Source organism: Collinsella sp. CLA-ER-H7, assembly GCF_040092345.1.
Lineage (GTDB): Bacteria > Actinomycetota > Coriobacteriia > Coriobacteriales > Coriobacteriaceae > Collinsella.
In genome coordinates this window covers 1-42,874 of sequence record NZ_JBBNLT010000017.1, presented here as the reverse complement: position 1 = coordinate 42,874, position 42,874 = coordinate 1, and the positions used below count along the sequence as shown (strand labels likewise).

Sequence of the window (42,874 nt, the reverse complement as noted above, 5' to 3'; positions counted from 1 at the left end):
AAGGGAATTGGTGAAAGAGAGGAGCTATGGGACGAGGGACGAGGCCAAGCAGGACATCTTCAAGTACATAGAGCTCTATTACAATAGGGTGCGCATGCATTCCACCCTGGGCTACATGTCTCCAGTGGAATACGAGCGGCAATACACTTGAGGATCCTTAAAAGAAAGTCCAGTTTATCCTTCCCACTCCACTGGGAAGGGCCGTGTAACGGTCCAAGAAATCGTCCGCAGTCTCCATTCTTGCCCCTTTGGGACGGCTTCTTGTTGGGGCGTGCCTGCCCCGGACCCTGCTAGGAACGAGTGCAGCAAACTGGAATTTTAAATTAGTCTTTGCAAATAACCTTTGAACCTTCACCATCAATTACAATTCCCTGACGATTGTTAATTGGGCATAGATTCAAATCCGAAAACTCAGTTATTATTTTCTCGGTAACTCTCTTAAATGGTGCTGTAAGAAAATGCGGAAGAACATAGAAATCAATTAAATTAAGCCCTGCATCATCTTCTTGTGAGTAGTCCTCCGGCTTTTCATCCATTTGCTCGATATATTGGATGCTTGGAGCGCATACAATCGCACCTGCCGATTCACCAATCATCAGTTTTCCCTTTGCCAATTCTTTTTTCAACAGCTCATCCGTTCCCGTTTTACGGAGCTGGTCTATAAGGAAAAAAGAATTTCCGCCAGTAAAATAGATCACATCCGCATCTTCAAAAAGAGACTGTATCGTTGAATAAGCCTCCGTTGAAATATCAATTTCAGTTACGATTGCTCCCAACTTTTTGAATAATTTTCGAGCCGAGCCGACATAACCGGTGTAGCCTTCACGCAGCGAAGCTGTTGGAATAAATGCGACTTTTTTATTTTCAATTTCTTCCTTTATCAGGCTTCCTACACTTGAAAAGTGCGAACATAAAAACAGTTTCATCAATATTCTCCTTTATATATAAATTCGTATTTGTTGAACTAAGCCGTGTATACCATACTCACCAATGAAAGAACGCCCTGATATAGCGAAATTTTGACGTTTTCCTGCGTACGTGCGTACACACTCCACAGGAATTCTAAGGGGCCTGCCCCCTTAGCACGCGGACTTTGGAACAATGTCTAGTGTGCTACGCCTTGCCAGGGGTGTACTGGCTCCCGGTGCGCACGTACGCAGCAATTGCCATCAACGCGCCATACAGGTGGCGATCAAGTTCGCACAAAGCGACCTTGATCCCGCAAACAAAAGGCAGGATACCATCACCACGATGATACCCTGCCTCTGTTCGTTCCTGTTTACCGTTCCGAGTAGTCCTTCCGCAGAAGTTCCGATAAACAAAAAAACGTACCCGAACCATTTCTCGTAAAGAATCGGGTTCGAGTACGAACTGAATGGTGGAGCAATATAAACCACCACAAAGGTGCCTGTCCCCTTTGTGGTGGTTATGGGTTAGAGCTAGAGCGTGTGGCCGTAGGCGTTGGCGGCCTTGATGGCGGCGGCGAACTTCTCGTCGGTGAAGGGCTCCGGGTTACCCTGCTTCCACTCGTTGGTGGCGTGGGCATACTCACACAGCGCCGGGATGTCCGCCTCGGTAAGGCCGACCTGTTCAAGCGTCACGGGCAGCCCCATCTGCTTGTTAAAGGCGGCGTAGTGCTCAAGGTTCTCGGTATCGCCCGTATAGGCAAACAGCACCAGTACGCCCAGGCTCACGACCTCGCCGTGTAGGTAGGAGCCCTCGCGCGGAATGCTGCACGTGGCATTGTAGAACGCATGCGCCACGCTCGAGTTGTAGTAGTAATCGTTTTGGTTGGTCAGGTTGGAGACGTAGCCCGTGTTGACCACGATGTCGAGCGCGATTTGTTTGACGGCCTCGCTTGACAGGTTCTGGCGCACGTCCTCAAGACCCTGAGCGCCGTAGGTAAACAGCGGCTCGGAGCAGGTGTGGGCGAGTGCCAGGCCAAGGCCTGCCGTGTGCTCCAAGTTGCCGGCGCTCGTGGCGTACTCGACCTCGGGCTGCTTGGACAGGGCATCGCCCACGCCGGCCCAGAAGTACTCCGCCGGAGCTTCGGCGATGATCTTGGGGTTGATGAAGATGTGCGCCGGTCGGTTGGGGTACGAATAGCCCTCGAGCGAGCCGTCGTCGTTGTACACGACGGCAATGGCGGTCGCGGCGGAGCAGTTAGAACAGATCGTCGGGACGGTGAAGACGATCTTCTTGAGCTCGATGGCTGCGGTCTTGACGGTATCGAGTGCCTTGCCGCCGCCGCATGCGATGAGCACGTCGGCTTCCTGGCAGGCAGGGGAGTTCACGACCTTGGCGATATTGGCACGCGTACTGTTGGTGCCATAGACGCGCGTCTCCAGGACCTCGACATCGGTACCTTCAAGTGCCGCCTCGATTCCCGGCAGCGCCGCAGCCAGGGCTCGCTTGCCGCCAATGATGGCGACTTTCTTCGCGCCGTACTCCGCCAGTGCGGTTGGCAGCTCGGTAAAGCAATCCTCGCCAACGGTGTAGTCGCTCATTCCAATCGTGCGCATAGCAACCTTCTTTCGTTCGATAAAGTGCTTTCAGGTATTTTGCTCCTAGAGAAGGGCTGTAATAGCGAGAAATTTCGAACGTATAAAACCAGTGTTGAGGGTTTTTCGCCGGCGCGGAACGTGCTAGCATACTCCGCATAAGCGTTGATGGGGACGAGTAGTCGGCCGTCCGCATGCTACAGAGAGCGGGGAGCGCTGAGAACCCGTGCATGCGACCGATGAAAATCACCCCGGAGCTGCGGTCCCAACGGACGTGCCGTGCAGGTTCGTCTTAGTAGACATCGCCGAGATGGTCGTCGATACAGGCCAGCCGAGTAACGGATGCGAGCGCGCGAATATGCGGGCGAGGGCATCTAAGCTGGGTGGTTAAGCGAAGAGCTTTTACGGGCAGGCTGCCCGTTTTGTGGCGCTTCGTCCCAGCTTGTAGGGACGGGCGCTTTTTTGGTGCCCAACGGGCGTGCGCGCCCACGACATGAAAGGGGTACCGTGGCAAACGAGTACAAGCAGACGATGAATCTGCCCAAGACCGGTTTTCCCATGCGTGCCGGTCTTTCCAAGTCCGAGCCCAAGCGACTCAAGGACTGGCAGGATAACAAGGTCTACGAGCAGGTTCTGAAGAAGAACGAGGGTCACAAGAAGTTCGTGCTGCACGACGGTCCTCCGTACGCCAACGGTCCGATCCACATCGGCCATGCCATGAACAAGATCTCCAAGGACATGATCAACCGCTACTGGATGATGCAGGGCTATGAGGTTCCCTATGTCCCCGGTTGGGACTGCCATGGTCAGCCGATCGAGCATAAGGTCGAGGAGAAGCTCGGCACCGAGAAGTTCAACCAGACCCCCACGGCCAAGATCCGTGAGCTCTGCAACGAGTTCGCTGTCGAGAACATCGAGCTTCAGAAGGCTGGCTTCCGCCGTCTGGGCGTGCTCGGCGACTGGGACAACCCCTATCTGACGCTCTATCACCAGCATGACGCCGCCGATATCGAGGTCTTCAAGGCCATGTTCGATAAGGGCATGATTTATCGCGGCCACAAGCCGGTTCACTGGTGCAAGCACTGCCACACCGCGCTGGCCGAGGCTGAGATCGAGTACTCCGATGAGACGAGCCCGTCCATCTTCGTGCGCTTCGAGATGACCTCCAAGCCCGCCGGTCTCGAGAATTTCGACGGCCCGGTTGACTTCATCATCTGGACGACCACGCCGTGGACCATCCCCTCTGACCAGGCCGTTTCCCTTAAGCCCGGCGCCGCCTATGTCGCCGTTGAGCACGATGGCCGTGCCGAGGTCATGCTCGAGGACCTGGCTCCCAAGTGCTGCGAGGAGTTTGGCTGGGAGTACACCCCGGTCATGGTCGACGGCGAGCCCTATGTGGTTCCCGCCGAGACGTTCCACCACATCCACTACAAGCAGCCGATCTTTGACGGTGTTGAGGGTGTGGCGCTCCTGGCCGACTACGTCGGTGTCGATGACGGTACCGGTATCGTCCACAACTCGCCCGGCCACGGCGTCGACGACTACTTCGCCTGCCTCAAGGAAGGCATCACCGACATCTGCATGCCGGTTGATGACGACGGCAAGTTCTACACCGGCGAGGAGTTTGGCACCGGTGGTCCCTTCAGCGGTATGGATACCGATGAGGCCAACCCGCATATCATCGAGTTCCTGCGCGAGCGCGGCACCCTGGTTCTCGAGAAGAAGATCACGCACAGCTATCCGCACTGCTGGCGCTGCAAGCACCCGGTGCTCTTCCGTGCCACCGACCAGTGGTTTGTCTCGATGGACAAGACCGGTTTGCGCGAGCAGGCTGGCAAAGAGGTCCGTGAGAACGTCAAGTGGTATCCGGCCCACGCGGCCAACCGCATCGGCGCCATGGTCGAGCAGCGTCCCGACTGGTGCATCAGCCGTCAGCGCAACTGGGGCGTGCCTATCCCCAGCTACACCTGCGCCGACTGCGGCGAGAAGGTCATGAACGACGCTACGCTCGACGCCGTCATCAAGCTCTTCCACGAGAAAGGCTCTGACGCCTGGTTCACCGACGCTCCCGAGAGCTACCTGGGCGAGGCCTGCGTCTGCCCCAAGTGCGGTGGCCATCACCTCAAGGCCGATAAGGACATCCTCGACGTGTGGTGGGACTCCGGCGTCTCCTGGAAGGCCGTCTGCGAGTATCGCCCCGAGCTGGAGTACCCGGCGGATGTGTACCTCGAGGGCTCCGACCAGCACCGCGGTTGGTTCCAGAGCTCGCTGCTCACCTCGGTGGGTGCCAACGGCCACGCTCCGTACAAGGCAGTCGTCTCGCAGGGCTTCACGCTCGACGGCCAGGGCCGCAAGATGTCCAAGTCGCTCGGCAACGTCATCGACCCCAACAAGGTCTGTGACGAGATGGGCGCCGACATCATCCGCCTGTGGGTCGCCTCGGTCGACACCAGCTCTGACGTTTCCATCGACCACGAGATTCTCGCCCGTACGTCCGATGCCTACCGTCGTTTCCGCAACACGTTGCGCTTCCTGCTCTCCGAGCTCGAGGGCCAGTTTGAGCCCGAGACCGACGGTGTCGCCTTTGCCGACCTGCTGCCGCTCGACAAGCTCATGGTTGCCCGTCTGACCCAGGTCCAGGCCGAGGTCGACGACGCCTACGCCAGCTACGAGTTCCCGCGCGCCTACCGTGCACTCTATGACTTCGTGGTTACCGAGCTCTCCAACGTGTACCTCGACGCCCTGAAGGACCGTCTGTACTGCGAGAAGCCCGGCTCGCTCGAGCGCCGCAGCGCCCAGACCGTGCTTGCCGAGCTCTTCTCGATGCTCATGCGCGACCTGCAGCCGATCCTGTCCTACACGGTCGACGAGGCCATGGCCTATGCGCCCGCCGGCTGCGTCGATCACCAGAAGTACGCCGCGCTGCTCGATTGGTACAAGTCGCCCATTACTGTCGACGAGGCCAATGAGTTTGAGGGCGTGCTCGAGGCTTCGCTCGAGCTTCGTAGCGCCGTGACCAAGGCCCTTGAGGATGCCCGCTCCGCCGGCACCTTCACTAAGAGCCAGCAGGTCCGCGTCAAGGCGGTCGTTCCCGCCGAGATGTACGCGCTGCTGACCGGCGACAAGGCCGTCGACCTGGCCGAGTTCTACATCGTCTCTGATGTTGAGCTGACCCAGGGCGAGGAGCTTTCCGTTGCCATCGAGGCTGCCGAGGGCGAGTGCTGCGACCGTTGCTGGAACTACCGCACCACCGTCGGCGAGTACAACGGCCACGCACATATCTGCAAGCGCTGCGCGGAGGCGCTGAACTAGTCGTTGGGGACGTTCTTAAATGACTAGTCAAACAAGAACGTCTCCATTGACTACCTGTGTCACATTCAAGCGGCATTCTGTTTTTCGGAATGCCGCTTTCCTTTTTAGCTGGTTATTTCGCTTGCGTTGGTGGATATGTCGTGCGTTCTTCGTATGGCAATATAAGATAGTTCTTTGCATTAAACGTAATTCGATGATCTTGAGGGTAGGGGATTGATTTGGGTCGTGCTGGGGATATGACGCCGCCTTTGCGTTGGCGGTTGGGGGTTGCTGGTGGGGTAGCGCTCGTTGTGTTGCTTGTTGACCAGCTGACCAAGCTTGCGGTTCGTGCCGTGGGCGACGCTTTGCATGTGACTGTTATCCCCGGTGTGATCGATTTTGTGTTTGTTCGCAATATCGGAGCCGCCTTTAGCATGGGCGAGGGTCATGGCGTCGCTTTCGCTGTGTTGGCGCTTGCGGTCATTGTCGCCATTGCCGTGTACTTGCTCCGTGCATCCCAGCTCGCCCATCTTGAGGTCGTGGGCATGGCGATGGTTGCGGGCGGCGCCATTGGCAACGCAATCGACCGTCTGACTTTTGGCTTTGTGACCGATTTTATTGCCACCACCTTCATCGACTTTCCCGTCTTTAACGTGGCCGATATCGGCATCACCGTAGGCGTCGTGCTTGCCCTCATCGGCTACATGTTCTTGAGCCCTGCGGCCCGCGAAGTCGATGCGACTGCCGAGCTCAATGCCCGTGATGAGGCACGCGCCAAGCGCAAAGCCAAGCAGCGTGGGGAGCGTGCCCGCAAGATTCGCGAAAGGAATGAGCGTTAATGGCCGACATCCATATTCTCGTTGCCGACGATTGCGCTGGTCAGCGTCTTGACGCCTATCTGGGCTCCAATGACGGCTGCCCTACGCGCTCTGCCTGCGCGCATCTGATTGAGGGCGGTGCCGTATGTGTCAATGGCGAGACCTGTCTGTCTAAAAAGTACGCCGTGAGAGCCGGCGACCGTATTTCGGTCGATTTGCCTGAGCCGCACGATCCCACCGATGTGATTCCCGAGGCCATCCCGCTCGACATTCGCTATGAGGACGACTATCTCATTGTGCTCTCCAAGCAGCGTGGCCTGGTGTGCCATCCTGCGCATGGTCATGAGAGCGGTACGCTCGCGAATGCCCTGGTCTATCACTGCGGTATCGACCATCTGGGCACCGTGCAGGGCGAGGATCGCCCCGGTATCGTGCATCGTTTGGATCGCGATACCTCGGGTCTCATGCTTGCGGCAAAGGACGACGACACCCAGCGCGCGCTCCAAAATCTTATCCGTACGCGCACACTCGACCGCCGCTATATCACGCTTGTCCACGGGCACATCGCCATGGACGAGGGAACCATTAACACCGGTATTGCCCGATCGACGCGCGACCGTGTCAAGATGGCGGTTTCTGACGATCCTTTCGCGCGCCAGGCCATTACGACCTTTAAGGTCCTCGAGCGCTTCGATTCCATGCGTTTTGACGACGGCTATACGCTCGTCGAGTGCCACCTGTTTACGGGCCGCACACATCAGATTCGCGTGCATATGCGCCATATCAACCACGCCTGCGTGGGCGATCCACTTTACGGCAAGTGCGATGCACGCGCCGATCAGGGCCTGACCAGGCAATTCCTTCATTCCTGGCGCGTCGCATTCGATCATCCCGTGACGGGGGAGCGTATTGAGTGCCGCGATGAGCTGCCGTGGGATCTTGCGGCGGTTCTGGATGATCTGGCCCCGCGTTCGCTCGGCCGTACTGCCGCTGGCGACGAAATCGTCCCGCAGCTCGGTCTGCTCGAAGCCTAGCCAGTATTAGGTGGTTTCTTGAACTCGGTAAGCCTGCGGTAAGATATACGATTGTTTACGTAACGCGTTGCTGGGAGCCTGCATGCTCGCCTTTTTACAAACCAACACACCCATCGTGATCTTCAACCAGATTGTCGTCACGCTGCTCACGGTCTGCTTTCTGTACCAGGTGGTCTTCTTTGTCATCGGCGCTCTTCGTGGCGAGGTCGCGCCTCCCAAGGCCAAAAAACTCCACCGCTATGCCTTCTTTATCGCTGCGCATAACGAGGAGGCCGTGATTGCCAACCTCGTTCGCTCCATCAAGGACCAGGATTATCCGTCCGAGCTTATCGAGGTCTTCGTGGTTGCCGACGCCTGCACCGACAACACCGCACAGCTCGCGCGCGAGGCAGGTGCCATTGTTTACGAGCGCAATGATCTTGCCCGTAAGGGTAAGAGCTGGGTCATGGACTTTGGCTTCGACCGCATCCTTAACGAGTATCCCGACACGTTTGAAGGCTACTTTATCTTCGATGCCGATAACGTTATCTCCCGCGATTACGTGTCCAAAATGAACGATGCCTTTGACCAGGGCTTCCATGTGGTCACGAGCTATCGCAATTCCAAGAACTTCGGCAGCTCGTGGATCTCGGCGGCTAATGCCACGTGGTATCTGCGCGAGGCGCGCTTTCTCAACAACGCGCGCAACATCTGCAAGACGTCTTGCGCCGTCTCGGGTTCGGGCTACCTCATCTCCGCCAGTGTCATCGAGGGCATGCACGGTTGGCAGTTCCACACGCTGACCGAGGACATCCAGTTCACCACGTTCTGCGCCATTCACGGCATTCGCATTGGCTATGCGCCGGCGGAGTTCTTTGACGAGCAGCCGGTGACGTTTAAGGCGTCCTGGAAACAGCGCATGCGCTGGACCAAGGGCTTCTATCAGGTCTTTTTTACCTATGGCAAGCACCTGGTCAAATCGACCTTCCGCTATCATCGCTTTGCTGCCTACGACATGTTTATGACCATCGCCCCGGGCATGCTGCTATCGCTGATCTCGATGCTCGCCAATGCGACGTTCCTGATCGTGGGCGGTCTTTCGCACGGCTTCTTGGCTACCGAAGTCGAGATGCAGGCGTGCGCCGCTTCGCTCATTATGACCTTCGCCATGATGTATCAGACCTTCTTTATCCTGGCGCTGCTCACGACTATCTTTGAGTACAAGCACATTCACTGCGCGCAAAAGTGGCGTCTGGTGACTAACCTGTTTACCTTCCCGATCTTTATGTTCAGCTATATCCCCATCACGGTGGCCGCGCTGTTCCTGAAGGTCGACTGGGTGCCGACGCAGCACGCCGTCAACGTTACCCTTGACGAGGTCATGCAAGGCGCCAAATAACCACCACCAAAACCACCGCAAAGGGGACAGGCACCTTTGTGGTGGTTTTTGCTTTTGCGATGCAGCTCGAGGAGGCGTCCGATGGTCTATATCCCGTTTTGGATTTGCATCTTTGCCGGCGTGGCAATTGATGCCCGAGAGCGACGGTTTCCCAATGGGCTTGCCGGCGCATGTGCCGTGGCGGCGTTGGCGGGTGTTTGGCTCGACCTCGGTTTGAACACAGCGCTTGACCACGCGGGTCTTGCCGTCATTGTTTATCTTGCTCTCGTGCTGACTGAGTCCCTCTGGCGTCGTCTTCGCCAAATCCCGGGCATCGGTATGGGGGATGCCAAGGCACTCTTCGCGCTTTGCACGCTCGACCCTATGGGTGGCATCGTGGCATTTGCCGTCGCACTCCTGGCCCTGGTCCTCTCCTGTCTCTTCACAAAATCGCGCTCCCTGCCATTGCTCCCGTTTTTAGTGCCGATTTTTGCCATAATCGAGGTCGTGGGCTGCACTTTGTAACCGATTGCGCATCCTTCTTAAGGAGCATGCCATGGCATCTAATCAAGAAACGGCCGTCATTAAGGCGCGCATGGACCGTATCCCCTCGGTGTTGTCGCCCGAACTTGTCGAACGCATTGCCGCCGATCGTGCTTCGGGCTATGTCAACTCGTATCGTTGCAACGACGATCAGGCTATTCGTCGTATTGATCGCGCCGCCGACAAAGGCACGCTTATGCGTCCGGCGTTTATGCGCGATACCGAAAAGATACTTCATCTTCCGGCGTATACCCGTTATGCAGGTAAAACGCAGGTCTTTAGCTTCCGTAGCAATGACGATCTGTCACGCCGCGGTTTGCACGTGCAGCTTGTCTCGCGCATTGCGCGCGATATCGGTCGCGCCCTGGGGCTCAATTGCGATCTGATCGAGGCGATTGGCCTGGGCCACGACTTGGGACACACGCCTTTCGGCCATGCCGGCGAGCGCTTCCTCAACGATATCTATCACGAGCGTACGGGGCGTTATTTTTTCCATAACGTGCAGTCGGTCCGCGTGCTCGACGCGTTGTATGGCCGCAACGTGTCGCTCCAGACGCTCGACGGCGTGCTATGCCATAACGGCGAGTACGAGCAGCGTGTGTTTGAGCTCTCGGAGATGAGCTCCTTTGACCAGTTTGACCAGACGGTTGAGGATTGCATTGCCACGGGCTATAGCGCAATTGAGCATCTGCGTCCCATGACGCTCGAGGGCTGCGTCGTTCGCATTTCGGATATTCTTGCCTACGTCGGTCGTGACCGTCAGGATGCGATCGCGGCGGGCCTGCTTTCGCCCGACGCTTTTGATGATGGCCGGGGCGGTGCCTACAACAGTTGGATCCTCACGCATGCCTCCATCGATATCGTTGAGCACAGCTATGGTAAGCCGCGCATCGAGATGAGCGAGGACCTGTTTGAGGAAATCCGCCGAGCTAAGCGCGAGAACTACGAGAAGATCTATAGCAAGGGCGGTATCGAAGGCGATTCCGAGGCGGAGCTGCGCGAGGCGTTCGTAAAGCTCTACGACCGTTGCCTGCGGGATCTAAACAGTGGCGACGAGTCCTCTTACATCTTTAAGCACCATATTTCGCGCATTGAGCAGCAGCTTTCCTACTATGATCGCACCTATGCCTGGCAGGACGACAAGGATCAAGCCGTGGTGGATTATATCGCGAGTATGACGGACGGTTATTTCTGCGAGTTGACGAGCAAGCTGTTCCCTGGTCTGAAGTTTCCGCACCGTACCTATATTAACGAACGGTAGTTCGTATTAATTCGGTATACTGTTAGTGGAAAAAGTATTTGATTGATACACGGGATGGCTATGGACGATCTTTTTTCTGCTTCGACGCGCGAGCGTTCCTTTCAGAATGCGCCGCTTGCGGTGCGCATGCGCCCCAATTCGCTCGACGAGTACGTGGGCCAGCAAAAGGCCGTCGGTAAGGGTTCATGGCTGCGTGCCGCGATCGAGCACGACGTGCTTTCGAGCGTGATTCTGTACGGGCCTGCCGGTACGGGCAAGACGACGCTGGCCCACATTATCGCCAACCATACCAAGAGCGAGTTTGTCGAGGTCAGCGCCGTCACGGGTACCGTGAAGGACCTGCGTCGCGTGATTGATGAGGCCAAGACGCGCCTGAATACGTACGACCGCCGCACCATTCTATTCATCGATGAGATTCACCGCTTCTCTAAGTCGCAGCAGGATGCCCTGCTGCATGCAGTTGAGAACCGTACCGTCATTATGATTGGCGCTACGACAGAGAACCCGTACTTCGAGGTCAACTCGGCACTGCTCTCACGTGATCGCGTCGTGGAGCTTGAGCATCTGAAGGATGAGGATATCGCCACGCTTATTGAACGTGCGCTTGAGGCACCCCAGGGCTTGAACGGTAAGTTCTCGGCCGATGAGGATACGGTCAAGACCATTTGCACGCTGGCAGCGGGTGACGCTCGCTCGGCGCTCACGACGCTCGAGCTTGCGAGCGAGATTGCCGTCACGCGTCCCGATACCGAGGGAACGCCAGCGCCTGCGGCGGGGGAGCGCTATCCCATCACCGTGGATGACGTGAAGATCGCCAACCCGCGTCGCGGCTTTACGTATGACAAAAACGGCGACATGCACTACGACATCATCAGTGCGTTCATCAAGTCCATGCGCGGTAGCGACCCCGATGCCACGATCTATTGGCTCGCGCGCATGATCGATGCTGGGGAGGATCCTAAGTTTATCGCTCGCCGCATTATGATTCACGCTTCTGAGGATGTTGGCAACGCCGACCCGCAGGCGCTTTTGGTGGCGCATGCCGCGTTTAAGTCTGCCGAGGTCATTGGCTATCCCGAGTGCCGCATTAACCTGGCTCAGGCTGCACTCTATGTGTGCTTGGCGCCAAAATCCAACGCGTGTGAGGCTTCGATCGATGCGGCGCTGGCCGATATCCATTCTAGTGGGCTTCGCGAGGTGCCGAGTTATCTGCGCGATCGCCATCGCCCGGGCAGCGATGAATACGGTGTGTATAAGTATCCACATGATTATCCCGAAGGCTGGGTCGATCAGCGCTATTTGCCCGAGGGACTGGAGCGCGGCGCGTTCTGGCAACCTGCCGGCCGCGGTTGGGAAGAATGGCGCGTAGAGCAAAGCGAGCGCGACCGTAGCGGCAATGCGCCCAAGTAGGTCCTTGGGACCTCGCACATTCCCTTAGGGTATCTTTCCCCTTCTTTGGGGTACCATGAAAAGCGTCTGTATTTCGATTCCTTCGGGAGGCTTGTATGAGTCCCATTCAAATCGCCCTGCTGCTACTCGCCGTTGCCGGTGTGTGGGCTGTTATCGAGCTCGCGCTCACGCTGCGAAAGACCCGCACCGTCGTTGATTCGCTCGACAAGACGGTGAGCGACCTTAACAACACGATCGCCGAGGCTCAGCCCGTGGTGGCAAAGCTCGATGGCGCTGTCGATGAGCTCACCCCCGCGCTGGCGCAGGTTGAGCCGCTCCTCAAGTCGAGCAAGACGGCAGTTGATGCCCTTACCTCCAACCTCGTCGAGGTTGAGGCGGTTGTCCGCGACATTTCCGAGGTTACGGGCAGCATGGCCGAGGCCAGCAATGCTGTGTCGAGCGTGACCGACTCTGCGGCCGGTGCCGTTCAGAAGCTCTTTAACAAGGTGAAGGCTCCCGCGGCCGACGCCGAGCGCAAGCTTTCCGCTGCCGCCGAAGAAGCCGAGCAGCCGACCGAGCGCGTCCTGATTGGCGAAGCCGGGGACGATGTCGCTGCTGGTGACGATGATGCACAGAAGCCTGCTGCTAAAGCAGCCCAGTATTACACCTACACGCCCGCCGAGACCTCCGAGGAGTCCTGCGATGAGTAGCGAAGCAACTTGCCCCATCACGCTGACTGTTGCCGGGGATCCGCGTCTGGCACGCCTCGTACGTATGACGGCGGCTAATGTCGGCGCCCTGTGCTCTATGTCCGTCGATCGCATCGAGGATATTCGTATGGCCGCCGAGGAAGCCTTTATCTTTGGCTGTACGGCTGTTGATTCCGACGATATCTCGATCAAATTCGATGTCGACGAATCTCACGTAGGCATGACCTTTACCTTTGGTGATCAGGCGACTGTCGATGAGGATGACCAGGCTGCCGTATATGCCGAGCTCATTTTGGCGAGCGTGTGCGATTCCTACGAAAAGACTGTGGCGCCCCTGACGCTTTCCCTCGACCTCAAGGCGGATATCTAATATGACCGAACGTTCCCGGAGCGGTAAGACCGCTTGGGACAAGGAGAAAACCCGCGAGCTGTTTCGTCGCTACAAAGAGACCGGTGATCCGGACGCACGTGAGCAGCTCGTCATGTCCCATATGAACCTGGTAAGGTTTCTTGCCAACAAATTTAAGAACCGCGGCGAGCCGCTCGACGACCTGATGCAGGTCGGATACCTGGGTCTACTCAAGGCAATCGACCGCTTTGATCCCGAGCGCGGACTCGAGTTCACGACGTTTGCGACACCCACTATCCTGGGCGAGATCAAACGCCATTTCCGCGACAAGGGCTGGAGCGTGCGCGTACCGCGTCGTCTGCAGGAGCTCTCCGCCAAGGTCAACCAGGCTACTGACAAACTTACCAACGAGCTGCAGCGTTCGCCCAAGGTTGAGGAGATCGCTGAGTATCTAGATGTGACTGTCGATGAGGTCCTCGAGGCTATGGAATCGTCTTCGGCTTATACCTCGGTGCCCATCGAGGCTCCTGGTGCGTCCGATTCCGACGATGCCCCCTCGATTCTCGACCGTTACGCCGACGATGACAACGAGCTCGACTTTACCGATGACCGCCTAGTGATCGAGGAAGCCATCCGTGATTTCTCGCCGCGCGAGCGCGAGGTGATCGAGCTGCGCTTTGTGAAGGGCATGACCCAGATCGAGATCGCCAAGAAGCTGGGTATTTCTCAGGTGCAGGTTTCGCGTTTACTGCGCCGCACGCTTAAGAAGATTCAGGACAAGATCGATCCCGACGGAGTGATGGTTCGTTCATGAGTGAGCACCCCCAACAAACCGATCGCGTGCTGCGTGACACCCGCATTCTGACGCTGCGCATTTGGGCTGTTGTCGGCTGCATTGTTATTGCTGCTGTCATCTTTAACCTTATGGGCATCTTGGCACCGGTTATTGAGTTTCTTGCCGTCGGTTCCATCATTGCTTTTGTGATGTCCCCGATCACCAACTGGCTCGAGCACCATGGCGTGAATCGCGGCATCGGTTCGCTTATCGCGCTTATTGTTGTTGTTGCTGTGCTCGTCGGTGTCGTTTGCATCTTGTCGCCGATTCTCTTTGGTCAGATCATGGAAGTCCTGAGCCGCCTGCCCGAACAGCTTCGTGTTGCGGGTGGCGACCTCAACGAGATGATCTCGCATGCCAAGACGCTCAACAACACGCCGCTCAAGGAGTATTTGGACGATAATCTTTCGTCGCTGGTTACCGTGGCATCGAAGTATGTGTCTCAGATCGCTGCCGAGCTTGGCCGCGGTGTGTTCCCGCTCATCACCAATACGGCCTCGCAGTTGTTCGTGATCTTCCTTGGTCTGGTGCTTGCGTACTGGATGGCCTGCGACTACCCTCGCATGCACCATGAGATTTGCACCATCATCGGTCAGGAGAAGGAGACCTCGTACCGCTTTATGGTCGCCATCCTTTCTCGCTCGGTCGGCGGCTACATGCGTGGCATGGTCGTGACGTCCATCTGCGGTGGTTTCCTCGCCCTTATCGGTTTTATGATTATCGGCCATCCGTATGCGGCGCTCATGGCTATCTTTACCGGCATCATGCATTTGGTTCCGGTCGTCGGTCCCTGGGTGAGCGCAGCAATCGCCACGGTACTCGGCTTTATGTTCAGCCCCATGTTGGCGTTATGGACGCTTATCGTGACGATGGTCGCGCAAAACGTCACCGATAACGTGATTTCGCCTAAGGTCATGCAGAGCTCGGTGCAGGTGCATCCCATCATGAGCCTCACGGCGCTCGTTATTGGCTCGGCACTCATGGGCCCCATCGGCATGATTATTGCCATCCCGCTGTGTGCGGCCCTCAAGGGTATCTTTGTGTACTACTTCGAGAATGAGACCGGCCGCCAGCTTGTGGCCTATGACGGCGCCGTGTTTAAGGGCACACCGTACCGCGATGCCGATGGCAACCCGGTCGCCGCCTACGACGCACTCGGCGACGACACCTTCATCTACGAGTCCGAGCTCATCGGCAATGAGACCGCGCCCGAGGCCCAGGCTATGCCCAAGCCCGAGCTCGATAATCCTTGGATCAAGCTTTTGGGCCTGCAGCCCGATGCGACGGGTTTCTTCAAGAACCCCTTCGCCAAGGACGATGACTCCAACTCGGACGACGACACCAAAACCGGCATCGACGGCTCCATGGACGATGACGACAACTAGCGGGGTAATTCGGGTTAACATTCATACGCGCTAACATGCAATTTCGCTGAAGGGCCGGCATTGTGCCGGCCCTCTTTTTTGCACTTGCGCGGTGGGATGGTAATATCGTTACGTTTGAACTGTTTCGATGTGAAACCGAGGAGATTCCCTCTATGAGTGCTGACTACCCGTCAATGACTACGGCCGAGATCCGCTCCAAGTTCCTCAACTTCTTTGAGGAGCGCGGTCTTAAGCTCTATCCTTCTTCGTCTCTTGTTCCTGACGATCCTTCGCTGCTGCTTGCCAACGCCGGCATGAACCAGTTTAAGGAGTACTACCAGGGCAAGAAGACCATGAAGGAGATCGGCGCGATCTCCTGCCAGAAGTGCGTCCGCACCAACGACATCGACTGCATCGGCGAGGACGGCCGTCACCTGTCCTTCTTTGAGATGCTCGGCGACTTCTCCTTTGGCGGCGTCTCCAAGCAGCAGGCCTGCGCTTGGGCCTTTGAGCTCATCACCAAGGAGTTCAAGCTGCCGCTCGACCGCCTGTACTTTACCGTCTTTACCGAGGACGACGAGACTCACGACGTGTGGCGCTCCCTGGGCGTTGCCGAGGATCACATCTCGCGTCTGGGCGAGGACGACAACTTCTGGGCCGCTGGCCCCACCGGTCCCTGCGGTCCGTGCTCCGAGATCTACTTTGACATGGGCGAGGAGGTCGGTTGCGGCAGCCCCGACTGCAAGCCCGGCTGCGACTGCGACCGCTTCCTTGAGTTCTGGAACCTCGTGTTTACCCAGTACGACCGCCAGGAGGACGGCTCCATGCCGGAGCTGCCGCACCGCAACCTCGATACGGGCATGGGTCTGGAGCGCATGGCCGCTATCATGCAGCACAAGACCGCTAACTACGACGGCGACTTGATGCAGCATCTCATCAAGCTGGGCGAGGAGATCAGCGGCAAGACCTATGACGCCGACGATTACTCCGGTGCCAGCCGCTCGCTGCGCATCATCGCCGACCACTCCCGTGCCGTCGACTTTATGATTTCGGATGGCATCCTCCCCGGTAACGAGGGTCGCGAGTACGTCCTTCGCCGCCTGCTCCGTCGTGCCGTGTTCCACGGTCGCCTGCTGGGCATCGAGGGCGCTTTCCTGACCAAGTTCATCGACGAGGTTAACGCTCAGATGGGCGAGGCCTATCCCGAGCTGCTCAAGAACGTCGCGCTCGTCAAGGGTATCGTTGCCTCCGAGGAGGAGCGCTTCTCCACGACGCTCGACAACGGTCGCGTCTACCTGGATGAGGCACTGGCAGCGCTTGCCGAGGGCGCTGTGCTTCCGGGCGATGTTGCCTTTAAGCTGCACGACACCTTTGGTTTCCCCATCGACCTAACCGTCGAGATCGCCGGCACCGCTGGCCACGACGTCGACATGGACGGCTTCACTGCCTGCATGGAGGACCAGAAGGCCCGCGCCCGCGCCAATGCCAAGGGCGACGCCTGGGGCAGCTTCAACGACGTGTGGGTTGAGCTTTCCGACAAGGTCGCAGCGACCGAGTTCGACGGCTATGACAACGATGTGATCGAGGGCGCCAAGGTTGTCGCCATCGTGCGCAACGGCGAGTCCGTCGAGTCCGCTGCCGCCGGCGAGGATGTCGAGGTTGTGCTCGACTGCACCCCGTTCTATGCCGAGATGGGTGGTCAGCAGGGCGATGCCGGCAAGCTTTCCGCCGAGGGCGTTGTTCTGACCGTTGCCGACACCAAGAACCACAACGGCCTGTATGCTCACGTCGCCCACGTTGCCGAGGGCACGCTGGCCGTCGGTGCTACCGTGACCGCCGCGCTCGACGCCGAGCGCCGTGGCTTCCTGCGCCGCAACCACACCGCCACGCACCTGCTCGACGCCGCCCTTAAGCAGGTCCTGGGCGAGCACGTCTCCCAGGCCGGCTCGCTGGTGACGCCCGAGCACCTGCGCTTTGACTTTACGCACTTCGAGGCCCTGTCCTCCGAGCAGCTCAAGGCTGTCGAGGACCTGGTCAACCAGCAGATCTTCGCTTCCAAGCCGGTCGTGACCCGTGTCATGGGCATCGACGAGGCTAAGGCCGCCGGCGCTGTCGCCCTGTTTGGCGAGAAGTATGGCGACGTCGTCCGCGTTGTCTCCGTGGGCGCCGAGGACCAGCCGTTCTCCCGCGAACTCTGCGGTGGCACACACGCTGCCAACACCGCCGAGATCGGCCTGTTCAAGATCATTTCCGAGTCCTCCACGGGCTCCAATGTCCGCCGTATCGAGGCCGTGACCTCTAAGGGTGCCCTCGACTATATGGCCGACCGCCTGGCACTCGTTGACGCCGCTGCTACTGCGCTCAAGTGCCGCGTGGATGAGGTTCCCGCTCGCGTGGAGAACCTGCAGGCCGAGCTGCGCGAGACGTTCAATAAGCTCAAGAAGGCTCTGACCGGTGGCTCCTCCGACGCCATCTCCAGCGCCATCGAGGGCGCCGTCGAGCTCGACGGCTATAAGCTCGTTGTCGCTGAGCTCCAGGGCCTTGAGGCTGCCGACCTGCGCAACGTATGGGATACCGTGCATCAGAAGGTCGCCGGCCCTGTCGCTTGTGTCGTCGCCAGCGTGACTGAGAAGGGCACTCCGGCCCTGCTCGCTGCCGGCTCCGATGACGCCGTCAAGGCCGGTTTCCACGCCGGTAACGTGATCAAGCAGATCGCGGGTCTGGTCGACGGTCGCGGTGGCGGTCGTCCCAACATGGCCCAGGCCGGTGGCAAGAATGCTGCCGGCATCGCCGATGCCCTCGCGGCCGCTAAGACCGCGCTCGGTGCCTAAGAATCTAAGAAGTCACTGTGGTTGCGCTCGCGCTGGACATAGGGGAGACCAGGATTGGCATCGCCGTCTCGAGCCGTGATGGCAAGATGGCGATGCCTGTCAAGGTGCTTCCGGCTGCCGAGGTCACCGGTATGGCCAAGACGTTCCGCTACCTGGTTGAGGACTATGAGCCCGACATCCTGGTAAGCGGACGTCCCCTGACCATGGCCGGTGAACCTGGCCCTCAGGCCGAGCGCGTTGCCGCTGTGGCGCAAAAGATTGCCGACGAGCTCGATCTTCCGTTGGAGTTTGAGGACGAGCGTCTGTCCTCGCAAGAGGCCAAGCGTATCCTGCGCGAGCAGGGACTCAACGAAAAGCAGATGAGGGGCAAGATCGACATGATTGCCGCCAGCCTGTTTTTGCAGACGTGGCTCGATCGTAAAAACGAGGAGGTTTCGCATGCCTAGTGCTTCCGATCCCCGCCAGCCGAATCGTACACAGCAGCCGGCGTCGCGCCCTGCCCAGCCTGGCCAGCGTCCGGCACAGCCGACGCAGCGCGCAGCTCAGTCTGCCGCGCGCCCGGCGCAGTCCTTCTCTCGTTCGGCCCAACCTGTTCAACGGACGGGTCAGCAGCCTTCTGCTCGTTCGGTTCAGCATTCGGCTTCTCACGCGGCTCAGCAGCCCACTGCTCGTACGGCCCAGCCTGCAGGCGGCACCCGCTTTAAGCAGCAGGCACCTACCCAGCGAACGCAGGCCCCCCAATCGCATTCGCATCACGCTCGTGGTTCGCATGGCGTTGCTCCGGCGACCCGCTCGAGCTACAACACGCATGCTCGTCGCGGTGCTCAAAAGAAAAGCTCCCCGGTGCCTATGATTATCGGTGGCGTTGTTGCCGTGCTTGCGCTTGTCGCGATCGTTTTCTTTGTCGTGCCAGCCGTCAAGGGTTTCTTTGGCGGTGAGGGTGCGAAAGTCGTTGCAGGCCAGCAGGTTACTATCACGATTCCCGATGGTGCCTCGGGTGACAGCATCGCTTCGATTCTCTCCGAGAACCATATCGTAGAAAATCCCAAGGATTACTATGCGGCGGTGAAAAAGCTCAACGCCGATATGTCGCTCAAGCCTGGTGATTATTCGTTCACCACACTCATGGATGCGACCGAGGTTGTTCAGCAGCTCATGGAAGGCCCCAACGCGGGCTCCAATACGCTGACTATCCCTGAGGGCCTGACGGTCGATCAAGTCGCCGACCGTGTGGCCCAGGCCTATGACAGCATCTCTAAGGAAGACTTCCTCAACCAGGCCAAGGCCTCCAACTACGTGGACGACTATAGCTTCCTTAAGGGCGCCGCCAACGACTCGCTCGAGGGTTTCTTGTTCCCCAAGACCTATTCGTTGGGTGATTCGCCGACGGCCGATGGCGTGATTCGCGCTATGCTCGATCAGTTTAAGACCGAGTACAAGTCGCTTGACTTTGCGAGCTGCGAAGCCAAGATCAAGGAACGCTACGGTGTGGAGATGTCCGACTACGACATCGTCAACTTGGCCTCTATCGTTGAGCGCGAGGGCCTCAACGCCGATCAACGTGCGCACGTGGCCTCGGTCTTCTACAACCGCCTTGCCGGCAAACTCGACGGTCTGCGCTATCTCAACAGCGATGCGACCATGATGTATGTCACCGGTGGCGAGGTTACCGCCGACGACCTGCAGAGCGATAGTCCGTATAACACCTATAAGCATGAGGGCCTGCCGCCCACGCCCATCTGCTCTCCGTCGCTCGAGGCGCTCAAGGCCACCCTTGAGCCGACCGACTCTGATGACCTGTATTTCTACATTACGCAGGACGAGGAGTACTTCTCGCAAACCTACGAAGAGCATCAACAGTCTTGGAATTAGCATGAGGATTTTTAGCCCCAAACGATACGTTGCCTCGGTCGATCGCATCGACCTTAATACCCTGTGGGCCGACGGCAAGCGCGCCATTCTGCTCGATCGCGATAACACCTTGGTGCCGCGCGACACCGAGCAGGTTCCCGCCGCGGTTTCCGCTTGGCTCGACGCCGCCCGCGCCAAAGGCTTTAAGCTGTGCATGGTGTCCAACAACTGGCATCGCGACCAGGTCATGAGCTCTGCACGCGAGCTGGGACTCGAGGCCATCAGCCACGCCATGAAGCCGGCGCCGTTTGCCCTCAAGGCGGGCCTTAAGCGCCTCGGCGCCACAGCCGGCGAGGCTGTGCTGATCGGTGATCAGCTCTACACGGACGTGTGGAGCGGCAACTTCGCCGGCGTCGATACTATTCTGGTCAAGCCGCAGGCGACGCAGGACCTGTGGTATACGCAGATCTTCCGTATCTTTGAGCGCCGGGCCCTGCGCGACCTTCCCTGCGAGGAATAGGTCTCGTCATGTCCCAGCACACCAAACACGGCTGCGACCATATCTTCTTTATCGGCTTTTTGGGCGCGGGCAAATCGACGCTCGCGCGCAACGTCGGCACCATGTTCAAGCGGCGTTTTATCGATACCGACCGTCTGGTCGTGCGCCGTTGCGGCAAGTCGGTAACCGAGATTTTTGAGACCGAGGGTGAGGATCGTTTTCGCGAGCTCGAGACCTCGGCGCTCCGTTCGCTCCAAAGCGAGCGCAGCCTGTTGGTTTCGTGCGGGGGCGGTATCGTCGAAACGCCGGTGAATATTGAACTGATGCACGAAATGGGTACGTGCGTGTACCTCGAGGGCGACTTCGAGGATTCGATTCGCCAGATTCGTCGGTCCGACACGCGCCCCGATTTCCGTTCGCCCGAGCATGCTGCGCGCCTGTTTGAGCATCGCCGTCCGCTGTATCGCCAGGCCGCCGACCTTACCCTTGATATTCGCAACAAGTCCTTCGAGGACGTTTCCTACCTTTGTGCCGAGATGCTTTTGGAGCGTGGGCTGCTATGATTCGCCGTCAACTGATCAATTTCCAAAACCGCAGTGTCGATGTCCGCGTCGGATTGGGCGCGTTCGATGAGCTGTCGCGCATGTTTTCCTCGGCTGTGGGCAAGCCTAAGCGCGCGATGGTGGTTTGGAGCGACGCTACATCCGAGCGCTTTGGTGAGGTCGTCGAGCATGCGCTGGTCGACGCCGGTTTTGCCGTGTCGCAGCTTTTGCTTGAGGTTTCTCCTGATGGCGCGACGCTGGTCGACGCCGATACCGTCTTTGGCGCCCTGTCGGCTAACGGCATTACCTGCGACGATCTCGTTGTCGCTGTCGGCGACACGGCGACCTGCTCGGTCGTTTGTTGGTGTGCCAATCAGTGGTGCGGTCGCACCGAGTGCGCCTTACTGCCGACGACCTTCGACGCCATGCTCACGGTCGCGACGACCATGAAGCCGCTCGTCGCCTCGTCGGCCAATGCGCTTCCCGCTATCGCGTGCCGTCCCGAACCGGGCTTGGTCGTGTGCGACCTCGACCTTGTTCGCGAGGCGGACCCCGAGGACCTCAAGCTCGGCTTTGTGGTACTTGTTGGCACCATGCTTTCGAGCAGTAAGTCCCGCTGGAATCAGTTTACTGAGACCGTCCCCGAGATTCTCGCGGGCGAGGAGGTCGCGCTCGTCAATGCCGTTCAATGGTCTCAGACTGCCCGCAAGGACGTACTGATGGCCACGAACCCGAGCGCCCGCCATGCGCTCGATTTTGGTAAGACGGGGGAGCGTACCTTGCGCGCTTGCTTGGGCGATGCCGCTTCGCAGGTCCCTGCCTACCAGCTGTTGTCCGAGGGCATGCGCTTTGAGGCTCGCCTAGCACATGATGCCTGCGACTTCGATATCGATTACGTCTTTGAGGTCGATGACTGCCTGGAGGACTTTGGTATCGAGGAACTTGCCTTCGATCTGGAGCCTGCCGCATATATCGAGGAGTTCCGAAAGCAGCAGTTCGCTCGCTCGAACCGCAGCATGTTGCCGCTGCCCGCGGCACTTGGCGCCATTCGTCTAACGAGCGTTGAGGACGAGGTTCTTGAGCGCCATGTTCACGCCTACTTGGCTTCTCGCAAAGAACTTCTCTAAGATTTATTGACATCCATCGTCTTTCGTATCATGTTGAGGGGCGGGTTTTCAATCGGTTGCGGATCGCATGCGATTCCGTCGTTCGGTTGAGATCCGTCCCGTCTTTATAGAGACAATAAGAAAGGAATCTGCATGTCTGAGTTTGCTGCCGGTCCTGCCGGTCGTATCGAACGTGTCCGTGCCCTGATGGTCGAGCGCGGCTACGACGCTATCGTGGTACGCGACGAGGCCAATCTTCGTTGGCTCACGGGCGTGAAGGGCGTCTTCGATTACACCTTCGAGTTCCCGCACGCGGCGTTTATTACGGCTGACCAGTGCCTGTTCCATACCGACTCGCGCTACCTCAACAGCTTTGAGGAGAACACGCCCGCCGGCAGCCTCTGGGTCTACGACATGGACGAGGGCACCATCCCCGGTTGGGTCGCCGGCAAGATCGCAGCCAACAAGTGCCGCGTCTGCGCTGTCGAGGACGACATGCAGATCAACTTCTACCAGGGTATTCAGCGTGGTCTGGAGGACCGTTCCGTCGCCTGCATGTTGCCGCTGATGCATGACGACATCCGTAAGATGCGCGCCATCAAGGACGCCGAGGAGATCGAGCTCATGCGGCATGCGCAGTCGATCACTGACGCCGCCTTCCAGCATATGCTCGGCTTTATTAAGCCCGGTATGACCGAGAAGCAGGTTCGCAACGAGCTCGAGAACTTTATGTTCGCCAACGGCGCCGACAGCCTGGCCTTCGGCTCCATTGTGGCGAGCGGCCCCAACACCGCCAACCCGCATGCCGTGCCGAGCGACCGCGTGATTGAGAAGGGCGACTTTGTCCTCATGGATTACGGTGCGGGCTACTGCGATTATCGTTCCGATATGACGCGCACCGTCGTGATGGGCGAGCCCACGCAGGAGCAGCTCGACCTGTACGCGCTCGTGCGCCGTACGCACGAGGAGTGCGTCGCCGCCATCCATCCGGGCGTCGAGGGCAACGACATTTTCAAGCTTTCCAAGAAGATTATCGGCGATGCCGGGTATGGCGATTACTATAACCATGGTCTGGGCCACGGCGTGGGCATCGACATCCACGAGCTGCCCAACTTTAACCGCAGCAAGAACACCATCGAGATCGGCTCGGTTATCACCATGGAGCCCGGCGTGTATCTGCCCGGTGTGGGCGGCGTGCGTCTGGAGGACTACGGCGTGGTCACCGAGAACGGCTACGAGCCCTTCACCAAGACCCCGCACGACCTGCACGTCATCGATTGCTAGCCCATTTCGATAGATTTTTGGGGCGGGGCGTCCGGATCAATTCGGGCGCCCCGCGTTCTCTTTTTATGCGCTCGCTGCAGGCGCCGTCTGCAAGTGTATAATTTCGGTCGTATGTAATTTGGACGCTTGTGCGTTCTGCCCATAACAAGAAAGGTCGCTATGCCTACCATTTCTACCGCCGACTTCAAGAACGGCCTCGGTCTCCGCATTAAGGACAAGGTCTACACCATCGTCGAGTTCCAGCATGTCAAGCCGGGCAAGGGTGGCGCGTTTGTGCGCTACAAGACCCGCGACATCAAGAGCGGCCGCGTCGTCGAGAACACCTGCAACGCCGGCACCAAGTTCGAGAGCGTCATGCTCACCACCCGTGAGTTCCAGTACCTCTACAACGATGGCGCCGACTACATCTTCATGGACAACGAGACCTATGAGCAGGTTCCCGTTCCCGAGGACATGGTGGGCGAGAACTCCAAGTGGCTGCGCGAGAACGACATTTGCCAGCTGCTCTTCGCCGACGATGAGCTCATGGGCGTGACCCCGCCGATGTTCATCGAGACCACCATCGTCCAGACCGACCCGGGCTTTAAGGGCGACACCGTCCAGGGTTCCACCAAGCCGGCCACGATCGACACCGGCGCTGTCATCCAGGTCCCCATGTACCTCAACGAGGGCGAGGTCATCAAGGTTGACACCCGCGACGGCAAGTTCGTCTCCCGCGTCTAGCAACCAACTCTTCTAGGAGGACTCATGCCCCAGGAAATCAAGATTGACGGCATCGGCATTTCACCCGATGTTCTGACCGCCATCGTCTCGCGCGCCGTGTCGGATGTCGAGGGCATCGCCTCCGTTGGCGTCAAGGACCTTGCCACCAACCTTGTCTCCATGATGCTCTCGTCCAAGGCCCCGGCTTCTGAGCCGGCGGTCGAGGCCGAGGTCGTCGGCGACAAGCTCGCACTCACCGTGCGCGTCGTGGTGTTCTTTGGCTATCCGTTCAAGAAACTCGCCGAGGCCGTTCGCGCCGCCGTGGTCGCCGCCATCGATGCCCAGGTGGGCGTTGAGATTGAGCGTGTTGACGTTTGCATCGACGGCCTCGTTTTCCCCAAGGAGTAACCTTTGAGCCTTAAGGTTTATCGCGGGCGTACGCTTGCCCGCAGTCAGGCGCTGCAGCTGCTGTTCCAGGCCGAGGCCACGGACAGTCCGCTCGAGCGCGTCCTCGAGGGCGATTTCCTGATCTCGAAGGGTCCCCTCGACCCCTATGCGCTGGAGCTTTGCCGCGGTGCCTACGAGCATATCGACCGCATCGACTGCGCTCTGCGCTCCGTTGCCAAGAACTGGGATCTTATGCGCATGCCCGGCGCCGACCGCAATCTGCTGCGTATCGCCGTTTACGAGATGCGTTTCCTCACCGACGAGGAGGTCTCGGACGCCATCGTAATAAACGAGGCCGTCGAGCTTGCCAAGGCTTATGGCACCGACCAGTCCGCGTCGTTCGTCAACGGCGTGCTGGGCAAGATCGCTCGCAGCGAGGAGCTGCCGGGCGAGGACCTGTACCAGGAGCTGCTGGCCGAAGATCGCGCTCGCGAGGAGGCGCAGGCTGCCGAGGCTGCCGCCAAGGTTGCGGTTGCCCAAGCTGAGGCTGGCGTGCTGGCCGAGGATGCGGACGCCGCCGAGGCTGACATCGACTCCGTCGAGGAGTAGCCATGCCAGAGGGTTCTGTCCGTAACTTTGATGAGATCTCGGACCGTCTGGATCAGATTATCGCTACCGTTCGCTCCAAGGATACCTCCTTGGAGCGTTCGCTCGATTTGTTTGACGAAGCGATTGAGCTGGGCTCCCGTGCGGTCGATATGGTCGACAAGTTTGAGTTGACGCCGCGTGAGGCCGACAAGCTCGAGCAGGAATACGATGAGGATGCGGCAAACGAATCCCAAGATAGCTAGGCCGCATCTCCGGATACGAATGGTTGATGGCATTCATGAAACGCGTGCGTCTTGATGACGAACTGATTTCACAGGGCATCTGCGCCGATCGCGCGGATGCCCTTCGCACTCTTATGGCCGGCTTGGTCTCGAGTGGCGGTGAGCGCTTAACTTCGCCGGGCCTTAAGGTGACCCCGGGCCTGCCGCTGCACGTGAAGGGGCGCATTCCCTATGTTGGCCGCGGCGGTCTTAAGCTCGAAGGCGCGCTTGATGCGTTTGGCATCAATCCGACGGGCCTTGCCTGTCTGGATGTGGGCTGCTCTACCGGCGGCTTTACCGATTGCCTGCTCAAGCGCGGAGCTGCGACCGTTGTCTCGGTGGACGTGGGTCGCGCCCAGTTCGATTGGTCGTTGCGTCAGGACGATCGCGTGACGCTGCATGAGCGCACAAACGTGACACAGCTGCCTGAGCTTGGCTATGCCGGCACCATCGACTTGGCTGTGTGTGATGTCTCGTTTACCAGCATCGCGAACATTATCGATGCGGTGCTGGCGTGCCTGGAGCCCACGGGTGCATTCTGCACGCTCGTAAAGCCGCAGTTTGAGGCTCCGGCGGCGCTGGTGGGCGAGGGCGGCATTGTGACCGATCCCGCCGTGCGCCGCGATACACTCGTGGCGGCGGTTGAACTCTTTGCTGCCAAGGGCCTGTTCCCGGTCGATGTGTGCGTGTCGCCCATTCATGGTGCCAAGGGCAACGTTGAGTTTTTCCTGTACGGCACGAGATTTGACCCCGGCGATCGCTCGCAAGACGAGCTGCAATCCCAGGTATCGGTTATGAGCGAGAAAGCTGCAACGCTATGAAGGTCTTTCTGGTTCCCAATTACTACAAGCAAGAGGCGGTCGAGAGCGGCCTGATGCTCGAGCTTTGGCTGACTCGCCAGGGCTATGAGGTCGCATGGGCTGCCGACCAGCGATCCAAGATTCAGAGCACGCCTGATATTGACGGCTCCGATCTGGTCATTACGCTCGGCGGCGACGGCACGTTGCTGCGCGCTGCCCGCATCCTCAACCATCGTGAGATTCCTATCCTCGGTCTTTCCTATGGTCACCTGGGTTTTTTAACTGCTGCGAGTCCCGAGGAGCGCGACATTCTGCAGGTCGTGAGCGACGCCCTGTCCGGCGAGCTGCATGTGAGCCGTCGCGCTACCATCGCCGCGGATATCGTGTCCGTGCGCGAAGATGGTACGAAGGATGTCGTGCGCACCTTCGCCCTCAACGACATGGCGCTTACGCGCGGCCCCCTGTCCGATATGGTCGAGTTTGACATCACGGTGTCCGGTCACCATATCGACCGCCTACGCGGTGACGGTGTCGTCGTTTCGACGGCGACTGGTTCTACGGGTTACGCGCTCAGCGCCGGTGGCCCCATCGTGAGCCCTGACTATACGGGCATGGTCTGCGTACCCATTGCGCCGCACACCATTCAAGCTCGCGCTTTCTTGACTTCGCCGAGCGATGTCGTCGAAATCTTTATGTCTGATGACCGTCCGAGCGTTCCGGCGATCGCTATCGATGGACAGTTTATTACCTGCGACGGCACGGTCGAGAGCGTGGCCGTGCGCCGAGGCCCCGGCGATGTGCTGCTGCTCGACTACGGCCCCGAGAGTTTTTACAACTCGGTGAGCCGCGTATTCTACGGAGTCCGCCATGATCGATGAGCTGCAGGTTTCTAACATTGCACTCATTCGCGAGGCGACGCTGGTGCCGAGTGCCGGCCTGACTGTCCTGACTGGCGAGACCGGCGCCGGCAAGACCGCGCTGCTCTCGGCCCTCAAACTTATTTTGGGCGAGCGCGCGGATTCGTCGACGGTGCGCGAGGGCGAGGCGCTCGCGAGCGTCGAGGCACGACTCTTCGACGGGCCGCACGACACGGAAGGGTTCACCGTACAGCGCAGCCTTTCTGCCGAGGGCCGCAGCCGCGTGAAGATTGACGGGCGCATCGCCAGTGTGCGCGAGCTTTCGGAGCGCGTTGGCGTGATGATGGATTTGTGCGGCCAGCACGAGCACCAACGCTTGCTCGATCCGGCACATCACGTTGCGATGGTCGATGCGTGGGCGGGGCGCTCTGCGCTCGAGGCACTCGAGCACTACCGTGCTTGCTTTAAGGCTTCGCGCGCTGCCGCTAAGGAGGTTCGACGTGTCGAAGAGACCTCGCGTGCGCAGGGGAGCCGCGTCGAGGAAGCACGCTTTGCGCTCGAGCGCATCGGCGAGGTCGACCCCAAACCGGGCGAGTATGAGGAACTCGAGGAACTGCTGCCGCGCTCCGAACATGCCGAGGTACTGGTTGCCACGGCTAACGATGCCCATGCATCGCTTGCCTCTGAAGGGGGAGCGCTCGATGCCGTGAACAGCGCCGTGGCAGAGCTTTCCCGAATGGCTACCGTCGATCGCAAACTCGGCGACATTGCCGATGCACTTTCGGATGCCTGTATCTCCCTTGAGGATTGCGCGAACGAACTTCGTGCCTATCGCGATGGCGTCGCCTTCGATCCGCGCGAGCTCGCTCGCATGCGTGAGCGGTATTCCGACCTCAAGGGCCTGCTGCGTCAGTGGGGTCCTACCATGGACGATGTTTTTGCCATGCGCGATCGCTCGCAAGAGCTGCTGTCCCTGGTCGATGATGGCGATGAGCAGATCAAAAAGGCGCGTGAGGCACTCGGGAGCGCTGAGCGCGAGTTGTTTACCGCTGCCAAGGCACTTAAGCGCGCTCGCAATACGGCGGCCCCGCGCTTCTGCCACGAGGTTGGCCGCCAGATGGCTCGCCTGGAAATGGGCGGCGCCGAGCTCGTCTGGGAGTCGCGCGATCTTCCCCGTGCTGAGTGGACGCCCGTTGGTCCTTCGAGCTACGAGCTGCTATACCGTAGCGGTGCTGGTTTGACGCCGCGTCCCCTGCGTCGAATTGCGTCGGGCGGCGAGCTCAGCCGCGTCATGTTGGCAAGCAAAGTTGTCCTCGGTAATGCGGACGGTGTCGATACGCTTGTGTTTGACGAGGTCGATGCTGGTGTCGGTGGCTCCACGGCGCGTGCACTCGCGGGCGTGCTGGCAGATCTCGCCGCTACGCATCAGGTGATTGTCGTAACCCACTTGGCGCAGGTCGCCGTCATGGCCGACAAGCATTATGTCGTCAACAAGGAACCGGGCGATGTTCCCCAGACGCATTTGGACGAGGTAACCGGCGAAGCGCGTATCGCCGAGATCGCCCGCATGTTGAGCGGCGATCAGTCCGAGGCAAGCTTGGTCCACGCAAAGCAGATGCTCGAAGAAGCTCGAGGTTAGGTCGTATCAGCGGTGTTGGTGGGACAAAATAGACTGAAATTTTTGTCCCACTACGCGTTTTACTCCACAACCTTATCCGGCTGGATGAGCTCCTCGTAGTAGCTGATATGCTCACGCGCGTCTTCAATCTCGGGCAGCAGGAAGTTGTAGATGACTTCGATGATCATCGTGGCGCTGATCTTGGAGAACGCAAAGTCGCCCGTCGTCAGCAGCGCTTCGTGGTTGACGGTATTAAAAGTGTAGTCTGCCAGGCGCGCGAGCGGGGATTTGCTGTCACTGCTGATGACGACTACGGTTGCGCCGCAGTTGCGAGCCGCTTTTGCCATGCGATTCAGTCGGCGCGATTTACCGGAGTTTGAGATTAGCACGATGACGTCACCCGGGCGTAACGTGAGCGCAAAGCCGATTGATGTCTCGCTAATGGTGCTCGCCATGCAGCGCAGGCCCAGCTGCGAAAACTTAAACGTCGCATCGAGCGCGACCGCGTTCGTATTGCCCACGGCTGCAAACTCAATAACCCCTGCATGCTTAAAGGCATGCACAACAGCCGCCAGCGTATCGTGGTCGATTCCGTCGATGGTCGCATTAAGCTCGCTTACCTTGGCAGCCAGGATGTTCTTGAGGCTCTGCTCCATATTGTCGAGCGAGACCTCGTCGGTCAGGCCCTCGTTGCGCTGGCTTTCCAAATCCCTCGCCAACGAAAACTGAAAGCTGCGGAAGCTACCAAAGCCCAGCTTGCGGCAGAAGCGCGAAACGGTCGCTTCGGACGTGGCAGCGGCGCGCGAGAGCTGAGCCGCCGTGAGGCGTGGCGCCTCGGACTGGTGCTCCAATATATAGTCGACAATGCGCTGCTCGGACTCGCTGTATCCCTGGTGGGTACTAATGAGGGAAAGTGCGCTTTTGCTACTATCGGTCATGGATGGCTCCTGGTTGGCATGAAAATCTAACTTGATTTGCAATGCCATAGTATACGGGCATTTTCAATTACAAGATACACCTTGCCGTTTCAAGTGTTGATGGTAAACTTTCACTTGCCGTTTACGGTTATGAAAGAACCTTTCACCGGAGAATTGCGCCTTGTCTCTTCTCACACGGACGGTAGGTTGGTATCTTTCAAGTGTGGAAAAACGCGCATCGAAGCGCGTGTAGGGGAGCGCCCGCGGGCGCTGTACTCAAGAAGGAGGGACACATGGCTAAGTTTGACATCATCGCCGCGACCGGTTGCCCGACCGGCATTGCGCACACCTTCATGGCGAAGGAGGCGCTGGAGAAGGCAGCTGCCGAGCGCGGTCTGACCATTAAGGTCGAGACTCATGGCCAGGTCGGTGTCGAGAACGAGCTCACCAAGAGTGAGATCGCTGGTGCCAAGGCCGTCGTCGTCGCAGCCGACAAGGATGTCCAGGCTGAGCGTTTCGCCGGCAAGCCCATGGTTTCCGTTGGTGTTTCCAAGGCCCTGTCCGTTGAGGCCGCCGGTAAGCTGATTGACCGCGCGCTCGCCGCCAAGGGTGACGACACGGTTGCGGCTGCTGCCGATGTCGAGGACGAGGTCGAGGAGAAGGAGTCCATCGGCCACATCATCTACAAGCACCTCATGAACGGCGTCAGCCACATGCTGGTCTTCGTCGTTGCCGGTGGTGTTCTGACCGCCGTCTCGTTCCTGTGGGGCATTACGTCCTTCGATTCGACGGCGTCTGACTACAACAGCTTTGCTGCGATGCTCAAGATCATCGGCGGCATCGCCATGAACCTCATGGTTCCGGTGCTTTCCGCCTACATCGCCGAATCCATCGGCAAGCGCCCGGCGCTCGTCCCCGGCTTTGTTGCCGGTATGATCGCCATCCAGGGCCTGCCTGTTAACGCCGAGACCGGCATGATCGACGCCGGCGGCGCCGGCGTGGGCTTCGGCTTCCTGGGCGGCATCGTCGGCGGCTTCCTCGCCGGTTATGTCATCCTGCTGCTCGAGAAGGTCTTTGCCGGTCTGCCCAAGAACCTGGACGGCCTCAAGGCTATCTTCCTGTACCCGCTGTTCTCGACGGCCATCGTCGGCCTGGTCATGCTCGGCATTTCCGGGCCCATGGCTGCCATCAACACCGCCATGATGGACTTCCTCAAGGGCCTGTCCGCCTCTGGCGCCGTTGTCCTGGGTCTTGCCATTGGCTGCATGTGCGCCTTTGACATGGGCGGCCCGGTCAACAAGGCTGCTTACGTCACTGGTACCGCTATGCTCACCGAGGCTCTGGCCGCCGGTGTTGGCACCGACACTTACAACTTCGGCACCAACTTCATGGCTGCCGTCTCCGCCGCTTGCATCGTTCCGCCGCTGATCACCACCTTCGCCGTCGTTGTCGGCAAGAAGTACTTCAGCCAGGAGGACCATGACGCCGGTGTCGTCAACCTCATCCTTGGTTGCACCCACATCACCGAGGGCGCCATTCCGTTCATGACCAAGAACATCTGGCCCGTCATGCCCATCATGATGCTCGGTTCCTCTATCGCTTCGATCCTGACCATTATGTTCAACGTTCACGATCCGGCGCCTCACGGTGGCTTCCTGGTCCTGCCCGTTGTCGAGAACGGTCCGCTGTGGGTCCTCGCGATCCTCATCGGCGCTGTGGTCGGTGGCATCCTGTTCGTAGCCTTCAAGAAGTACGACTTCGAGAAGAACCAGAAGGCCGCTCCTGCAGCCAAGCCGGTTGAGGCCCCCAAGGCCGCTGCCGTAGAGACCCCCAAGGCCGAGGCTGCCGACTTCGTGAAGGTCGAGAATGTCTTTGTCGCCGAGGACTTCGCTTCTCGTGACGAGGCTCTGAGCTTCGTTTCCAACCAGGCCGTCAAGGCCGGTATCGCCAGCGACGCCGACGCCGTGATGAACGCCTTCCTGGCCCGCGAGGCCGAGGGCACCACGGGCATGATGGAGGGCTTCGCTATCCCGCATGCCAAGTCCGATGCCATTACCGAGGCTGCCGTCATCGTCGTCAAGGACGAGTGCGGCGTGACCGGTTGGGACACCATGGACGGCGCTCCCGTCAACGTGGCTATTGCCCTGCTCATCCCCGGCGCCCAGGCCGGAACCACGCACCTCAAGATCCTGTCCAAGGTCGCCGAGGCGCTCATGGACGAGGACTTCCGTGCCACCGTCAAGGGTTCCACCGACGCCGCCGAGATCGCCAAGACGATCAACTCCCGCTTGGTCTAATTCCACGGTACGCGAATAACATCGCCCCCTGTATATAAGGCGGAGCCCCTCTCCAGGGCCTCCGCCTTTTTTCTATCCCTCCCATAAGTTGCGGTGAAATAGGGACTGTTTAAACGATTCAACCCCAAATTCAGTCCCTATTTCACCGCAACTTATAAAAGGGCATAGAGGGAGCTGCCCATCGAGTCTTTGTCGCGAACAGTTCATCAGCCAGAATGATATTATTTAGGACCGACTGGGTTTCCGCAGCTTGCTCGCCCACAGGGGCCCGCGCGCGGCCTGTGAGATTTATCGCGAGTTCCGCACGAGCCGAAGAGCACTTAATGTGCTCTTCGTGCGAGCAGGACTGTAGAGCAGGAAATCTCACAGGCCGCGCGCGGGCCCCTGTGGGCGAGCAAGCGGAAGACAAACACATCTGTCCAATAATTCGTCTGAAACATAATGAAAAACCGTTTGATGTGAGTTAATATAAACAACGTCGTGAATCTGACTCCTGCCACATGCATGACAGGGGTTAAACACAAAAAAGGAGTCAACTATGGTTTCTGAGAAGGCTACCCTCGTTAATCCTCAGGGTCTGCACATGCGTCCGGCTGGTCTGTTCGCCTCCACCATGGGCAAGTACGCCTGTGACGTGACGGTCGTCACCCCCGAGAAGGAGGTCAACGGCAAGTCCCCGATGGCCCTCATGGCTGCTGGTATCCCCTGCGGCACCGAGGTCGAGGTCAAGTGCGACGGCGCTGACGAGGCCGAGGCTCTGGCTGCTGCCATCGAGCTCATCAAGAGCGGTCTTGGCGAGTAGAACTCAAACGGGTCGCATGTTGAACAACTAAGTTCATATTTGGGGGCGCAGTGACCTGTTGTAAGGTAGCTGCGCTCTTTTGTCATGGATATGGCAAAACGCTTTATCACATGACACGGAGAGAGGAATGGGAATGTATCAGGGAGTCAACGCTTCCGAGGGCATCGGTATCGGCACCGTCATGGTTGCCGTCGATCCCGACTTGACGTTTGAGCCGCACGAGGTTGCTGATTCGGCAGCAGAGAAGGAGCGCTATCAGTCCGCTCTTTCGGTCTTCTGCGAGAAGACCCAGGCTCAGGCCGACCACATGAAGGAGACGGTGGGCGAGGCCGAGGCCGAGATCATGAGCGGACACATTGTCCTGGCTCAGGACCCGGGCATGACCGACGCCATCAACGCCGCCATTGACGGCGGTACCTGCGCCGAGCAGGCGCTCATGGACACCTCGACCATGTTCGAGAACATGTTCCTGTCCATGGACGACGAGATGTTCCGTCTGCGCGCGGCCGACATCGCCGACATCCGCACCGGTATTCTGGCCGAGCTGCTGGGCAAGGAGGTCGTCGACCTCTCCGTCCTGCCCGAGAACACTGTCGTTGTCGTGCACGACCTCACGCCGTCCATGACCGCCACGATCGATAAGGCCCACGTTGCCGGTATCGTCACCGAGACCGGTGGCCGCACGTCGCATTCCGCGATCATTGCGCGCGCCCTTGAGATCCCTGCTGTCCTTTCGGTTTCCAATAGCTGCACTGCGCTGCGCAACGGTATGACCGTTGTCGTCGACGGTGGCAAGGGTATCGTTGAGGCCGATCCCGACGAGGAGACGCTCGCTGCCTACACCGCCAAGGCCGAGGCCTTCGCTGCCGAGAAGGCAGCCCTCGAGGCCTTCCGTGGCAAGCCGTCCGTGACTGCCGATGGCATCAAGAAGATCATCGCCTGCAACATCGGTAACCCCGATGACGTGCCCAACGCGCTCGATCACGACGCCGAGGCCATCGGTCTGTTCCGCTCCGAGTTCCTGTTCATGGACTCCGCTGAGCTTCCTTCCGAGGAGGAGCAGTTCAACGCCTACCGTAAGGTCGCCAGCGCGCTCAAGGGTGCTCCGGTCATCATCCGCACGCTCGATGTGGGTGGCGACAAGGAGATTCCGTATCTGCACATGGTCAAGGAAGACAACCCCTTCATGGGCTTCCGCGCCGTGCGTTACTGCCTGGCCAATCCCGACCAGTACAAGGTCCAGCTCCGCGCTCTGCTGCGCGCTAGCGCCTTCGGTGACGTCAAGATCATGATCCCGCTCGTCACCTGCGTCGAGGAGGTCTTGGCTGTCAAGGAGCTCGTCGAGCAGTGCAAGGCCGAGCTGTCCGAAGAGGGTCGAAAGTTCAACGAGAACATCGAGGTCGGCATTATGGTCGAGACGCCCGCCGCTTCGCTGCTCGCAGACCGTCTGGCCGAGGTCGCCGACTTCTTCTCCATCGGCACCAACGACCTGATCGGCTACACCATGTGCGCCGACCGTGGCAACGACACCATCTCCAACCTGTACCAGGTGTACTATCCCGCCGTGCTCCGCTCGCTTAAGAACATCATCGAGAGCGGTGTGAAGGCCGGCATCATGGTCGGTATGTGCGGCGAGGCCGCTGCCGATCCGCTGCTCGAGCCGCTGCTGATCAGCTGGGGCCTGGAGGAGTTCTCGATGAGCGCTCCGTCCATCCTGCGCGCCCGCAAGACCATCAGCCAGTGGACCAAGGCCGAGTGCGACGAGCTCGCCGAGAAGGCGCTCGCCTGCAACACCGCCGCCGAGGTCAAGGCACTGCTCGAGTCCGCAGCTCGCTAATTTGGTATCAGAGGTAACCGCGTGGTTGGAATGGGCCGGCCACGCGGCCCTCACATATACAGGGGGTACTGTAAATGTTCTACACGCTAACCGCTAACCCGGCTGTCGACATGACGGTTTCGAGCTCTCCGCTCGAGCCCGACGAGAACGTCCGCACCGGCTCGGCCAGCTACACGGCTAACGGCAAGGGCCTCGACGTGTCCTTCGCCTTTAAGAAGATGGGCGTCGACACCGTCGCGCTCGGCTTCTTCGCTGGCTTCACGGGCAAGTTCATCGTCGAGGAGGTCATGAACCTGGGTTGCCTCTGCCGCCCGGTCTGGACCGACGGTATCACGCGCATTAACACCTACGTCAACGATGGCCAGCACGAGTACGGCATCCTGAACCCGGGTGCTCCGATCACGCCGCAGCACCAGGAGGAGCTCTACAACATCCTGGACACCGCGGGCGATCTCGAGTGCCTGATCGTTTCCGGCTCCGTGCCTCCCAAAGCTACGCCTGACTTCCTGGCTCAGGTCATGGAGCACGCTCAGGCCCGTGGCGCCGACGTCGTCCTGGACCTGTCCTCCGATAAGCTCAAGGAGCTCGCTCACAAGAAGCCGCTGCTCATCAAGCCGAACCATCACGAGATGAAGGCCATCTTCGGCGTGCCGGTTGACACCGACGACGAGGTCCGCGTTGCCATGAAGATGGCTCACGACGCCGGCGTTCAGAACGTGCTGCTCACCCGTGGTAGCCGCGGCGACGCTTACTTCTCCAACGGCGAGGACATCTGGTACGCCAAGCGTGAGTTCAACATCAAGCTGGTCTCTTCCGTCTGCGCCGGCGACTGCACCCTCGCTGCGTTCCTGCACAAGTGGTACAGGGATCGCGAAAACGTCGAGGAGGCCATGAAGCTCGCTATGGCCACCGGCGCCAACGTTGCCGAGTCCGTCGGCATCGGCGACTTCGGTCACGTCGACGAGTACAGCAAGCGCGTTGCTGTCCGCAAGCTCGATCGTCAGTAATCGAAACGCGACATATTCGTGCGCATGCGGCGCCCCGGTTTCGGCTGGGGCGCCTTTTTGTTCCGCCACAGGGGAGAGGTGTCCCGCCGTACTTCATCGCTTCCACACCGTTCACCGAGTTGTCCTAGCCTTTTACCGATGCGTGGAATATACTTTCATTAACACGCTGCTTCGTGAAAGGAACATTCATGATTTACACGCTCACTGCAAATCCCGCCATTGACTACAACATCGCCTGCGACGGCCTTGCTGCCAACACCGTCACGCGTACTCGCAACGCCGTCTATACGCCCAACGGCAAGGGCCTTAACGTCTCGTTTACGCTTGACCACTACGGTGTCGACACCACGATCCTTGGCTTCTTCGCTGGCTTCTCGGGCGAGTTCATCGTCAAGGGCGCCGAGGCCCTGGGCGTGCCCGTCAAGCCCGTGTGGACCGACGGCATCACGCGCGTCAACGTGTTCCTCAACGCCGGCCCCGACACCGAGTACAACATGGTCAACGCCGGTGCCGCCATCAACGAGGCCAACGAGCAGGAGATGTTTGAGCTCATCGATTCGCTCGATGACATGACCTGCTTGGTCATCAGTGGCTCGCTGCCTCCCAACACTTCCGAGGGCTTCCTGGCCGAGGTCCTGCGCCGCGTAAAGGCCAAGGGGGCCGAGTTCGTCCTCGATATCTCGAGCCATCAGCTGGCAGACCTCATTGCCATGGAGCCGCTGCTGATCAAGCCCAATGACGATGAGCTGCTCGATATCTTTGGCATTAAGGTGAGCGGTGGCGACGATGAGTCCGTCAAGGGCGCGATGGCCGAGCTGCACGCCAAGGGCGCCAAGAATGTGCTGCTGACTCTTGGCGGCGCCGGTGCGTACTTCTCCAACGGCGAGCACATCTGGTTTGCCAACCGCACCTTCGACGTCAAGCTGCTGTCGACGGTGTGCGCCGGCGATTCCTCGCTCGCTGCCTTCCTGTCCGTGTGGCACGACGCCCCCGAGCGCGTCGAGGACGCCCTGCGCCTTTCGATGGCTACCGGCGCCAACGTGGTCGAGTGCCCCGGTCTGGGCGATTTTGCCAAGGTGGACGAATATAAGAAGCACATCGAGGTTCGCCAGGTCTGCTAGCCGCATCGATACATCGTTGCCGAACACCCGCTTTGGATTACCGAGGCGGGTGTTTTTTTGCGCGCTGAACGTATGTGGCGTCTGCTGTCTCGTTTTATCGAATCGACGAAGCAATTGCGTGTGCGCGCTTTCTCGTTTCTTGCTAGACTTCTTGAGAACCATCGATTAACGCTCACAAGTGCAGGAGGCCATAGACATGTGCAATGTTTCGCTCAACGGTACGCAACCGTCCGATGCCTCCCTGCGCGTCCTGCTCGCGCTTGAGGCGGCTGGTCTTGAGGCTTGGTACGTAGGCGGTTGGGTGCGCGACGCCCTGATGGGGCGCCCCAACCACGATGTTGATATGTGCTGTAGCGGCCTGTGGCAGGAGTCCAAAGCGGCGCTCGAGGCCGCTGATATCGCGGTCGTGGAGTCGGGCATTAAATTTGGCGGAATCACGGCTATTTCCGATGGCGAGCGTATCGAGGTCACTACGTACCGCCTGGATGGCTTTTACACCGATGGGCGCCATCCTCAGAGTGTCGAGCGTGCCGCCTCGCTCGAGGACGATCTGGCCCGCCGCGACTTTACCGTCAACGCCATGGCCTGGCATCCCGAGCGCGGGCTTGTCGACCGCTACGACGGCCAGGGTGACTTGGAGCGCAAGCTGATTCGCGCTGTCGGTGATCCCAAGCGTCGCTTTAACGAGGACGCCCTGCGCATGCTGCGTGCGGTGCGCTTTGCCTGCCGTCTGGACTTTATGATTGAGCCCGAGACTAAGCGTGCGCTTGCCGAGTGCGCGCCGCTGCTCGATGCCGTGGCGCGCGAGCGTGTGGGTATTGAGCTCGAGGGCATTCTTTCGACCGGTCATGGGGGAGACGCGATGCTTCGCTATCCCGAGCTCATCTGTGCCGCTGTGCCCGAGTTGGCAGCGGGTCGCGGGTTTGATCAGCGAAGTGTCTACCATGCGTTTAACGTCTACGAGCATATCGCCCGTGTGCTGACGGTGGCAGGGGAGCTGGCGCTGTGCGACGGCGTCGCGCCATCGTCGAGCCTTATGTGGGCGGCGTTTTTGCACGATGTCTCCAAGCCCGAGTGCTTTACGGTCGATCACGCCGGCAGCGGACACTTCTACGGTCATCCCGAGCTCGGTGCCAAGAAAGCGCGCATCATTATGGATCGCCTGGCTCTCTCGCACGACCTGGTGCGCGACGTGTGCCTGCTCATCAAATATCACGATAAGCCGCTGCGCCCCGAGCGCTCCTGCCTGCTCAATATGATGCGCGCGCTTTCGGGTGAGGGCGTCGACACGCCGCGTCTGATGGACGAGCTCATGGACCTCAAGCGTGCCGACACACTTGGCAAGGCCCCGTCGTGCTTCTATTACGTCGAGACGATTGAGGAGATGCGCGCGATGGCGCACGTGCTGCTGAGGGCGGGGGAGCCCTATACGCTCAAGATGCTCGCCATCAACGGCGGCGACCTGATTCGTGCTGGAGTCAAGCCCGGGCCGGAACTGGGGCAGCTTCTCAACTCCGCCCTCGACGCCGTGATCGAAGACAACATTTCCAACGAGCGCGAAGCTCTTTTGGTCCATCTCAACTTGAATTAGCTACCCAGTTTACCTGCGTGTTCCATAACCTGCCGACAATTTTTCGGCAATTTGGAATTTCTTCTTGCGCTGACGTTTTTTGTCCCGTAATATATTTCCTCGCAGCACGGCAGTGCAGATGTCATGTGGCCCGTTCGTCTAGCGGTTTAGGACGCCGCCCTCTCAAGGCGGAGATCACCAGTTCGAATCTGGTACGGGCTACCACTTCTTTTCTGCTGAGGCTTATGGCCCGTTCGTCTAGCGGTTTAGGACGCCGCCCTCTCAAGGCGGAGATCACCAGTTCGAATCTGGTACGGGCTACCACGCATCTGATACCCGGCCTTCCCATGGAAGGTCGGGTTTTTTATTTTCAAACAACCGTCTGCAATTCCCGTTTGAACCAGAGCTTTGCGTTCTGCCTATGGCCCTTACGGGTACAATATCCAAGATATTTTGACTGTTAGAAGGAGTCTTATGACGGAGTCCTCTCAGCATACGTCTAAGCCCCAGGTCGAGGTTGAGGCCTCGGGCGGAGATGACAATAAGAGCGCACGCCGCGGCGCCATCTTTATCGGCGTCGTGCTGGTGGGTTATATCGTCTATCTGGTGGTAACCGGGCAGATGGGGCAGTTCTGGGCCGCAATGTCGAGCGTCCAGGCGCCATGGCTCGTTGTCGCGTGTCTTTGCATGTTCATGTATCTGTTCTTTGGCATTGTGGCCTATGCGATCGCCGTCTGGCTCGACCCATATTCACCCGTCGGCATCCGCGACCTGATTTCGGTCGAGGCGAGCGGCATCTTCTTTGGCAACCTCACACCTATGATGATGGGCTCGACTCCCGCCCAGATCTACCGCCTGACCAAGGCGGGCCAAAATGTCGGCGAGGCTGGCGCCACGCAGTTCACGCGCTTTATCGTGTATCAGTTTGGCCTCGTTGCCTGGGGCGCTATCCTACTGCTTGCTCGCATGCCGTTTTTTGCCGAGCGCTATGGCGACATGACGCTGCTGTGTGTCTTTAGCTTTGGTGGGCACTGCTGCATCTTGCTGGGCATCTTCGCCGTCGCGCTCATGCCTAAGACCGTCACGCGCGTCGCCCATTGCATCATCAATTGGCTCGAGCGCATTGGTGTCTCGGCCACTAAGATCGAGGGTTGGCGCACGTTTGTCGATGGCGAGATCTACTCCTTCTCTGAGAAGTTCAAGCTTTCGGCTGGCCACTTTTCGTCCATGCTGCTCACGGTGGTCATCACCATGCTGCAGCTCGCGTTTTTCTACCTCGTGCCGTATTTCCTGATGCTTGCCTTTGGCCACCATGAGGTCGACTTTTTCTCGGTCATGGCCGCGAGCGCCTTTGTCCAGCTGTTGAGCTCTGCGGTCCCCCTGCCCGGTGGAACTGGTGGCGCTGAGGGCGGCTTTGCATTGTTCTTGGGTCATTTCTTTGGGTCGGCTTCGACCGCTGGCTATCTGCTGTGGCGCCTCATTACGTTTATTGCGCCGACCATTTTGGCTGCGCCCCTGCTGGGCCTTAAGAGCGCCCACAACGAGAGCATCCATGCGCGCTGGGATCGCGTGATGCGCAAGCTCGGCCGCACGCCTCAGACGCCCTCTGCGCCCACTAAGCCTCACCCCGCGAATGCTGTTACTGTTGATCCCAAGAAGCAGGCTCAGAAGGCTTCTGGGACCGCTAAGCCGGCTCATAAAGCCTATGTGCGCCAGACAGGCGATGGTATTCGCGTATCTCCGTCGGTACTCAATAAGAAGAAGCACCCTAAGTCGCAGTAGGACAGTCGTGCGTTCTTCATGATGCGGGGCATATTTGTGCTGTATGGGGGATAATCCTCTTACGTAGATTATCTCTCATCTGTTGATGAATGCTCGCATATCGAAGGGACACGCCCATGGCAACCAGCAAACCGCGTCTTGATCGTCGCATCGTTCGCAGCCGTAATGCCATCCTTTCCGCTTTCGAGCGCCTGCTCATGGAAAAGCCGCTGGCAGACATTACGGTGAGTGCCATCGCGCGCGAGGCCAATGTCGACCGCAAAACCTTTTACGTTCACTTTGGTACGGTTGACGGCCTGCTCGATGCCATTGCCGTCGATGTGGTGGAGATGATTGTCGACTCGGTCGAGAAAACGCTTGCTTCCATGGACGGCGACACCAACGAGCGCGCTCTGGGCGCGGCGGCGACCTTCTTTAAAACCGTTAACGAGGCACTGTGTAACAACTTGGTGCTCAATCGTCAGCTGATCGAGAACATTCCGCTCGATGATTTTATGGCTCGTCTTCGTTCGCCGCTCGAACACGAGATTGCCGAGCGCGATCTGCTGCCCCAAGGTCTCAAGGACGAGATGTTCGACTACTATCTGGCGTTTTTGCTGTCGGGTATTATCGGTATCTATCGCACGTGGGCATTGTCTGATGGCTCGGTTCCTATCGAGCGCGTCTCGGAGGTTGCCAATGACCTCACACTCAACGGCCTGTCGAGCCTGGAATCTCGCTTCGAATAGCATCGATAATTCAACAACTTAAAGAAGTTGCGGTGGAATAGGGATTGTTTTGGTTATTGGAAGGCCGATCTAGTCCCTATTTCACCGCAACTTAGTAAAACTGTTTTGACGGTAAGGCGGAGCAGCCTCGAAGATGTGTCTCGAGACTGCTCCGCTTCATTTCTGAGCGTTTGTCGTGTAGGGCAGCATTAATCGCCGTTTTTGAGTGTGCGGCCCTGTTTTTCGAACTTGTGCATGTCGCTATCGGCCATACCTTGTGACTTATCCTCGTGACGCTTGGCATATAGCGGATCGTCGGAGTCGTTCCAGATGCGGTCGGCGACAGGTGACCATGCCTCGGCGGCAGCCTGGGTCTTTTCGCGCAGCTGCTCGGGTGACTCCTTCTCGATAAGATCGGTGCTCATTGCGCCACTCTCGGCGACCATTTTGGGCAGCACGTCGGGATTCTCGAGCATGGGGCATGGTTTGAGGTAGTTGTCGTTGAACGGCATGTTCTCGTAGTACTTCATAAAGAGGGGAGAGCGCAGCGCGTCGAGTAAGCTCACATCGTGGATGTTGGCGTTTGAGTAGTGGATGAACACGCACGGCTCCACGTCTCCGGCGGCGTTGATGTGCAGGTAGCGGCGGCCGCCGGCGATACATCCGCCTACAAACTCGCCGTCGTTTTGGAAGTCGAGCGTAAACAGCGGCTTCTTCTCACGCATTTCGCGGATAAAGTGATACATGTGCTCGCGCTGCTCGGGCGTGGGCATGAGCTCGGGGGTTGCATTGCGGCCAACCGGCATAAAGTGGAAGTACCAGCAGAAGAGTGCTCCCTCGCCGATCATCCAGTCCATGTTCTCCTCGGTAGCAACCGTATCGGCATTGGCGCTGGTCCAACAGGTGGAGATACCAAACGGCAAGTCGCGCTCGCGCAGGAGTTTCATGGCGTGCTCGATCTTTGCGTAGGTACCCTCGCCGCGACGGGCGTCGGTTGTGTGCTCATTGCCCTCGGCGCTGATGGCAGGGACAAAATTACCTACGCGAATCATGTCGTCGCAGAAGGCCTCGTCGATCAGCGTGGAGTTGGTAAAGCAGAGAAACACGCAGTCCTGATGTTTTTCGCAAATTCTGATCAGGTCGTGCTTGCGGACGAGCGGCTCGCCGCCGGTATAGATGTAGATATGCGTACCGAGCTCTTTGCCCTGCGTAACGATAGAGTCGATGTCTTCGAACGAGAGATTCTGCTTGTAGCCGTACTCGGCGGCCCAGCAGCCCGTGCAATGCAGGTTGCAGGCGCTCGTGGGATCGAGCAGGATGGCCCACGGAACGTTGCACTGGTACTTTTCGCGGTTCTTTTCCTGCTCTGGCCAAGCAAGCAGGTTGGCGTCGACAATGAGGGTCTTAAGCAGTTTGGTTCGCATCTGGGGATTAAGGCTGAACACACGCATGATCAGGTCATACCAATTGCCGCGGCTCTTGATGACATTGGTGAATGCCTCTCGCTGTACAGGAAATACGCGATTGGGGACCAGCTTGTTCACGAGGTCCATGATTTTGTCGATGTTTTCTTGCGGGTTGTCGTCGAGATAATCGATGAGCTTGTTAAGCGCTGCACGCTCTGCTGACTGTGTAAGCGACATGGGTATATCCTTTCACGTGTGCTTAATGTGTGATAATACCCACTTGTAGATTAAACGAAGTTTAAAGATTTGTAATGTGTCTATTCAACGAATCAATTTAATTTGGGGTGAAGCGTTATACGCCGACACCTTCTAAGTTGCGGTGAAATAGTGTCAGATGGGGATGCGGACGATTTCTTGGACCGCGCCTAGGCGTATCCATTGGAGTGGGAAGGATAAACTGGACTTTCTTTTAAGGATCCTCAAGTGTATTGCCGCTCGTATTTCACTGGAGACATGTAGCCCAGGGTGGAATGCATGCGCACCCTATTGTAATAGAGCTCTATGTACTTGAAGATGTCCTGCTTGGCCTCGTCCCTCGTCCCATAGCTCCTCTCTTTCACCAATTCCCTT

General features: G+C 58.8%; 39 protein-coding genes and 2 tRNA genes. 36 read left to right on the top strand and 5 right to left on the bottom strand.

The window, feature by feature from the left end:
• Window positions 1-151: IS3 family transposase (locus tag AAAX75_RS09375; protein ID WP_349091977.1), on the top strand; the 151-nt coding region annotated here is incomplete at its 5' end.
• A 172-nt stretch (window positions 152-323) separates the two neighbouring features.
• Here the strand turns inward: AAAX75_RS09375 and AAAX75_RS09370 are convergent.
• Both AAAX75_RS09370 and AAAX75_RS09365 read right to left on the bottom strand, forming a co-directional pair.
• Window positions 324-926, bottom strand: coding sequence for a Type 1 glutamine amidotransferase-like domain-containing protein (locus AAAX75_RS09370; RefSeq protein WP_349091974.1), 603 nt, complete (start codon window positions 924-926; stop codon window positions 324-326).
• Between the two features lie 513 nt (window positions 927-1,439).
• Window positions 1,440-2,522, bottom strand: coding sequence for an iron-containing alcohol dehydrogenase family protein (locus AAAX75_RS09365; protein ID WP_349091973.1), 1,083 nt, complete (start codon window positions 2,520-2,522; stop codon window positions 1,440-1,442).
• A gap of 486 nt (window positions 2,523-3,008) precedes the next feature.
• Here AAAX75_RS09365 and ileS point away from each other — a divergent pair, with 486 nt between their 5' ends.
• The 25 genes from ileS (at window position 3,009) to AAAX75_RS09240 (ending at window position 28,819) form a co-directional block, all read left to right on the top strand.
• Window positions 3,009-5,813 (top strand): isoleucine--tRNA ligase, encoded by a 2,805-nt coding sequence (gene ileS, locus AAAX75_RS09360; protein ID WP_349091972.1) that lies wholly within the window; start codon window positions 3,009-3,011, stop codon window positions 5,811-5,813.
• A gap of 290 nt (window positions 5,814-6,103) precedes the next feature.
• On the top strand, window positions 6,104-6,631 hold the full coding sequence (gene lspA, locus AAAX75_RS09355; protein ID WP_349091971.1) for a signal peptidase II: 528 nt from the start codon (window positions 6,104-6,106) through the stop codon (window positions 6,629-6,631).
• Window positions 6,631-7,644 (top strand): RluA family pseudouridine synthase, encoded by a 1,014-nt coding sequence (locus tag AAAX75_RS09350; RefSeq protein ID WP_349091970.1) that lies wholly within the window; start codon window positions 6,631-6,633, stop codon window positions 7,642-7,644. The genes lspA and AAAX75_RS09350 overlap by 1 nt, the downstream gene beginning before the upstream one ends.
• Window positions 7,645-7,726: 82 nt before the next feature.
• Window positions 7,727-9,022 carry a glycosyltransferase family 2 protein gene (locus AAAX75_RS09345; protein WP_022094595.1) on the top strand — a complete coding sequence of 432 codons (1,296 nt, stop codon included), beginning with the start codon at window positions 7,727-7,729 and terminating at the stop codon, window positions 9,020-9,022.
• Between the two features lie 81 nt (window positions 9,023-9,103).
• A complete protein-coding gene (locus tag AAAX75_RS09340) occupies window positions 9,104-9,526 on the top strand; it encodes a prepilin peptidase (protein ID WP_349091969.1) in 423 nt (140 codons plus the stop codon).
• A gap of 31 nt (window positions 9,527-9,557) precedes the next feature.
• Window positions 9,558-10,805: an HD domain-containing protein gene (locus tag AAAX75_RS09335; protein ID WP_349091967.1), complete on the top strand. Its 1,248-nt coding sequence runs from the start codon at window positions 9,558-9,560 to the stop codon at window positions 10,803-10,805.
• A 60-nt stretch (window positions 10,806-10,865) separates the two neighbouring features.
• The gene (locus AAAX75_RS09330; RefSeq protein ID WP_349091966.1) at window positions 10,866-12,215 is read left to right on the top strand and encodes a replication-associated recombination protein A; all 1,350 of its coding nucleotides are present in this window, start codon (window positions 10,866-10,868) and stop codon (window positions 12,213-12,215) included.
• A gap of 95 nt (window positions 12,216-12,310) precedes the next feature.
• Entirely contained in the window at window positions 12,311-12,904 is a 594-nt protein-coding gene (locus AAAX75_RS09325; RefSeq protein WP_152068062.1) for a hypothetical protein, read from the top strand.
• The gene (locus AAAX75_RS09320) at window positions 12,897-13,274 is read left to right on the top strand and encodes an ATP-binding protein (RefSeq protein ID WP_152068061.1); all 378 of its coding nucleotides are present in this window, start codon (window positions 12,897-12,899) and stop codon (window positions 13,272-13,274) included. Before AAAX75_RS09325 ends, AAAX75_RS09320 begins: the two co-directional genes overlap by 8 nt.
• Before the next feature lies 1 nt (window position 13,275).
• Window positions 13,276-14,067, top strand: a complete 792-nt coding sequence (locus AAAX75_RS09315) for an RNA polymerase sigma factor SigF (RefSeq protein WP_117564127.1) — start codon at window positions 13,276-13,278, stop codon at window positions 14,065-14,067.
• Window positions 14,064-15,473 carry an AI-2E family transporter gene (locus tag AAAX75_RS09310; RefSeq protein WP_349091965.1) on the top strand — a complete coding sequence of 470 codons (1,410 nt, stop codon included), beginning with the start codon at window positions 14,064-14,066 and terminating at the stop codon, window positions 15,471-15,473. Before AAAX75_RS09315 ends, AAAX75_RS09310 begins: the two co-directional genes overlap by 4 nt.
• Before the next feature lie 152 nt (window positions 15,474-15,625).
• The gene (gene alaS / locus AAAX75_RS09305; protein ID WP_152068059.1) at window positions 15,626-18,283 is read left to right on the top strand and encodes an alanine--tRNA ligase; all 2,658 of its coding nucleotides are present in this window, start codon (window positions 15,626-15,628) and stop codon (window positions 18,281-18,283) included.
• A 17-nt stretch (window positions 18,284-18,300) separates the two neighbouring features.
• Window positions 18,301-18,729 carry a Holliday junction resolvase RuvX gene (ruvX, locus tag AAAX75_RS09300; protein ID WP_035138185.1) on the top strand — a complete coding sequence of 143 codons (429 nt, stop codon included), beginning with the start codon at window positions 18,301-18,303 and terminating at the stop codon, window positions 18,727-18,729.
• Window positions 18,722-20,155 carry an endolytic transglycosylase MltG gene (mltG, locus tag AAAX75_RS09295; RefSeq protein WP_226812493.1) on the top strand — a complete coding sequence of 478 codons (1,434 nt, stop codon included), beginning with the start codon at window positions 18,722-18,724 and terminating at the stop codon, window positions 20,153-20,155. The genes ruvX and mltG overlap by 8 nt, the downstream gene beginning before the upstream one ends.
• 1 nt (window position 20,156) lies before the next feature.
• Complete coding sequence (locus AAAX75_RS09290) at window positions 20,157-20,654, top strand: YqeG family HAD IIIA-type phosphatase (RefSeq protein WP_152068057.1); 498 nt, start codon at window positions 20,157-20,159, stop codon at window positions 20,652-20,654.
• An 8-nt stretch (window positions 20,655-20,662) separates the two neighbouring features.
• The gene (locus AAAX75_RS09285; RefSeq protein WP_006233986.1) at window positions 20,663-21,196 is read left to right on the top strand and encodes a shikimate kinase; all 534 of its coding nucleotides are present in this window, start codon (window positions 20,663-20,665) and stop codon (window positions 21,194-21,196) included.
• Complete coding sequence (locus tag AAAX75_RS09280; RefSeq protein WP_349091964.1) at window positions 21,193-22,302, top strand: hypothetical protein; 1,110 nt, start codon at window positions 21,193-21,195, stop codon at window positions 22,300-22,302. The genes AAAX75_RS09285 and AAAX75_RS09280 overlap by 4 nt, the downstream gene beginning before the upstream one ends.
• Before the next feature lie 132 nt (window positions 22,303-22,434).
• Entirely contained in the window at window positions 22,435-23,565 is a 1,131-nt protein-coding gene (locus AAAX75_RS09275) for a Xaa-Pro peptidase family protein (protein ID WP_349091962.1), read from the top strand.
• Window positions 23,566-23,724: 159 nt separating this feature from the next.
• Window positions 23,725-24,288 carry an elongation factor P gene (gene efp, locus AAAX75_RS09270; protein ID WP_117806186.1) on the top strand — a complete coding sequence of 188 codons (564 nt, stop codon included), beginning with the start codon at window positions 23,725-23,727 and terminating at the stop codon, window positions 24,286-24,288.
• A gap of 24 nt (window positions 24,289-24,312) precedes the next feature.
• The gene (locus tag AAAX75_RS09265; protein WP_349091960.1) at window positions 24,313-24,675 is read left to right on the top strand and encodes an Asp23/Gls24 family envelope stress response protein; all 363 of its coding nucleotides are present in this window, start codon (window positions 24,313-24,315) and stop codon (window positions 24,673-24,675) included.
• A gap of 3 nt (window positions 24,676-24,678) precedes the next feature.
• On the top strand, window positions 24,679-25,263 hold the full coding sequence (gene nusB, locus AAAX75_RS09260) for a transcription antitermination factor NusB (protein ID WP_349091959.1): 585 nt from the start codon (window positions 24,679-24,681) through the stop codon (window positions 25,261-25,263).
• A gap of 2 nt (window positions 25,264-25,265) precedes the next feature.
• Window positions 25,266-25,505 (top strand): exodeoxyribonuclease VII small subunit, encoded by a 240-nt coding sequence (locus AAAX75_RS09255; protein ID WP_006233978.1) that lies wholly within the window; start codon window positions 25,266-25,268, stop codon window positions 25,503-25,505.
• Between the two features lie 35 nt (window positions 25,506-25,540).
• Window positions 25,541-26,344 (top strand): TlyA family RNA methyltransferase, encoded by an 804-nt coding sequence (locus tag AAAX75_RS09250; RefSeq protein ID WP_349091976.1) that lies wholly within the window; start codon window positions 25,541-25,543, stop codon window positions 26,342-26,344.
• The gene (locus tag AAAX75_RS09245; RefSeq protein ID WP_035138200.1) at window positions 26,341-27,201 is read left to right on the top strand and encodes an NAD(+)/NADH kinase; all 861 of its coding nucleotides are present in this window, start codon (window positions 26,341-26,343) and stop codon (window positions 27,199-27,201) included. Before AAAX75_RS09250 ends, AAAX75_RS09245 begins: the two co-directional genes overlap by 4 nt.
• Window positions 27,191-28,819 (top strand): DNA repair protein RecN, encoded by a 1,629-nt coding sequence (locus AAAX75_RS09240; protein WP_349091957.1) that lies wholly within the window; start codon window positions 27,191-27,193, stop codon window positions 28,817-28,819. The genes AAAX75_RS09245 and AAAX75_RS09240 overlap by 11 nt, the downstream gene beginning before the upstream one ends.
• Before the next feature lie 59 nt (window positions 28,820-28,878).
• Here AAAX75_RS09240 and AAAX75_RS09235 read toward each other — a convergent pair whose 3' ends face one another.
• Complete coding sequence (locus tag AAAX75_RS09235; protein WP_260698965.1) at window positions 28,879-29,736, bottom strand: MurR/RpiR family transcriptional regulator; 858 nt, start codon at window positions 29,734-29,736, stop codon at window positions 28,879-28,881.
• Window positions 29,737-30,008: 272 nt separating this feature from the next.
• Between AAAX75_RS09235 and AAAX75_RS09230 the strand changes: the two genes are divergently transcribed.
• The 10 genes from AAAX75_RS09230 to AAAX75_RS09185 all read left to right on the top strand — a co-directional run bounded on the left by AAAX75_RS09230 (window position 30,009) and on the right by AAAX75_RS09185 (window position 40,859).
• Window positions 30,009-32,012, top strand: a complete 2,004-nt coding sequence (locus tag AAAX75_RS09230; protein WP_349091956.1) for a fructose-specific PTS transporter subunit EIIC — start codon at window positions 30,009-30,011, stop codon at window positions 32,010-32,012.
• 538 nt (window positions 32,013-32,550) lie between these two features.
• Window positions 32,551-32,814, top strand: a complete 264-nt coding sequence (locus AAAX75_RS09225) for an HPr family phosphocarrier protein (RefSeq protein ID WP_022094575.1) — start codon at window positions 32,551-32,553, stop codon at window positions 32,812-32,814.
• Window positions 32,815-32,947: 133 nt separating this feature from the next.
• The gene (ptsP, locus tag AAAX75_RS09220; RefSeq protein ID WP_349091955.1) at window positions 32,948-34,651 is read left to right on the top strand and encodes a phosphoenolpyruvate--protein phosphotransferase; all 1,704 of its coding nucleotides are present in this window, start codon (window positions 32,948-32,950) and stop codon (window positions 34,649-34,651) included.
• 74 nt (window positions 34,652-34,725) lie between these two features.
• On the top strand, window positions 34,726-35,658 hold the full coding sequence (locus AAAX75_RS09215) for a 1-phosphofructokinase family hexose kinase (protein WP_349091954.1): 933 nt from the start codon (window positions 34,726-34,728) through the stop codon (window positions 35,656-35,658).
• Between the two features lie 188 nt (window positions 35,659-35,846).
• The gene (locus AAAX75_RS09210) at window positions 35,847-36,779 is read left to right on the top strand and encodes a 1-phosphofructokinase (protein WP_022094572.1); all 933 of its coding nucleotides are present in this window, start codon (window positions 35,847-35,849) and stop codon (window positions 36,777-36,779) included.
• 196 nt (window positions 36,780-36,975) lie between these two features.
• Complete coding sequence (locus AAAX75_RS09205) at window positions 36,976-38,370, top strand: HD domain-containing protein (RefSeq protein ID WP_349091953.1); 1,395 nt, start codon at window positions 36,976-36,978, stop codon at window positions 38,368-38,370.
• A 127-nt stretch (window positions 38,371-38,497) separates the two neighbouring features.
• Window positions 38,498-38,574, top strand: a tRNA-Glu gene (locus AAAX75_RS09200).
• A 22-nt stretch (window positions 38,575-38,596) separates the two neighbouring features.
• Window positions 38,597-38,673: transfer RNA gene (locus tag AAAX75_RS09195), tRNA-Glu, on the top strand.
• A 150-nt stretch (window positions 38,674-38,823) separates the two neighbouring features.
• Window positions 38,824-40,131 (top strand): lysylphosphatidylglycerol synthase transmembrane domain-containing protein, encoded by a 1,308-nt coding sequence (locus AAAX75_RS09190; protein ID WP_349091952.1) that lies wholly within the window; start codon window positions 38,824-38,826, stop codon window positions 40,129-40,131.
• 116 nt (window positions 40,132-40,247) lie between these two features.
• Window positions 40,248-40,859: a TetR/AcrR family transcriptional regulator gene (locus AAAX75_RS09185; RefSeq protein WP_349091951.1), complete on the top strand. Its 612-nt coding sequence runs from the start codon at window positions 40,248-40,250 to the stop codon at window positions 40,857-40,859.
• A 188-nt stretch (window positions 40,860-41,047) separates the two neighbouring features.
• Here AAAX75_RS09185 and AAAX75_RS09180 read toward each other — a convergent pair whose 3' ends face one another.
• Complete coding sequence (locus tag AAAX75_RS09180; protein ID WP_349091950.1) at window positions 41,048-42,481, bottom strand: radical SAM protein; 1,434 nt, start codon at window positions 42,479-42,481, stop codon at window positions 41,048-41,050.
• 242 nt (window positions 42,482-42,723) lie between these two features.
• On the bottom strand, window positions 42,724-42,874 hold a 151-nt coding region (locus AAAX75_RS09175; RefSeq protein ID WP_349091975.1), incomplete at its 5' end, for an IS3 family transposase.

Bases quoted from the DNA above. Each gene is read 5' to 3' on its own strand.
- AAAX75_RS09370 (WP_349091974.1), bottom strand. From the start codon at position 926: ATGAAACTGTTTTTATGTTCGCACTTTTCAAGTGTAGGAAGCCTGATA.
- AAAX75_RS09365 (WP_349091973.1), bottom strand. From the start codon at position 2,522: ATGCGCACGATTGGAATGAGCGACTACACCGTTGGCGAGGATTGCTTT.
- AAAX75_RS09350 (WP_349091970.1), top strand. From the start codon at position 6,631: ATGGCCGACATCCATATTCTCGTTGCCGACGATTGCGCTGGTCAGCGT.
- AAAX75_RS09345 (WP_022094595.1), top strand. From the start codon at position 7,727: ATGCTCGCCTTTTTACAAACCAACACACCCATCGTGATCTTCAACCAG.
- AAAX75_RS09340 (WP_349091969.1), top strand. From the start codon at position 9,104: ATGGTCTATATCCCGTTTTGGATTTGCATCTTTGCCGGCGTGGCAATT.
- AAAX75_RS09335 (WP_349091967.1), top strand. From the start codon at position 9,558: ATGGCATCTAATCAAGAAACGGCCGTCATTAAGGCGCGCATGGACCGT.
- AAAX75_RS09330 (WP_349091966.1), top strand. From the start codon at position 10,866: ATGGACGATCTTTTTTCTGCTTCGACGCGCGAGCGTTCCTTTCAGAAT.
- AAAX75_RS09325 (WP_152068062.1), top strand. From the start codon at position 12,311: ATGAGTCCCATTCAAATCGCCCTGCTGCTACTCGCCGTTGCCGGTGTG.
- AAAX75_RS09320 (WP_152068061.1), top strand. From the start codon at position 12,897: ATGAGTAGCGAAGCAACTTGCCCCATCACGCTGACTGTTGCCGGGGAT.
- AAAX75_RS09315 (WP_117564127.1), top strand. From the start codon at position 13,276: ATGACCGAACGTTCCCGGAGCGGTAAGACCGCTTGGGACAAGGAGAAA.
- AAAX75_RS09310 (WP_349091965.1), top strand. From the start codon at position 14,064: ATGAGTGAGCACCCCCAACAAACCGATCGCGTGCTGCGTGACACCCGC.
- alaS (WP_152068059.1), top strand. From the start codon at position 15,626: ATGAGTGCTGACTACCCGTCAATGACTACGGCCGAGATCCGCTCCAAG.
- mltG (WP_226812493.1), top strand. From the start codon at position 18,722: ATGCCTAGTGCTTCCGATCCCCGCCAGCCGAATCGTACACAGCAGCCG.
- AAAX75_RS09290 (WP_152068057.1), top strand. From the start codon at position 20,157: ATGAGGATTTTTAGCCCCAAACGATACGTTGCCTCGGTCGATCGCATC.
- AAAX75_RS09285 (WP_006233986.1), top strand. From the start codon at position 20,663: ATGTCCCAGCACACCAAACACGGCTGCGACCATATCTTCTTTATCGGC.
- AAAX75_RS09280 (WP_349091964.1), top strand. From the start codon at position 21,193: ATGATTCGCCGTCAACTGATCAATTTCCAAAACCGCAGTGTCGATGTC.
- AAAX75_RS09275 (WP_349091962.1), top strand. From the start codon at position 22,435: ATGTCTGAGTTTGCTGCCGGTCCTGCCGGTCGTATCGAACGTGTCCGT.
- efp (WP_117806186.1), top strand. From the start codon at position 23,725: ATGCCTACCATTTCTACCGCCGACTTCAAGAACGGCCTCGGTCTCCGC.
- AAAX75_RS09265 (WP_349091960.1), top strand. From the start codon at position 24,313: ATGCCCCAGGAAATCAAGATTGACGGCATCGGCATTTCACCCGATGTT.
- AAAX75_RS09255 (WP_006233978.1), top strand. From the start codon at position 25,266: ATGCCAGAGGGTTCTGTCCGTAACTTTGATGAGATCTCGGACCGTCTG.
- AAAX75_RS09250 (WP_349091976.1), top strand. From the start codon at position 25,541: ATGAAACGCGTGCGTCTTGATGACGAACTGATTTCACAGGGCATCTGC.
- AAAX75_RS09245 (WP_035138200.1), top strand. From the start codon at position 26,341: ATGAAGGTCTTTCTGGTTCCCAATTACTACAAGCAAGAGGCGGTCGAG.
- AAAX75_RS09240 (WP_349091957.1), top strand. From the start codon at position 27,191: ATGATCGATGAGCTGCAGGTTTCTAACATTGCACTCATTCGCGAGGCG.
- AAAX75_RS09235 (WP_260698965.1), bottom strand. From the start codon at position 29,736: ATGACCGATAGTAGCAAAAGCGCACTTTCCCTCATTAGTACCCACCAG.
- AAAX75_RS09230 (WP_349091956.1), top strand. From the start codon at position 30,009: ATGGCTAAGTTTGACATCATCGCCGCGACCGGTTGCCCGACCGGCATT.
- AAAX75_RS09225 (WP_022094575.1), top strand. From the start codon at position 32,551: ATGGTTTCTGAGAAGGCTACCCTCGTTAATCCTCAGGGTCTGCACATG.
- ptsP (WP_349091955.1), top strand. From the start codon at position 32,948: ATGTATCAGGGAGTCAACGCTTCCGAGGGCATCGGTATCGGCACCGTC.
- AAAX75_RS09215 (WP_349091954.1), top strand. From the start codon at position 34,726: ATGTTCTACACGCTAACCGCTAACCCGGCTGTCGACATGACGGTTTCG.
- AAAX75_RS09210 (WP_022094572.1), top strand. From the start codon at position 35,847: ATGATTTACACGCTCACTGCAAATCCCGCCATTGACTACAACATCGCC.
- AAAX75_RS09205 (WP_349091953.1), top strand. From the start codon at position 36,976: ATGTGCAATGTTTCGCTCAACGGTACGCAACCGTCCGATGCCTCCCTG.
- AAAX75_RS09190 (WP_349091952.1), top strand. From the start codon at position 38,824: ATGACGGAGTCCTCTCAGCATACGTCTAAGCCCCAGGTCGAGGTTGAG.
- AAAX75_RS09185 (WP_349091951.1), top strand. From the start codon at position 40,248: ATGGCAACCAGCAAACCGCGTCTTGATCGTCGCATCGTTCGCAGCCGT.
- AAAX75_RS09180 (WP_349091950.1), bottom strand. From the start codon at position 42,481: ATGTCGCTTACACAGTCAGCAGAGCGTGCAGCGCTTAACAAGCTCATC.